We start from the raw sequence: 56,066 nt of genomic DNA on the forward strand, positions 1-56,066 counted from the left end.
GTGCCGGGCCGGGTCCCGGGACCCCACCGGCCCCCCGGGGCCGCAACCACCACCTCCGGGCTGGTTCCCCACTGGGTTGTCCTCCGGGCCCGCCCCGCCCCGCCAGGACTCCCCTTCACGTCGCGGTCACCAGCGCACCGCCGTGAAGTCGATGGGCTGGGGCCGCAGTTCGCGGGTGCGTGCCGCCAGGCGGCGCAGCCGTGCCGTCATGTCGTCGGCCGGGAGGTGGCATCGGTCGCCGTGGCCCGGCAGCAGCCACTCGAAGCGCAGCCGGTCGACGGTGCGGGCCAGCGAGGACGCCAACTCGCCGATGGAGTACCAGGTGACGGTCTCGGCCACCTCGATGTCCCCGGTACCGCGCGACCAGTAGAAGCTGTCGCCGCTGAAGCAGTACCGCTCGTCCGCGACGAACAGCACGCTGCCCCTGGTGTGTCCGGGCAGCGGGAAGGCGGTCACGCCGTCGGCGATCTGCGTCGGCTCGGTGCCGCGCAGCACGCGGTCGGCGTCCGGCGCCGCGTCGAGGTCGCCCTCGTGGATCCACAGCCGCGCGCCGAGCCGGTCGGCGTACCGTCGGCCGTGTGCCACGTGGTCCCGGTGGGTGAGCAGGACGTCGGTGACACGGCCCAGTCCCTCGTAGCGATCGGCCAGCGCCGTGCTCCAGCGCGGGGTGTCCACCAGCATCGCGGTGCCGTCGGGGCGGCGCAGCAGGTAGGAGTTGGCGCCCGCGGTGCGCGGGGAGTTGTGCCCGCACAGGAACACGGCGTCGTCCAGGGCCAGCGGGAAGGGATCCTGGGCCGCGTCCAGCCGTCCGGACGGAGGGCGCACGGACCGGGTGTGGCACGCGTTCGCGGCCAGGTGCATCCGCCGCACCTCGTCCCGGTCGCGCGGCTGGCGCAGGACCGCCGAGCGGCCGTCGACCTCGCCGATCAGGCCGGGGGCCAGCTGCCGGGCGACGTCGCAGTTCGTGCAGCGGTCGTCCACGTACCAGCCGTCCCGTAACTGTTCGTCGCCCATGGCCCGTTCCTCTCCTCGCGGCACTTGCCGCCCCTGTTGCCGACCCTTCAGGGGTATCCCGCGCCGGACGCGTATCGGAAGGGGGTCCGGGCCTTGTACTTGCGCGGGCGCGCTGCTCTCGGACGGCCTTGACGGGCGTCGAGCGCGTCGGTCCGGGCCGCGGAGCCGGCCGTGTCGGACCAGGCCGGCACCGGCATCGGGGCCCCCGAGCCGCGTGCGGGCGGCGGGCGTAGTACCCGGGTACCACGCCCCGGGCCGGGTTCAGTCCCCGGTACCACCGGATCCGGGGGGTGTGGATCTTAGCGTGGGCGGTGAGCCCCGGCGGTTATCGGCGGGCGCCGCGTCCGACAGAGAGAACGCGCATGATCGAGGCACAGCAGCTGACCAAGAGGTACGGCGAGAAGACGGCCGTAGACGGGCTGGACTTCACCGTCAAACCCGGTACCGTGACCGGCTTCCTCGGCCCCAACGGCGCCGGGAAGTCCACGACCATGCGCATGATCGTCGGGCTCGACGCCCCGACCAGCGGCTCGGTCACGGTCAACGGCCGGCCCTACGCCCGGCACCAGGCGCCCCTTCAGGAGGTCGGCGCGCTGCTGGAGGCGAAGTCGATCCACCCGGGCCGCTCGGCCTACCACCATCTGCGCGCGCTCGCGCTGACCCACGGGATTCCCCGCAGCCGGGTCGACGAGGTCATCGACCTCGCCGGTCTCGGCAGCGTGGCGAAGAAGCGCGCCGGAGCCTTCTCCCTCGGCATGGGCCAGCGGCTCGGCATCGCGGCCGCGCTCCTCGGCGACCCGCAGACGGTGATGCTGGACGAGCCGGTCAACGGACTGGACCCGGAAGGCGTGCTCTGGATCCGCAACCTCCTCAAGGCGCTCGCCGACGAGGGCCGGACCGTGTTCGTGTCCTCCCACCTGATGAGTGAGATGGCCCTGGTGGCCGACCACCTCATCATCGTGGGGCGCGGCCGGCTGCTGGCCGACACCACCGTGCCGGACCTCATCGCGGAGGCGGGCGGCGACGCCGTGAAGGTCGTCACGGGCGACCCGGCGCGGCTGCGGGACGTCCTGGCCGGGCCCGGCGTCGACATCACCGGCCGAATCGGTTCGGAGGAACTCCAGGTCACCGGCCTGAGCGCCCGTGAGATCGGGTCGACGGCGGCCGAGCACGGGATCGCGCTGTTCGAGCTGACCCCGCGGACGGTCTCGCTGGAGGAGGCCTTCATGAACCTGACCAGGGACGCCGTCGAATACCACGGCTCCACCACCGCCGCCGAGACGCTGGAAGCCGCCGGGAGGCCCGCATGAGCACCCTGACCACCACGGAGGCCGAGGCACCCGCCACCGCTCCCGCCCGCCCCGCCTACCGGGTCACCGGCCGACGCGTGCTCTCCTCGGAGTGGGCCAAGCTCTGGACGCTGCGGTCGACCTGGATCACCCTCGGCCTGGCCCTGCTGTTCATGGTCGCGTTCGGGCTGATCGCCTCCGCCCGCTACAAGTCCAACATCGACTCGGGCCACCACATGGACGGGGACTTCGCCCGCTCCACCGCCGTCAGCCTGTCCCTCTTCGGTACGCACTTCGCCCAGCTCGCCCTCGGCGTCCTCGGCGTCCTCGTCACCGCGGGCGAGTACTCGACCGGCATGATCCGCTCCACGCTCGCCGCCGTACCCCGCCGGCTGCCCGTGCTGTGGTCCAAAGCGGCCGTCTACGGGCTCGTCGCGCTCGTGGTGGCGACCCTGGGAGCGTTCGTCACCTTCGGGATCGGCAGCGGGATGATCTCCGGCACGCCCGCCGCGATGGGCTTCTCGCACGCAGGCGTCGCCCGCAGCCTGCTCGGCGCCGGGCTGTACCTCGGCCTGGTCGGTGTCATCGGCGCCGCCCTGGGCGCGCTGCTGCGCTCCGTCGCCGGCGGCATCTCGGTTCTGGTGGCGACGCTCATGCTGATCCCCGGCCTGATCTCGCTGCTGCCCAGCTCCTGGCAGGACAACATCAACCCGTACCTGCCGAGCAACGCCGGCGAGTCGATGTTCGCCCTCACCCACGACAGCACCACCCTGTCGCCCACGGCCGGGCTGCTGGTCTTCCTCGGCTGGACGGCACTCGCGCTGGCCGGTGCGGCGTACCGGCTGGTGCGCAGCGACGTCTGACCGCCCTGCACCATGGGCAGGTGACACCTTTGACGACCACCACCGACGACATCGGCGGCATGGGGCCGCTGCTGGCCCGGATCTCCCGGGCCGGGCAGCGGCTGCGGCAGGCCGACCGCGCCCACCCCTGGGTGCTGGACACCGCGGTGGTGGTCGTCGTCTTCCTGCTCTTCTGCCTGCCGGACCTGCTGCACGGGCACACCGGGGACGGCGACGCCCCCCGCCGCCTGCGGCTCGCCTTCACCCAGCTTCCCCGGGCCGCCGTGCTGGCCGTTCAGGCGGGGCTGGTGCTGCCGCTGCTGTGGCGGCGCCGCCGCCCCATGGCCGCCTTCGGTGCCGTCGCGGCCGTCTTCGTCGTCCAGTGGTCCCTCGGTGCCGTACTGCACGCGGACGTCGCCCTGTTCATCGCCCTGTACAGCCTGACCCTGCACGGAAGACCGCGGCAGTGGCCGTGGGCCGGCGGGGTCATGGCCGCCGCCGTCATCCTGGTCGCGCTCCGCGCGTCGGCGGCGGTGTCCGTATGGGACGCGCTGTTCGTCCTGCTCAGCATGACGATCGCGGCCCTGGCGCTCGGGCTGATGGTCCGGATCCGCCGGGCCCAGCTCGCCGGGCTGCGCGACCGCGCGGCCCGCCTGGAGATCGAGCGCGACCAGCGCAGCAGGCTCGCGGCCGCCGCCGAACGCGCCCGGGTGGCCCGTGAGATGCACGACATCGTCGGACACAACCTCTCCGTCATGATCACTCTCGCCGACGCCGGCGCGTACGCCACGGACGCGGCCCCCGAGCGCGGCAAGCAGGCGCTCGAACTCATCGGTGACACCGGCCGCATGGCCCTCGGCGAGCTGCGGCGCGTCCTCGGCGTGCTCCGCGAGGACCCGGACGACGACACGCCCCGGCCGCCCGAACTCAGTCCCCAGCCCGGCATCGCGGACCTCCCGACGCTGTGCGACGGTGTCCGCACGGCCGGCCTGGACGTCGTCTACCGGACCGTCGGCGACGTGGACGCCCTGGACAGCGGGGTGCAGCTGGCGGTCTACCGCATCGTCCAGGAGGCCCTCACGAACACCCTGAAGCACGCCGGAGCCGACACCCGGGTGACACTGTCCGTGGTCGTCGAGGACACCCGCCTGCTCGTCCGGGTCCGGGACGACGGACCGGCGGCCGGGCACCCGGCACCGCCGAACGAGGAGGGACACGGCCTGGTGGGCATGCGAGAGAGAGCCGCGCTCTACGGCGGACACGTCAGCGCCGGACCCGCGCCCGGCGGTGGCTGGGCCGTGGCGGCCACCCTCGACCTGACCCCCGAGAGGGGTGACCGGTGACGACCGTGCTCGTCGTGGACGACCAGCCGCTGCAGCGCTTCGGGTTCCGCATGCTCCTCGACGCCGTCGCCGAGACGGAGGTCGTCGGCGAGGCGGCGCACGGCGGCGAGGCCGTCCGCAAGGCCGCCGAGCTGCGCCCCGACGTCGTCCTGATGGACGTCCGCATGCCGGGCATGGACGGCATCGAGGCCACCCGGCGCATCACCGCCGCAGGCGACCGCTCCCGGGTCCTCGTGCTGACCACCTTCGACCTGGACGAGTACGTCCACGCCGCGCTCCGGGCCGGGGCCAGCGGTTTTCTGCTGAAGGACGCGCGTCCCGAGGAACTCCTCGCCGGGATCCGCGCCGTCGCCGCCGGTGACGCCGTCATCGCCCCGTCCCTGACCCGCCGCCTCCTGGACGAGTTCGCCCGCTACGGTCCCGTACCCGACGGCGACGGCACCGACGACGCCCGGCTGCGGTCCCTCACCGACCGCGAGCGCGAGATCCTGGTCGCCGTCGGCAAGGGCTGGACCAACGGTGAGATCGCCGCCCGTTTCGTCCTGTCCGAGTCCACGGTCAAGACCCATGTCGGCCGCGTCCTGGCCAAGATCGGCGCCCGCGACCGCATCCAGGCCGTGATCTTCGCCTACGACCACGGGCTCGCCCGCCCGAACGCCCGCTAGGCGCTGTCGTCGCCTCCCCGTCGTCGCCCGAAGGGCGTGCCAGGCGTCGCGAGCGGACGGGAACGTGACGACAGGGCCCGGTCCACCGGTCACCCCGGCGCCGCGTCACACTCCGGCGGCGACCGCCACCCCCAGGGCAAGCAGCACGGGCCGCTCGCCGTGACGAACCGAGACAGCGCGGCGCGCCCCTCACCGAGGCCGGCGCCCTGCTCGCCGTGCCCGGGCGGACCGTCGACGCGGCGGCGGAGCAGGCGGCCACGGACATGGGGGCGCTGCTCGGCCACCTGTCCCTGCGCCTGCGGGTCGGCGCCTTCCAGGCCGCCGCGCTGCACCTGGTGCCACCGGCGCGGACCGCCCTGCGCCACCGCCCTGCGCCACCGCCATCCCGACGCCGACGTCTCCGTGGTCGACCTCGCGTCGGACTGCGGGCTGGGCGAGATCACCGCAGGCCGCCTGGACCTGGCGCTCGTCGCCTTCTTCGGCGCCGCCCCCGGACTGCCGCCGCGCGTGCGCGTGCACCGGCTGCTGCACGACCCCATGGTCGTCGTCCTGCCCGACGACCATCCGCCGGGCGCCCGCACAGCGCCGGGCAGCCCGCTGCGTCTGGAGCGGCTGCGCGATGCGTCCTGGGTGGCGATCCTGGCCGGTCACTCGGCCCGGGACCAGCTCGACCGGGCCGCGGGCGAAGCAGGCTTCAGGCCCAGGGTGCGCTTCGAGACGGAGTCCTACGACGTGGCCCAGGCCCTGGTCGGCGCGGGCAGCGGCGTGGCCCTGGTCTCGCGCCTGGCCCCGACCGACACACCGGGCACCACGCACCGCGAACCCGTCCGGCCGCGACCGTGCCGCGAGATCCACGCGGTCGCCCAGGCCGGCACGACGCTCAGCCCGCTCGTCGAGGTCTTCCTCGGCCTGCTGCGCGATGTCGCCCGCGAACGGGCCGCCACCTGGCGGGAGTCCGCGGCGAGCGACTGACGGCCGGGGCTGAGCCGCCCGGCGGGGGTGACCGTCAGTGGCGCCGCGCGGTCGTCCGGCATGAGGGTGCGGGTGAGGTACGGCCGTCCTGCGTCGCAGCGTCGCGGCGCCTCAGTCCTCGGTGGCGAGGCGGCCGAGCCACTCGCGCAGGAGGTGCTGTTCCGCGCCGCTGAGAGCCGTCTGGTCGGGGAGCGCGGCGCGCAGGGCCCGGGCCGCGCCGGCCGGGCCCGGCTTCCGTACGGCCGGCTCCGCGTGGGTGACGGCGGTGACCATGGCCTCCCGCAGGGCCGTCAACAGGGCGGACCTGCGGGAGCCTTCGGGCAGGGACAGCCAGGTGAGCACCGCGCCGCGTGCCGTGGCATGGATGATCGCGGCCGCCAGTTCCTCGTCCACGCGCAACCAGCCGCCGGCGGCCAGGCGCCGGATACGGCCCCGCAGGATCTCGATGCCGGTCCGGTAGGCGGCGGACGCGGTCGCCGAGGGCTCGCTGTACATCAGCGTGTAGAGCGCGGGATGGGTCAGTCCGAACTCGACCGCGAGGTCCCATCCGGCCCGCAGGTCCTCGATGAGGTCCGGGGGATGCGGGTCGACGCGCTTGGACGCGAGAAACGTGGCGAAGCCGTGTTCGGCCACCGCCTCCAGCAGCCCGTCCTTGTCGCCGAACAGGCGGTAGATGGCGGGCGGCTGGACGCCCGCCGCGTCGGCGACCGCACGGGTGGTGACCGCGTCGCGGCCCCCGGATTCCAGCAGGCCGATCGCGGCCTCGACGATCCGCTGCCGGGGCTGCTCGTGACCGGGGGAGGCGGGAGCGGGATCGGCGGCGGCACCGCTTCTGCTGTGCGAGGAGGACGGCATGTATCAACGATATCGAATTTCTGTTTCCTTCGTTAGTGTCGGTGGTATCGTCAATGTGATTCCACTGGAACCCCTACCTTCCGGAGTGCATCGTGATCATCGTGACCGGAGCCAACGGACACCTCGGACGCCGTGTCGTCGACCGACTGCTGACGCGGATCCCCGCGGAGCGTGTCGGCGTGAGCGTCCGCGACGCGAGCAAGGCGCAGGCCCTCGCCGACCGCGGAGTTCGGGTACGGCAGGGCAGTTTCACCGATCCCGCGAGCCTCGCCCACGCCTTCGAGGGCGCCACCCAGGTGCTCCTGGTCTCCGTCGACAAAATGGGCGAGGAGACCGTGCGGGAGCATCGCGGCGCCATCGGGGCGGCCGTCACGGCAGGCGCCCGCCGCATCCTCTACACCAGCCAGATGGGCGCCTCGGCCACCTCGCACTTCCAGGCCTGCCGCGACCACGCCGCCACCGAGTCCGCCCTGCGCGCCTGCGGCGTGCCGTTCACCTCGCTGCGCAACGGCTTCCATGCCGCCAGCGCGCTGCTGTTCCTCGGCTCCGCCCTGGAGACCGGCGAGATCGCCCTCCCGGAGGACGGGCCCGTGTGCTGGACCACGCACGACGACCTCGCCGAGGCCGCCGCCGTCGTCCTGGCCGACGAGGGCCGCTTCGACGGTCCCACGCCGTCGCTCACCGCCGGTCAGGCCCTGACGTTCGCCGACATCGCCGCCCTCGCCACCGAACTGACGGGCCGTGCCGTCAAGAGGACCGTCGTGTCCGACGAGCGGTTCCGGGAGCAGATGGTGGGGCAGGGCGCCCCCGTCGAGGTCGCCGACCAGCTGCTGGGCATATTCGCCGCGAGCCGGGCCGGCGAGTTCGGCGCCGCCGACCCGGCTCTGCCGGACCTCCTCGGCCGCGAACCGGTCACGATGGACACGGTGCTGCGCGACCGGCTGCCGGAGGGCGGTGCCTAAACTGATCCGGCGCGTGTGCGCCGGCCGATCCGCCAGGTGGTCGCATCGGCGTGCGCGGCCGACTCCCGGAGGGGACGGGCATGCCGGATTCCGTGCGACCGAGGCGCCACCGCTGGCTCGCCGTGGCGGTCCTCGCCCTGGCGCTGTACGTCGTCCTGCGCGCCGCGGGACTCTTCGGCGGCGACGACGACGGCGACGACACCCCGCCACCGGCGAAGGCGTCGGCCACCGCGCCGACCCCCTCGTCCGGCGCCTCGCCTCCCACCTCCACTCCCTCGGCCGCCTCGTCGTACGACCCCGCCCAGTACGCCGCACAGGTCCGCACCCGGGCCCGGCAGACCGGCGTCAGCGCCCAGCTGCTGATGGCGATCCTCTACAACGAGGCCTACAAACCGCACGACCCGGCCTTCGAGCGGGCCTGGCAGAAGTACAAGCCGGACGCGGCCTTCGGCATCGCGAACATGCACCGGGCCACCTTCGACGGGGTCAAACAGGGCCGGGACTTCGCACGCCGCAGCTGGGACGAGCTGCCGGACGACCGCGGCCTCGCGATCGAGGCCGAGGCCTGGTACCTGCACGACCTGGCGGACCAGCTGCCCGCCGACCGGACCGCCGCCTACTCGAAGGACGACCTGCTGGCGCTCGGCTACAACGCGGGCGCGGGCAACATGCTCGCCTTCGCCCGCGGCGCGAGCCCCGGCAGCCAGGCCCGCTCGTACCTGGACCGTCTGCACGCGAACTGGGCCAAGGCGGGCAAGGCGGTCGGCGCGGACTGAAAGCGATTGCCGATCTCCGGCGCCCGCCCGGGGACGCGGCACGGACACGGTTGTACAGTTGCGCAAAAAGGCAATCTAGAGAGGGGTGGGCGCGATGCTCCGCAACGGACTGGAACCCTGGCACCTGCTGGTCGTGGCGATCATCATCATCCTGCTGTTCGGGTCGAAGAAGCTGCCGGATGCGGCCCGAGGCCTGGGCAAGTCCATGCGCATCCTCAAGAGCGAGGCCAAGGCCATGAAGGAGGACGACGCCCCCGCGCCCGCCGCCGCTCCCGCCGAGGACACCGGCACGGCCGCGACCCCTGCGCCGGCCCCCCGCCTCGCCAAGGGCGCGTCCGAGGCGACGGAGACCACCGCACCGGCGACGGAGAACCACGCGGCGCACTGACGCGGCCCCCTGCGCTCCCCGACCGGTGCCTGACCCCGCGACGGTTCAACCTTTGCGCAAATTATGGAACCGCGACGGTGAGCAGGACGTTCAACCCAGTGAACGGACAAGGACCGCAGTCGGAAGGACGAGTCGTGGGAGTTTCCCTGGGCAAGGGCGGCAACGTGTCGCTGAGCAAGCAGGCACCGGGCCTGAGCGCCGTGGTGGTCGGACTGGGCTGGGACGTCCGGACCACCACGGGCGCGGACTACGACCTGGACGCCTCCGCCCTGCTCTGCGACGCCTCCGGGAAAGTGGTCTCCGACCAGCACTTCGTCTTCTACAACAACCTCAAGAGCCCCGACGGATCGGTCGAGCACACGGGGGACAACCTCACCGGTGAGGGCGAGGGCGACGACGAGTCGATCAAGGTGAACCTGGCCGCCGTGCCGGGCGATATCGCCAAGATCGTCTTTCCCGTCTCCATCCACGACGCCGACGTCCGGGGCCAGAGTTTCGGCCAGGTGCGCAATGCGTTCATCCGCGTCGTGAACCAGGCGAACGACCAGGAGATCGCCCGCTACGACCTCTCCGAGGACGCCTCGACCGAGACCGCGATGGTCTTCGGCGAGCTGTACCGGCACGCCGCCGAGTGGAAGTTCCGCGCGGTGGGCCAGGGCTACGCCTCCGGCCTGCGCGGCATCGCCCAGGACTTCGGCGTCAACGTCTGACGGAACCGGCCGCTGCCCGGCCCCTCCCGCCCGCCGGTGCCGTGGGAAGGGGGCGCCGGATCTCCAGCTCTCCTGACAGACTGGGCAGCCGAACCCGCCCTCGGGGCAGGTGACTTCCGCAGACAGGAGCAGCCTCGTTGCGTCCCCTCACCGACAACCCGGTCATCGGCCCGCAGGACGACTCGTTCCATTTCGGCCCGTACGTCGACGTCCTGCACGCGGCGGTGGAGCAGGCCGCACCGCTGCCGCTGACCGTCGGCGTGTTCGGCTCCTGGGGTGCGGGCAAGTCGAGCTTCCTGCGGCTGTGGGAGCGGCGGTTCGAGGCCGGTGCCACCCGGACGATCTGGTTCAACCCCTGGAAGTACGACCGCAAGGTCGAGGTCTGGGCCGCACTGCTGCACACCATCCTCGCCGAGATGGAACAGGTGCCGACCCTCCGGGACAAGGCCGTCCGGCTGGCCAAGGCCGCGACCTGGCTCTCGGTCCGTGCAGGTCTGGGCGCCGCGGCGGCGCTCGGCACCGGCGGCGTCGTCAAGCGCGAGGACGTCGACGACCTGCTGAAGGGCCTGTCCGAGGGGGACGCGGAGCAGTACCGGCAGGTGAACCACTTCGAGACGGACTTCGCCGATGCCGTACGGGAGTTCGTCGGCGAGGACGGGCGGCTGGTGGTCTTCGTGGACGACCTCGACCGCTGCACCCCCGAGTCGGCGATGACGGTGCTGGAGTCGCTGAAGCTCTTCCTGGCGCAGTCGCAGTGTGTCTTCGTCCTCGCCATGGACGTCGACGTACTGGCGGCGATCGCCACCAACAAGTTCGGCGAGTCCCTCAAAGGGGCGCCCGCCGAGGTCGCCTCCGGCATGGCCTACCTCGAAAAGATCGTCCAACTGCCGTTCTTCCTCCCGGACGTGGGGTTCGGCACCCTCCGCGAGGCCTTCACGCCCTACGTCTCGGAGCTGGCGGACGACCCCCTCTTCTGGGAACTGCTCCAGCGCGGCCTGGGCGCCAATCCGCGCCGGCTCAAGCGCTACGTCAACGTCTTCAACATGGCACTGGCCGTCTCCCGCGCCCAGTTGCCGGCCGGCCGGATCGACCGGGAGTACCGCCTCCAGCTGGCGGCGCTGCTCATCATCCGCACGCTGCACCGCGGCTTCTTCCACGTGCTGAGCGTCGATCCGGAGTCCTGGCAGACGCTGGTCAGGTGGTTCGAGCAGGTCCAGATCAATCCGATGAGCCGGCAGAACACCCTGCAACTCCCGGAACACCTGCGTGACTTCGCCGGTGACGCGGTCCTGGAGCGCCTCTTCACCCCCAGCGGCGGGGAGCGGCTGCGACCGCCGGCCGGCCCGGTCGTCCAGGAGATGATCAGCACCCTGCGCAGCACCGCCGGCCCGGTCGATCCGCAGTAGCCCCGAGTCCGCCCGCCGCGCACCGCTGAACCTGGCTGCGGGCGGCGCTCAGGGGCCGTGGCGATAGACCTGGCCGGGGATCAAGTCCCCTGCTGAGCCGAACAGTTGGGGGACGGTGACCAGATGGTAGCCGCGGGCCCGGAGTGCGCGGACGATCGTGGGGACGGCCGACGGGGTGGTGGCGTACCGGTCGTGCAGGACGACGATCGCGCCCGGCCGTACCCGGCTCAGCACCCGGTGCTCGATGACCGGCGGATCGTGGAACTTCCAGTCCCGGGCGGTGACGCTCCACATGATCACCGACATGCCCTCCGCAGCGGCTGCCGCCCGCACCCGCGCGTCCCACGCCCCGAACGGCGGCCGGAGCAGCGTCGGCCGCTGCCCGGTGACGGAGGCGATCTGCCGTGCGGCGGTGCCGATCTCGTACTCGATCCGGGCGAGCGAGAGACGGGTGAGATGCGGGTGGGTGACGGTGTGGTCGCCGATGGCGTCGCCGGCGCGGTACTCCCTGAGCACGTCCGCCCGGTAGTGCAGCGCGTGCGGCCCGATGAGGAAGAACGTGGCCGGGACGTGCGCTCGTTGCAGCGTGTCCAGGATCGGGGCGGTGTACGGGGTCGGTCCGTCGTCGAAGGTCAGGGCGACACATCGGGTGACCCGGCAGTCCACCCGGTGGGCCGGCCCGGCCGCGGCGACGGGTGCGGCCATGCCCGCGGACAGCAGCCCGACGGACGCCAGGGGAACGAGCGCGCGGGGAAGAAGCCCGTGCCGGAAGCCGGACATGTCTTTCTCCTTCCGTCTCCTTCCGTCCCGGAGGCCGCGGGCCGGCCCCGGTACGTCACCAGCTTCGTCCCAGCGGGTAAGAGCAGGCTGAGAACAGCCGCCCCCCGGCATGGGGGCGGCGAGGCACGACGGATTCGCGGACGGTGCCTCGCGCCGCTCCCGCGCAGCGGTCAGCGCTCCTCTTGCGCGCGCGTCGCCCGGCGGGCGCGCAGGACCTCGGCGAGCAGCGGGATGAGCGAGAGGACCACGATCAGGGCGACCAGCGGCAGCAGATAGCGGTCGACGTTCGGGATCGAGGACCCCAGCGCGTATCCCCCGAGCGTGAGGCCGAGGCTCCACACCAGCCCGCCGACGACCTGCCAGAGCGTGAACGTCCGCACCGGCACGCCCAGGGCGCCCGCCATCGGGTTGAGCACCGTCCGCACCACCGGTACGAAGCGGGCCAGGACGACGGCCTTCGCGTGTCCGTACCGCTCCAGCAGTTCCTCGGCCCGCTGCGCTCCCTCGCGCAGCTTCTTCGAGCGGCTGCGGGCGAGCAGGGCCCCGCCCGCCTTGCGGCCGAGGAGATACCCGACCTGGGCGCCGGCCAGCGCGCCGACCGCGGCCGAGACCAGCAGGGGCCCCAGCGAGAGGTGCAGGCCCTGGTCGGACGAGCCCGTGCAGAGCAGGCCCGCGGTGAACAGCAGTGTGTCCCCGGGCAGGAAGAAGCCGATGAGGAGCCCTGTCTCGGCGAACATCACCACGCCGACGCCGAGGACGCCGAACGCGGCCAGCAGCGAATGGGCGTCCAGCACGTTGACGGCCAGCTGCGCGGCGAGATGCGTGGGTGTGGTCATAGACCCCGAGCCTCCATGAGGGTGACGACAGGCATGCAAAGCATGAGGACGATCCGTGAACTGATCAGGACGAGTGGGGACGCGCGCGGCGTTCCCCGTGTCTAACGGCCGGAGCTGCCCGGGGCACCGGCACCGGCACCGGCAGGGTGAACGTCGGGCACCGTGGCGAGGCCCGGCCACCCGTGGTCGCGGATCGGGCCGACCTCGTAGCCCCGTTCCGCGCAGGTGTCGAGGATACGGGGCAGCGCGCCGAGAGCCGAGCGCCAGGCGCCGGGGGCGGAGGTGCAGTCCGAGTCGTGCAGCAGGATCGTGCCGCCGCCGTCGAGGTCCGCCGTCACCGTCCGGTGGACGGACTCGGGCGTGGCCCGTGCCGTCCAGTCCTCGCCCCAGCAGGTCCACAGCACGGGGGTGAGTCCGAGGCGCCGGGCCGACACATGGGCTGCCGTGGACATGACCCCGTACGGCGGCCGGAAGAGCGTCGGCGGCGTTCCGGTGATGTCGGCGACCGTGTCGCGGGCGCGGGCGAAGTCGTCGTACGTCGCGCGCGGGCCGCGCAGCAGCAGCGGCCGGTGCAGCCAGCCGTGGATGCCGATCTCGTGGCCGGCCGCCGCGATCTCGCGCACCACGCCGGGGGAGCGGTGTGCCTCGCTGCCCAGCAGGAAGAAGGTGGCGCGCACTCCGCGCCGGTCGAGCAACCGCAGGAAGAACGGCGTGGACAGCGGGTCGGGTCCGTCGTCGAAGGTGAGGGCGATGTGGTCCGCGCGGCCCCGGCCGGACAGGCGCGGCATGGTGCGGTTGCGCAGGGGCCCGAAGGTGGAGACGACGGGCGCGCAGTGCACCGCGGCAAGGGCGGCGGCGGGCACGGCGGCCAGTGCGGCCGTGCGCAGGGGGCGGGAGGTCGTCACGAGTGGTGCCCTTCTTCGGTGAACGCCGGCGCGAGCCGGTCCAGGTCGAGGCCGTGGCCCAGGGTGCGCATCAGCGCCGGTCCGTCGTAGGTCGTCACGGCCCCGGTGCCGACGGCGCCTGCCCACACCGCGCAGGCCGCGGCGCCGGTGACCGCGAGCCGCCGGGTGCGCAACCGCCGCCGCCGGCCCGGTCCCGGCGGCGGGGGCGGCGGGCCCGGGCGGTGGAGGCGGGCGATCTCGGCCGCGGGGCCGTCGGCCGGGACGGGCGCGAACAGGGCGAGCCCTGCCTCGCGCTGCCGCTGCCCCAGCGGGCCGCCGACCAGCTCGCCCAGCGCACCCTTCAGGTCGGCCGGGTCCCGGATCCACACGGCCACGCCCGCCTCGTCCAGGGCGGCGGCGTTGGCCGGTCCGTGGCCCGGTATGCAGCGGTAGCTGGCCACGGGCAGGCCCGCGGCGAACGCCTCCAGGGAGGTCAGCCCGCCGGCGTTCTGCACCAGCACGTCCGCCGCGTGCATCAGGCCGGGCATGTCGTCGACCCAGCCGTAGGAGTACGTGATCCCGTCCGCCCGCAGCTGCCGTGCCAGGGCCTCGTTGCGACCGCAGACCACGACCGGGGCGGCGGCCCCGCAGTCGCGCAGCTCTCCGGCGACCTGCCGGACCGGTCCCACTCCCCAGGACCCGGCGACCAGCAGGGCCAGCGGGGCGTGCTCCGGCAGCCCGAACCGAGCCCTCGCGCGGGCGCGTTCGAGCGGGTCGCCGGGGCGGAAGCGGGGGTCGGTGACCGGTCCGCGCACCCGCACGTCGCGGGCTCCGGCCGCGCGTGCCTGCGTCGCGGGCACCGCGTGGGCGGCGAGGTGGACGTCCACGCCGTCCGCGACCCACAGCGGATGCACCGAGAAGTCGGTCAGGTAGGTGACCACCGGGACGGCCAGGCGGCCGGCCAGGCGCAGGTTGCCGAGCACGCGGCTGGCGCCCGGGTACGTGGACACGACCGCGCCGGCGTCCGGGTGCAGCGCGCGCAGCACGCGCTCCTCGGCGGCGCGCAGCAGGGCCCGCGCCGCAGGACCGCTGCCGCCGGCGCGCTCGGTCCCGGCGTAGAGCCGCTGGTAGGCCCAGGGGGCGGCGACGAGCATGCGGTGGTAGCCGTCCCGGACGGCGCGGCCGAGACCGGCGGGCAGCAGGTCCAGCAGGTCGTGCCGGTCGACGACGAAGCCGTCCGCGACGAGGCGGCGCTCCAGTTCGGCGGCGGCGCCGTCGTGGCCGGCGCCGACGCTCGCCGAGACGATCGCGACGCGGCGCGAGGCCGTGGTCGCGTCGCGGGGCACCGGCGGGACGCCCGCGGGCGCGGGCCTCGGCAGCATACGTCCGGGATTGGCCATGGGCTGTCCTCTGCGCAGGTGAAGGAAATACGAAACTACAAGTTGTAGTAGTTCCTGTTTCAAAGCCCGGAGCATACCTCCTACAACTAGTAGGAGACCGCCGGGTAGCCTGGACTGCGGCAAGGCAACGAAAGGGCGAACGGTGAACGGCTTCAGGGATGGCGGCACGCCCGGCAGGCGGGCGCGCGGCGAACTGGAGAGCAATGTGCTCGCCGCCCTCTGGTCCGCGGACGGACCGCTGACGGCTCGCCAGGTGCTGGCGGGGCTGCCGGACGATCTCGCCTACACGACCGTCCTGACGATCCTGTCCCGGCTGTACGACAAGGGCATGCTCGTCCGGCACCGCGCCGGCCGCGGCTACGCCTACGAGCCGGCCCGCGACGAGGCCTCCCACACCGCGCACCGCATGAAGTCGCTCCTGGAGGGCGGTTCCGACCGCGAGGCGGTGCTGACCCGCTTCGTCTCCGAACTGTCCGAGCGCGACGAGCAGTTGCTCCAGCATCTGCTGTCCGGGCCCGAGGGCCACCCCGGCCGCGACGGCGCCGGACACTGAGACGGCGGGGGAGTGAGCCGGTGCTGATCAGCGTCTACGTCCCGCTCGTCGTGACGGTCGTGCTGAGCGTCCTCGCGCCCCGGCCGGCCCGGCGGCTCGCCCCGCGCCCCGCCGCCTGGGCCCTGGCCTGCACCGCGCTCGTGACGACCGTCGGCTGGACGGGCTCGCTGGCGCTGCTGGCCTTCGCCGGGATCGCCCAGATACCCGAGGTGGCGGCCGAGGGCCGCTGGTCGGTGCCGGTCCTGCGGGCCGAGAACCCGGTCCACCTCACCGTCGCGGTCGCCGGCTCCCTCGTCCTGGTCGCGGGGTGCGTCTCCCTGGTGCTCGCCGCCGTACGGCAGGTCCGCCATCTCCTGTGGGCCCGGCGCGAGTGCGCCCGCGTGCCCGGCGACGGCGAGCTGGCCGTCGTCGACACCGATGTGCCCCAGGCCTTCGCGCTGCCCGGAGCGCCCGGCCGCATCGTCGTCTCCCGGGGCATGCTGCGCTGTCTGGACGACGAGGAGCGCGAGGCGCTGCTGGCGCACGAACGCGCCCATCTGCGCGGCCGGCACCACCTGTTCCAGGCCCTCTGGCGCCTTGCCGCGGCCGTCAATCCGCTGCTGCGACCCCTGGCCGACGCGGGCGGGTACGTCCTGGAACGCTGGGCCGACGAGGAGGCGGCGACGCACGTCGGCAGCCGCAGGGTCGTCGCCCGCGCCGTGGGCCGAGCCGCCCTCGCCGCCTCCTCCCGCAGGTCGACCCCGCCCGCGCTCGCCGTCACCGGCGGCGCCGTGCCCCAGCGGGTCCGCGCCCTGCTCGGCCCGCCCCCGCCCCGCCGGACCCTCCCCATCGCCGGCGGAGCCCTGCTGCTGACCCTGTGCTGCGCGGGCCTCGCCAACGCCGCCTCCGACAGCGACAAGATGGTCGACGACGCACAGCGGGCCCAGTGCGCGGCGACGGTCGCGCACGTGGAAGCGGGCGTGCGCCCCGCGCACGCCCGCTTCCACCTCTGCTGCGGCCATCACCGGCCGGGCGAGCGGCGGGGGTAGCGTCCGGCGTCCGGCCCGCGCGGCTGCCGCGGTCAGCGGGCGGCCCGGATCCGGCGCAGGGTGTCCCGGGCGATGCGGGAGGCAGCGAACTCCGTTCCGGCGACGAACCGCATCATGGGCCCGAACACCGGCGCCGCGAGCGACCCGGTGAAGTACAGCCCGGGTACGGACGACTCCAGCGTGCCCGCCAACTCGGGGGCCCTGGAACCCGGTACGCACACCAGCTCCCGGCGCAGCGCGGGGGACAGGAACGGCAGCGCGTCCAGGTCGAGCCGGTAGCCCGTGGCCGCGAGGACGTGGTCGACGGTGAGATCGGACGTACCGTGGGACCCGGTGAGCCGCAGCCGGACCGTGGCCTGTGGTGTCACCTCGGCGTGCGTGACGCGGCTCGCGGTGTGCACCGGTACGACGCCCTCGACCCGGTCCCGCAGCCACCAGCCGCCCGACGGGCCGAGCGCGCGCCGGAACAGCAGGAGCCGCGCGGAGGCGGGCAACTGCCGTACGGCGTGCGGGGCTTTGCACACCGCGGCCAGCACATAGCCGGTGCCCAGGGGCGAGGCCGGCTGGGCGAGGCGCCGGGGCCAGGGGCGGGACAGCACGGGCGTCGCCCCCCACCGCACCCGGCCCTCCCGGACCAGCACCCGCACCTCGGCGCCGGCCTCGTGCAGCAGCGCGGCGCTCTCCAGTGCCGACTGACCGCCGCCGATCACGGCGACCCGCTGCCCGGCGTAGCAGGACAGGTCGGTGTGGTGGCTGGTGTGTGACACAAGAGCCCCGGGCCCGGCACCGTCGGGGGCCAGCCGGCTCAACTGGTCGGGTATGTGGGCGAGTCCGTTCAGTCCGGTGGCCACGACGACGGCTCGGGCGGCCACGTCCCGCCCGTCCGCCGCCCGGACCGTCCAGCCCGCGCCCGTAGTGTCCCGGTCGAGGGACACGACCCGGGTGGGGTCGACGTCACCGACGTACTGCTTCTGGAACCACTGCCCGTACCGCACGAACACGTCGCACGGGATCGGCGTCAGCTCGGTCAGTTCCGGCTCGCCCTGGAGCCGGCGGAAGTCGGCGAGCCGGGCGCCCGGCCCGGGTGCGGACAGATCGGTGGCCGCCGGTGTCGACTTCAGGAACATCCCGGTGGCCATGGCATGCCGCCAACTGCCCATCACCTCCCCGAAGATGTGCACCGGCACCCCGGCCGCCCGCAGATGCGCGGCCACGGACAGCCCGTACGGCCCCGCCCCGACCACGACGACCGGAAGCTCCCCGCGCCCGGCCTGCGCCCGCTCGGCGGCGGGGTGTCGGCCTGGAAGCGACTGCGTCATGCATCCCCCTGCTGGTTTGCTCGCCGCCTTCCCCCGGGCGGCGCGACACGTCGGGATGGTGCGACCGCCGCCGCACTCGTCCCCCCTCCGCCACCGAGTGTGACCCCTCACCCGTCGGCGATGTGTGAAAACGGCGCACGTTGCCTGAAACATGGTCGAACCGTGTGAGGTGCATTGCCCGGCCGCGCGCCCCGGTTCAGCGGGCGCGCAGGGCGGCGAGCGTGGTGGCGAGGTCGGCGGGGCGCGGCCGGTTGTGCGGCAGCTTGCCGAGGACGACCGCCATGCCGCACGTGTCCGTCAGGGCGGAGAAGACCAGGCCGCCGGCGACGCCCGCCGACAGCAGCGCGAAGGCCGGGTGGACCAGCAGGCCGAGCAGCAGGCCCAGCAGGACCAGCGTGCCCGCGGTGAGGCGCACCTGCCGCTCCATGGCCCAGCCGGACCGCGCGTCACAGGCCACGGGCCGCTCCAGGTCGTGTCCGGCGGCGGCGAAGGCGGTGGTGCCACCGGTGAGCGTGGCCGCGGGGATGCCCTGCCCGGCGAGGAACGCGCAGGCGTTGCCGGAACGGGCGCCCGAGGCGCACACCATGAGGAGGCCGCCGCGCCCGGTCGCGTGCCGCAGTTCGGGCAGCGCGTGCCGGAGCTGGTCCACGGGGATGTTCAGAGCCCCGGGCAGATGGCCGGCGGCGTACTCGCCGGGGGTGCGGACGTCGATGACGGTGAACTCGTGCAACCGGGCAGCGGCCTGGTCGGTGCCGAGGGCGGCGGGGGAGAGGGGGCTGGTCATGGCGGAGCCGGTCCTTTGCTGTTCGTCTGCGGTGCGTCGTCGTCCCGCGAGGGGACGTACAGTTACCCCTAGGGGTATTCGGTTGAGGAGTTGATCGTGGAGCTGGAGCTTGAGGGCGAGTCCCTGAAGGCCGTGCTGAACCGGCTGCGGCGGGCGCAGGGCCAGATCTCCGGGGTGATCCGGATGATCGAGGAGGGCCGGGACTGCGAGGATGTCGTCATGCAGCTGGCCGCCGCCTCGCGGGCGCTCGACCGGGCCGGGTTCGCGATCATCGCCACCGGCCTCCAGCAGTGCGTGGCCGACATCGAGTCCGGCCGGAAGAACGGCGAGGACGCCGAGGCGATGCGCGCCCGGATGGAGAAGCTGTTCCTGTCCCTGGCGTGAGCTCTCGGCGGTCCCCGCACCAGCGTGCGCGGCGGGCCGTCACAGCACCGCGTCGGCCAGCATGAAGCCGGCCACCGCGAGCAGGATCACGGCGAAGGCCCGTTGCAGTGTGCGCGCGGGGAGCTTCGCCGACAGACGCCTGCCGTCCCACGCGCCGAGGACGGCCGCCCCGGCGAAGGGCCCGATGAGGCCCCAGTCCAGGCCGCTCGCCGTACCGGCGCGCGTCACCAGCGCGGCCAGCGAGTTGACCGTGATGACGAGCAGGCTGGTGCCCACGGCCGTCCGCATCCGCATCCCGAGCACGCTCACCAGCGCCGGGACCGCGAGAAAGCCGCCGCCCACGCCGAGCACGCCGGTGACCGCGCCGAGCCCGGCCCCCGCGGCCGCCGCCCGGCCCGGCCGTACCGGTGCGGCCGCCTCCTCGGCGGGCGCGCGCCGGCGCACCATCCGCAGTGCCGCGACGCCCGCCACGACGGCGAAGCCCACGGTCAGCACGGTCGCCGGCAGGCGGGAGGCGAGCGCCCCGCCCAGCATGGCCGGGCCGATGCCCGCCGCCGCGAACAGCAGCCCCGTACGCCAGCGCACATGACCGTCGCGGGCATGTGCCGACAGAGCCGTCGCCGAGGTGACGGAGACGATGACCAGCGCGGCCGTGGTGGCCGCGACCGGAGTGAACCCGAGCAGGTAGATCAGCGCGGGGACGGCCAGCACACTGCCACCGCCGCCGAGCGCCCCGAGCGTCAGACCGATGGCGGCCCCGGCGGCCAGGGCGAGGAGCACGGCACTCACGCGACGATCCCGCCCGCGTCGGCCCCGCTGTGGCCGGTGCGCTCGGCTGCCGCCGGCACGGTCGGCCGGTCCGGGGCGCCGGGGTGTCCTGTGAAGAAACTCATCGTGGTTCTCACTTCTGTTGCCCGGTGAGCCCGGCTTTCACGGCCGAGGCGAAGGAGTCGTCGACGGCCACGACGTCGCGGCCCCCGGCGTCCAGCAGTGACGCGGCGATGGCGGCGCGCATGCCGCCCGCGCAGTGCACCCAGACCTGCCCCGCGGGCACCTCGTGGAGGCGCTCGCGCAGTGTGTGGACCGGGATGTGCACCGAGCCCGCGACGAAGCCGCCGGCGCGCTCGGAGGCCCGCCGGACGTCCAGCACGACGACGCCGTCCCGGGAACGCCCGGCGAGATCCGTGAACGTGGCCCGCGGGAAGGACGCCGGTGCCGTGCCCTCGGCCACCCAGTGCGCCGGGTCGCCGGTCGCCGCGGCGGCCGGGCGCTCGATGCCGACCTGTGCCAACTGCCGCTGCGCGGCGGCGAGTTGTTCGGCCGAGTCGGCCAGCAGGGTCACCGGCCTGCCCCAGGGGATCAGCCAGGCCAGGTAGATGCCGAGCTGTCCGTCGGCCTCGAAGTTGAACGAGCCCGCGACATGCCCCGCGGCGAAGGCGACACGGTGGCGCAGGTCCACGACCCACTCCCCGGCGGCGAGCCGCGCGGCGATCTCGTCGGCGTCGGCCACCGCGGGCGGCGTCAGATCGACCGGGGCGGGGCCGTCGGCATTGGCCGGGCCCATGTGCGTGTAGTACGCGGGGACGTCGTCCAGACCGGCCAGCAGCTCGGCGACGAAGGTGTCGACGTCACGGACGAGCGCCGCGTTGTTCGTCTTCTCCTTGCCGATCGTGGTGCCGTCGCCGCCCGCCCGGCCCGTCCGGTTCGACGCGCAGAAGCTGCCGAAGCCGTGTGTGGGCAGCACCGCCGTCTCGTCCGGCAGCTCTGCGGCCAGCCGGTGCGCGGAGGCGTGCTGGGCCCGGGCGAGGTCCCGCGTCAGGCGCGGCTCGACCAGGTCGGGGCGGCCGACGGTGCCGATCAGCAGGGAGCCGCCGGTGAACACCGCGACCGCCGAGCCGTCCTGTTCCAGGGCGTACGACATGTGGTGCGGGGTGTGGCCGGGCGTCGCCAGCGCGCGCAGGACGAGTCCCGCGTCGGCGTCGATGTCGTGGCGGTCGCCGTCGTGCACCGGCACGCGCGCGTAGGCGACCCGGGCGCCGGCGGGGACGAGGTAGGCGGCGCCCGTGAGCCGGGCCAGTTCGAGGCCGCCGGTGACGTAGTCGTTGTGGAGGTGCGTCTCGACCACGTGGGATATGCGCACACCGCGCCGGGCCGCCGCCGCGATCACGTGGTCGATGTCGCGCGGCGGATCGACCGCCACCGCCGTGTGCGCGCCGCCCGCCAGGTACGTGCGGTTGCCCAGCCCCGGCACCTCGATCGTGTCGACGAAGAACATCGGGCACTCCTTTCCAGTGGCGTGAATTACCCCCGGGGGTATGTGTTCGACAGTAGCACGGGTACCCCGGGGGGTATTTTGGAGAAGGGTGCGGAGCTCGGATCGGCGGTGTGATGTGAAGCCAGTCGGGTGATCGACGGGCCGGTCCCGGGCTTGGGTGCGGCCTGTCTCGGGCTCCGCCGGAGAGACTGCGGCCATCCCCCAGTGGAGGTGGCGAACAGCATGCTCAGCGACAGCACAACGACGATCGTGGCCGAGCGGCCGCTGGTGGCGGACGTCGTCGCCGGCGCGCCGCGCGTGGCGGAGATCGCGGCGCGGTGCGCCGAGGAGACGGAGGCCGCCCGGCGGCTTGCGCCCGAGGCGGTCGAGGCGGTGCGGGAGGCCGGGTTCGCCCGGCACTTCGTCCCCGCGGCGTACGGCGGCGCGGACGGCCGCTTCACGGACATGACCGCGGCGGTCACCCTGGTCGGCCAGGGCTGCGCCTCGGCGGCCTGGGCCGCCTCGCTGTCCGCGTACGCGGCCCGCTACGGGGCCTTCCTGCCCCTGGAGGGACAGGCCGAGATCTGGGCCGACGGTCCGAACGCCCTGATGGCGGGCGCGCTCATGCCGGCCGGCAAGGCCGAGCCCGCCTCCGGCGGCTGGCGGCTGAGCGGCGAGTGGCGGTACATCAGCGGGGTGCGCTTCGCGGACTGGGTCTTCGCCTGCTCCGCCGTACCCGACGGCCAGATGGGTCCCGACGGACGTCCCGAGGTGCGGTTCTTCGCGGTGCCCCGGGCGGACATCATGGTGCGGGACACCTGGTTCACGATGGGCATGCGCGGGACCGGCAGCGACACCATGGCCCTGGACGACGTGTTCGTGCCCGAGCACCGGACCCTGTCGAGGTTCGACATCAACGCGGGCCGGGCGACCGCCTCCGAGGCCCGCTGCCACACCGTCCCCGTGGACGCCCTGAACGCCCTGCCCCTCGCCGTTCCCGTGCTGGGTGCCGCCCGCGGGGCACTGCGCGTCGGCGCCGAGCAGACCATGCGGCGGGTCGACCGGCGCGGCGCCCCGGTGCGGGAGAAGCCGCCGGTCCAGATCGAGCTGGCCCGCTCGGCCGGCGAGGTGGACGCGGCCGAGCTCCTCATGCAGCGGGCCGCCCGCGTCGCCGACGGTGTCGAGCAGGCCCGGGAGGGCGAGGCGGCGGTACGCGGGCCGCGGGACCTCGCGCTGGCGGTCGGACTGCTGGTGTCGGCCGTCGACCGGATCTTCAAGGCCGGCGGCACCACGTCCCACTTCGAGACCGACCCCCTCCAGCGGTTCTGGCGGGACGTCAACACCGCGGCCTCCCATGTGATCTTCGACTTCGAGACCGCCGGAGCCGCCTTCGGCGCCTGGGCACTCGGCGCCGAGGGCGCGGAGCGCAGACGCTGAGGCGCGAGCGCCGGGCGTGTTTCTGCTCCAGTAGCTTTCGCGCGGTGAAGTAGCTTCTCAACTCCGCCTGGAATCACCGCTGGAGAGTCACCCATGCCCCGAGAAGCGCCGTACCGTGCACTGGCCGACGTGTTGCGCGCCCGTGTTCTCTCGGGGGAGTGGGACGTCGGTGAGCGCCTGCCGTCCCGGGCGCGGCTCGCCGAGGAGTACGGAGTCGGGCGCAATGTCGTGCAGCGGGCCATGGACCGGCTCATCGCCGAAGGACTGCTCGAAGGGCGCGCGGGATCGGGCACCTATGTGCGCACACCGCGCGAGCGCCTGCGGCTCGTCCGCTCGCGCCGCCACGAACGCCGCGACGGCTCACCCCGCCGCGCCGGTACGCCCGCCGGCGCACGTCCCGAACTGCGGGAGCGGGGCCGGGCCGACTCCTGGGACGCGCACAGCCAGGTGCGCGTGCCCGCCCCCGAGGCCATCGCCGGGCGGCTCGCCATCCGCCCCGGCGACCTCTGTGTCACCACGCACTACGAGTTCCTCGCCGAGGGGCACCCCGTCCAGCTCTCCGAGTCCTGGGAACCGATGGCCCTCACCGGCGGAACGCCGATCGTGCTGCCCGAGACGGGCCCGCTGGCGGGAAAGGGGGTGCCCGAGCGCATGCGCTCCATCGGAGTCGTCGTCGACACCGTTGTCGAGATGCCCCGCCCGGCCCGCGCCACCCCGGCCCACGCGAATCTGCTGGGAATCAGCGCCGGAGACCTCGTACTCCGGAGGGAGCGGACCATCTACGCCACCGACGGCCGCCCGGTGGAAACCGCCGACATCGTCGTTCCGGACGCGCACCGGGCCGTGGTGTACGAATTCGGCGTCGAGCGGTGACACCAGGTGATACCCAAGGGAATTCCCTCGCGGCTCGGTCTTCTGCGTGATCCGGATTTCGGGCGGCTCTTCGCCGCCACCGCGCTCGGACAGCTGGGTGACCGCATCATTTTCCTGGCACTGCCCCTCGTCGCGATCACGGCGCTGAACGCCGACGAACTCCAGGTCGGACTGCTGACCGCGACGACCACGGCGGGCTCGCTGCTGATCGGACTGCCGGCCGGCGCGTGGGTGGACCGGGTGCGAAAGCGGCCCGTGATGATCGCCGCCGATCTGGTGCGCGCGCTGATCCTGCTGTCCGTCCCGGCGGCGTGGTGGGCCCGTCTGCTCACGATCGAGTGGCTCTGTACGGCCGCCCTGCTGCACGGACTGCTGACCGTCTTCTTCGACGTCGCCTACGTCAGCTATCTCCCGCACCTGGTGGGACGGGACAACCTGGTCGAGGGGAACGCGAGACTCTCGGCGGTCCGGTCGGTGACCAGCATCGGCGGACCGGCGGTGGCGGGGCCGCTGGTGGGCTGGGCGGGAGCCCCCGCCGCGCTGCTGGCGAGTTCGGCGGGGATGGTGGCGTCGGGGCTCCTCGCGACCCGTATCCGCAGGCGCGAGGAGAGACCGGGGGCGGTCGGGAGACGGCATCTGGCCCGGGACATCAAGGAAGGGCTGACCTTCGTCCTCGGGCAGCCCGTCCTGCGCGCGACGATCGCGGGGGACGCGATGTTCAACCTCTTCCTGGTCCTGTACCAGACGATGCTTCTGGTCTTCCTGGAGCGGAAGATCGGTCTCGGTTCCCTCGGTATCGGGCTCGTCCTGTCGGGCATGGGCTGTGGCGCGCTGCTGGGTGCCCTGCTGGCCACCGGCATCGCGCGGCGGCTCGGGCAGGGCCGGGTGATCTGGCTCGCGCCGCTGGTCACGTGCCCGCCGACCGCCCTGATGCCGCACGCGCGGCCGGGCTGGAGCCTGTACGCGGCTGCGGTCGGGCTCGCGGCACTCTCCCTGGGCGGTGTCGTCCGCGTGGTGTCCCAGTCGAGCCTTCAGCAGGTCCTCACCCCGGACCGGCTCCTGGGCCGTATGAACGCCACGGCCCGGTTCGTGTCCTGGGGCGGCGTTCCGCTGGGCGGAGTACTGGGCGGGGTCTCGGGTGCGCTGTGGGGAGCCGGGGCGACCCTGTGGATCGGCGCCATCGGCATGACACTGAGCTCGCTCGTCCTTCGCCGGGCGGGCCGGGGTGGAACCATGTGATGTCATGCGTGCCGCGTACATCGAGGAGCTGGGTTCCGCCGACGTCATCCGGTACGGGGAGATTCCCGCGCCGGTGCCCGGTCCCACCGACGTACTGGTGGCGGTGCGGGCCACGGCGGTCGACCCCGTCGACACCTTCGTCCGCTCGGGGCTCTTCCCGACGCACCTGACCTTCCCGTTCGTCGTCGGACGCGACCTGGTCGGGACGGTGGCCGAGGTGGGGCCCGGCGTCACCGGATTCCGGGTCGGGGACCGGGTGTGGTGCAACAGCCTCGGGCACGAGGGGCGCCAGGGCGCCGCGGCGGAGCGGGCGGTGGTGGCGGCCGACCGGCTGTACCGCCTGCCCGACGGCGTCGATCCGGACAACGCGGTCGCGGTCGTCCACCCGGCGGCGACCGCGTACCTCGCGCTCTTCGTGCACGGGCGCCTGCGCGCGGGCGAGACCGTGCTGGTCGCCGGGGCCGCGGGCAACGTGGGCGGTGCCCTGGTGACGATGGCGGCGCGGGCCGGCGCCCGGGTCCTCGCGACGGCCGGCGCGCGGGACGCGGCGTACTGCGCACGGTCGGGCGCGGCCGAGGTCTTCGACTACCGCGATCCGGACCTGGCCGGGACGATCCGGGCCGCCGCGCCGTCGGGCGTCGACCTCTGCCTGGACACGGCGGGCGTCAACGACCTGGAGACCTCCGTCGGACTGCTCGCCCGGCGGGGCCGCGTCGTGCTGCTGGCCGGTGCCGGCACCCGGCCCGTGCTGCCCGCCGGAGCCCTGTACATGAACGACCGCTCCGTCGTGGGATTCGTCATCTCCCACGCGACCACCGACGAACTCGCCGAGGCCGCCGGGTACATCAACGACCTGCTCGGCCGGGGTGCCCTGCGGGCGCGCCGGACCGAGATCCTCCCGCTCAGCGCGGCCGGCGCGGTGCACGCCCGGCTGGAGCGCGGCGAACTGCACGGGCGGCGCGTGGTCCTGCGCACGGACGTCTCCTAGCGCGTATCGATCTTCCGGTGAGTGAACCGGTCTCCGCCTGATAACGTCTACTCACTTGTAGACGTTCATGTTCTGGACGTCCACAGGTCATCTTCATGTCCACTCAGTGTCGCGGCGCGTTCCCCGGAGCGCGCCGCACGCGCACCACGGCCCGGAGATCCGCTCGATGACGACTTCCTCCCCGACCGTTCAGGCACTCGACGGCGCGGCCATAGACGGCGGCCTGTACACCGACGTCACCGACTTCGCCCGCCATACGCACTGGCTGAACGGAACCGCGGCCGCGTACAGCGCGTACGGCACCGGCATCTTCGCGCTGCTCCTGCTGGTCGCCTGGTGGCGGGCCCGCGGGCAGGGGAGCGCCGCGATGGCCGCCGTGCTGGGCGCTCCGTTCGCCGTCGTCCTCGCCTATGTGGTGAACAGCGGGATCAAGATGGTCTTCGAGGAGCCCCGGCCGTGCCGGGCGCTGCCCCACGACTTCCTCATCGAGGCGTGCCCGGCCCCCGACGACTACGCCTTTCCCAGCAATCACACCACCGTCGCCTTCGCCTTCGCGGTGGCGCTCCTCCTCGTCAGCAGGTGGCTCGGATCCGTCGCCCTGCTCGCGGCCGTCGTGATGGGGGCCTCGCGTGTCTACGTCGGCGCCCACTACCCCCACGACGTCGCCGTGGGCGCCCTGGTCGGCAGCGTCGTCGCCCTGGCCACGGTGCTCGCGGCACGCCGGTTCGCGCCGCCCCTGGTGGACCGGCTCCGCGACGGCGCGCTGCGCCCGCTGCTCATGGCCTAGCCGGCGCGGCGAGTCGGCGGCAAAGGCCGCAAAAGGGTTGGTCCGGTCCGGTCGGCATGTGCTTCGATGCAGGCCGTCAAGCGAATCGGAGCACACGCCTCTCATGCCGCACAGGTGGACCACCCGCACCGAGACCGGTGCCGACATCCCCGCCGTCCGCGAGGTCAACCTCTCCGCGTTTCCCACCGCCGCGGAGGCCGACCTCGTGGACGCCCTGCGGGGCGATCCCGCGTGGCTCGACGGACTGTCCGTGGTCGCCGTCGACGACAGCGGCACGCCGGCCGGGTACGCCCTGCTGACCCGCTGCCACATCGGCGACGTCCCGGCGCTGTGCCTGGCACCCGTCGCCGTACGTCCTGAGCGGCAGCGCACCGGCGCCGGCTCCGCCGCGGTCCGGGCCGTGCTGCGGGCGGCCCTGGAGCGGGGCGAGCGCCATGTGGTCGTCCTCGGTCACCCGGACTACTACCCGCGCTTCGGATTCACCCGGGCCTCGGCCCACGGGATCGGCCTGAGCATCGACGTCCCGGACGACGCCCTGATGGCCCTCACCCTCGACGCGCGCCACCCCCTGCCCGCCGGCACCGTGCGCTACGCCGCCCCGTTCGGCATCTGAGCGCGCGGACCGGCCCCACCCAGGGGATCGAGGGCCTGCGCCGCGAAGGCGGCCGGCCAGTGCTCGGTCGCGAAGTCGCCGCGTTCCACGGCGGGCCGGCCGGCCACCAGACGGGCTCCGGCCGCCTCGGCCGAAGGCGCTGTTGGGGTGGTGGCCGTAGCGCACGGGATACGTGGCCCAGTCGTACGGCCGCTCGAAGGAAGGGCGGTGCGCAGGTGGGCGGCTTCGACGGGGGCCGTGTGCGCGGTGGGCGGCATCAGTGGGTGGTTCCCTCGGAGATCTTCAGGTCCCGGCCCATGGGGGTGGCGGCCGCGGTGACCAGCAGGGCGCGCAGGCCGCGGGCGACCGTGGTGGGCTCCAGGGCCGGGGCGGTGCCGTCGGGGACCTGCTCCGGCGCCCAGGGCACATGGACGAAACCGCCCCGGACATGCGGGAGTTCGGTGGCGATGAGGTGGGCCAGGCCGTAGGCGACGTGGTTGCAGACGAACGTACCGGCGGTGTGCGAGACGGCGGCGGGCACACCGGCCGTGCGCAGGGCGGCGACGCAGGCCTTCACGGGGAGGGTCGAGAAGTACGCGGCGGGGCCGCCCGGGACCACGGGTTCGTCGACGGGGCGGCGGCCGGCGTTGTCGGGGATGCGGGCGTCGTCGAGGTTGATGGCGACGCGCTCGACCGTCACACCGGGGCGGCCGCCCGCCTGGCCCAGGCAGAGGACCAGCTCGGGGCCGGCCGTGATGACGGCGTCGCGCAGGGCCGTGACGGACTCGCCGAAGACGCACGGCAGTTCGGCGGCGGTGACGGTCAGCCCGGCGGGCGGCTCGGCGGCCACGAGGGAGGCCGCCTGCCAGGACGGGTTCACGCGCCGGCCGTCGAAAGGGGCGAAGCCGGTGATGAGCACGCGGGTCACGGCACTTCCTCCATCGGGCCCTCTCCTTCGTCTTCATCGGGTGTTCCTCCACGGGGAGCGGAGGGCGGCGGGCGCGGGCGTCAGAAGGCGAAGAGCGCCATGATCGCCGTGGCGCAGACCAGCAGCGGCAGCGCCGTCGGGATCTGTGCCTTGATCGGGCCGTACTGGTCCTTCAGATCGAGCAGGGTGGCCGGGACGATGTTGTAGTTGGCGGCCATCGGTGTGCACAGCGTCCCCGCGAAACCGGCCAGCATGCCGATCGCGAGGACGGCCGCTTCGTCGCCGTGCATCTGCTCGATGAGGACGGGCCAGCCGATCGCCGCGGTCATCACCGGAAACGCGGCGAACGCGTTACCCATGATCATCGTGAACAGGAACATGCCGACGCAGTACGCCGCCACGGCGAGGTACTTGGAGTTGCCGGGCAGGATGTCGTGCACGATCCTGCCGACCTGGGTGCCGACTCCGGCCAGCGCGAAGATCGAGCCGAGCACGGCGAGGAGCTGGGGCAGCAGCAGGGCGGAGCCCATCGCCTCCAGCATGGAGCGGCCGGAGTGCAGCGGCACCGACAGCCTGCGCTCGCCGGTGACCAGCATGCCGACGACGAGGGCGACAAGACAGCCGATCCCGAGTCCGATCAGGGTGGCCTTGCCCGTCTCGAACAGGCCGGAGGTGTCGAGCACGGAGGCGCACACGATCGCGACGAGCGGAATGGTCAGCGCGGGGACGAAGATCCTGCCGCCGAGCCGGGTCGCGGAGGCCTCGCGCTCCTCCGCGCTGCTGGTGACGGGCTCGCCCTTGCCGAGGAAGTTGAACCCGGCGAGCACGATCAGGGCGAGGACGGCGATACCGAGCGGTTCGGCGGGCAGGGTCCAACCACCGTTGTGCGCCGTGCCGTTGGCGACTCCGGTGCCGTAGGGGAAGGTGAGCCCGAGCAGGCCCCAGAAGGCGGCGGAGGTCCACCGCCTGGGGTTGGTGCGGTCGGCCGCCATCTGCACGGCCATGACGACGAAGACGAGGCCCACCAGCCAGTAGAGCCATTCGGCCTTGATCACTTGTCGGTCCCCTTCGGCATCGGCAGGTCGTGCTCGGCGCGGGCGAGGGCCATCTGGCGCTCCAACTGCCGGTCCAGGAGCAGGAGTCGGGCGCCGTGGACGAGGAAGGCGCAGACCGCGAGAGGGACGGCCCACACGGCCAGCTGGGTCGGTTCGAGGTTCTGGTGGTACGTCGAGTTCACGAACCCGGTGATCAGCAGGATCGAGCCGATGGCGATGAAGCAGTCCTCGCCGAAGAACAGGCCCACGGTGTCGGCCGACGCGGCGTAGGAGCGCACCTTCTCGCGCAGGCGGTCCGGCAGTTCGGTGCCCGTCGTGCGCTCGGCGGCGGCCTCGGCCATGGGCGCGACGAGCGGCCGTACGGTCTGCGCGGGGCCGCAGATGCTGGTGAGGCCGAGGGCGGCGGTGACCTGACGGACCAGCAGGTAGACGGTGAGGAACCGGCCGGTGCTGAGCCCGGTGAGCCGGCCGATGAGGCGGCGGGCCTGTTCGCGCAGGCCGTAGCGCTCCAACAGGCCGATCACGGGCAGGGCGACGGCGAAGACGGTGACCGAGCGGCTGTCGGCGAAGGACCGGCCGAAGGCCGCGAGGACCTCCGGTGGATCCATCCCGCGGATCAGCCCGGTGAAGACACCGGCGACGCCCACCACGAGGACGGGATTGCGGCGCGTGACGAAGCCGAGGATCACCACGACCACGCCGAGGAGAACGATCATGCGGCGGCCTTCTTCGCGGGGGACGGGGCGGGACGCCCGGGCGGTGCGGATCCGGGAGGTCCGGATCCGTGAGGGATGCACGGACCCTAGGGGATCGTTCAACGATCGAACAAGGGGGCTGCAGAAACTGATCGAAGCCTTGTCGGATCGTTCAACGATCGATTACGTTCTGGGGCGTGATCGACCTCAACGCGGACCTCGGTGAGGGCTTCGGCCGCTGGACCCTCACCGACGACGACGCCCTGCTCACCGTCGTGACCAGCGCCAACGTCGCCTGCGGCTTCCACGCCGGCGACCCCTCCGTGATGCGCCGCGTGTGCGACCTCGCCGCCGAGCGCGGCGTACGGATAGGCGCCCAGGTGTCCTACCGCGACCTGGCCGGTTTCGGCCGGCGCACCATGGACGTCCCCGCGGACGAACTCGCGGCCGAGGTGGCCTACCAGATCGGGGCGCTGCGCGTCTTCGCCCGGGCCGCCGGGGCCGAGGTGGCGTACGTCAAGCCGCACGGCGCCCTCTACAACCGCACCGTGCACGACGCCGAACAGGCCGCCGCCGTGGTGACGGGCGTCGAACTGGCCGGCGGGGCGCTGCCCGTGCTCGGCCTGCCCGGGTCACGGCTGCTCGCCGCCGCCGCGGACGCGGGCCTGGCCGCGGTACCCGAGGCCTTCGCGGACCGCGCCTACGCCCCCGAGGGCACCCTCGTGCCGCGCCGCGAGCCGCACGCCGTGGTCACCGACGAGGACGAGGTGGTCCGGCGTGCGCTCGCGTTCGCCGTGGACGGCGCGGTCCGGGCCGTGGACGGGACGAGCGTCGCCGTGACCGCCCGTTCCCTGTGCGTGCACGGCGACACCGCGGGCGCCGCCCGGATCGCGGCCCGTGTGCGCGCGGCCCTCGACGCGGCCGGGGTCGAGGTCGGGGCCTTCGCATGACCGGGAACCGGCTCCTCACCGTGCGCCCCGCCGGACGGCACGCCCTGCTCGTCGAACTCCCGGACGCCGAGCGCACCGGCGCCTTCCACGCCGAACTGCTGCGACGCCGCGCGGCCGGCACCCTGCCCCCGGTCGAGGAGATCGTGCCCGGCGCCCGGACCGTCCTCCTCGACGGCGTCCCGCGCCCCGCGGAACTGGCCCGCCGCATCGCCGACTGGGAGGTGCCCGCCCGCGCGGCCGACGAAGGGGAGGCCGTCGAGATCCCCGTGCGCTACGACGGCCCCGACCTCGCCCGGGTGGCCGACCTCTGGCAGGTCGGCGTCGACGAGGTCGGCGCACGGCACCGCGCGTACACCTACCGCGTAGCCTTCTGCGGATTCGCCCCCGGCTTCGGCTACCTCACCGGCCTGCCGGCCGAACTGCACGTCCCGCGCCACGACACGCCCCGCACCCGTGTCCCGGCCGGCGCGGTCGCGGTCGCCGGTCCCTACAGCGCGGTGTATCCGCGCGCCACCCCCGGCGGCTGGCAGCTGATCGGCACCATGCCCGACCCGACCCCGCTGTGGGACCTCACCCGCGACGAACCCGCCCTGCTCACCGCGGGCACGCGCGTACGGTTCGTGGCCGAGAGCGGCGGTGCGCCGTGACCGGCACCCTCACCGTCGTACGCCCCGGCGCCCTCACCACGGTCCAGGACGCCGGCCGGCGCGGCCACGCCCACCTCGGCGTCCCCCGCTCCGGCGCCCTCGACACCGCCGCCCTGGACCTGGCCAACCGGCTGCTCGGCAACGCCCCCGACGCCGCCGTCCTGGAGACCACCCTCACCGGCTGCGCCCTGCGCCCCGAGCACACCGTGACCGTCGTGGTCGGCGGCGCGCCCTGCCCGGTGACCCTCGACGGACGGCCGGCGGCCTGGGGGACACCCGTGCGGGTGCCCGCGGGCGCCGTCCTCGACGTGGGCGCCGTGACGGCGGGGGTGCGCTCCTACGTGGCCGTCCGCGGCGGCATCGCCGTCGCGCCCGTGCTCGGCAGCCGCTCGGCCGACCTGCTCTCCGGACTGGGCCCGGAGCCGCTGCGTGCCGGGGACGTCCTCCCGCTCGGCGCCGCCGCCCCGCCGCCGCCCCGCACCGACCTCGCCCCCTGGCCGGCGCCGCCGGCCGAGCTGACGCTGCCGCTCCGACTCGGCCCCCGCGCCGACTGGTTCACCGCCGCGGCGCTGCGCACCCTCACCTCGGTGACGTACCGCGTCTCGCCGCACAGCAACCGCATCGGCCTGCGCACCGAGGGGCCGCCGCTGGAACGCGTGCCGGGCGGCGAACTGCCCAGCGAGGGCATGGTGCTCGGCGCCGTACAGGTGCCCCCCGACGGCCGCCCGGTGGTGTTCCTGCGCGACCACCCGACCACCGGCGGCTACCCGGTCGTCGGCGTCGTCGCCGAACCCGCCCTGGCGGCGGCCGCCCAGGCCGCGGCGGGCACGCCGGTCCGCTTCACCCTGGGCTGACTCCCGACCCGCCGGTGCGCCGAAGCGGTCGCGACATGCCGGGGGAGCGGCGCGGGGCGATTCTGTAGGCGTGGGCCGTCGAGTCGCTTCCCGTCACACCCTGGCGGACTACGCAGCCTCGGGCCGACGGGCGGTCCGCGTGACGCTGGTCGCCGCGGCCGGGTTCTACCTCTTCCGCTACGGCCTCGACCGCCCGGTCGGGGCCACCTACGCCCTGTTCGCCGCCGTGGCCCTCGGTGGACTGGCCAGGATCCCCGGCACCGGGCGGCAGCGGGCCGCGCTGGTGCTGCGGCTGCTGCCGGTGTGCTGGCTGCTGGTCGGCGTCGGCACCTGGCTGTCGGTACGGACCTGGAGCGCCGTCGTCGGCATGCTGGCGGTCGGCTTCGCGCTGGCCTTCGCCGCCGTAGGCGGACCACGCCTCGCGGGAGCCGCGCCGGGCCTGCAACTCCTGTACATCCTGCCGTCGTTCCCGCCCTACGCGCCCGGCACGCTCGCCGAGCGCCTGGCCGGTACGACCACCGGGCTCGTCCTGCTCGTCGCCGCCGAGGCGCTGCTCTTCCCCGAACCCGCCCCGCCGCCGTACCGCGAGCGGGCCGCCCACGCCGCACGCGTGGCCGCGCACTGCGCCACGCTCCTCGCCACCGCGCCCCACACCCTGACCGGCACCGGCGTCCGCCTGGCCCACGAGACCGGCTGGACGCTGCGGTCCCTGTCCGTGCCGGAGGCGGAACGCCCGGCCGGACCGGGGGTGCGCGACCGCGCCCTCGCCCACACCGGCCTCGCCGCGCGCACCCTCCTCAGCCGCCTCGCCGACCTGCCCGCCGCGCCGGACGGGCGGCCCGGCCCCGAGGAGACCGCCGCCCTGCGCGCGGTGGCGGTGCTGGCCACGGCGGCCGCGACCTGTCTGCACACCGGGCAGCCGCCGGTGACGCCGTACGCGGAACTGGCCGCCGCACGCGCCCGCGTGGCGGCGGCCTCCGCGACAGGTGCCGCCGGCGCGGCACCGCCGGACCTCCCGCCCGGCGTGCTGCGCCGGCACGCGGCCGTGCTGGAGATCGCCGACGCCGCGCTCGCCCTCGGCACGGCCGCCGATCTGGCCGTGCACGGCCGGCACGCGTCGGTGGAGACCGGGCAGAGCCGCTTCTGGTACGCCAGGAGCCGGGCACCCGTGCTGTGGTGGCACCGGGTCTGCCACCACGCCGGTCGCAGGTCGGTGTTCTTCCAGAACGCGGTCCGTATCGCCCTGGCCCTGACCGCCGCCCGGCTCGTGGCCGGGCTGGACACGCTGCCCCACGGATTCTGGGCCATGCTGGCGACCCTCAGCCTCACCCGCACCACCCTGGGCGACACCTGGAGCACCATCCGCGCGGCCCTCGTGGGCACGCTGGCCGGAGCCCTGGTCACCGCCGGGGCGCTGACCCTGGTCGGCACCGACACCGCGGTCTACGCCGTCGTCCTGCCGGCCTGGATGCTGTTCGCCTTCACCGTGGGGCCGGTCAAGGGCGTCGGCTGGGCGCAGGGACTGTTCACCGTGCTCGTGGCCCTCGTCTTCGCCCAACTGACCACAACCACCTGGCAGTTGGCGGAAGAGCGGGTGCTGGACGTGCTGATCGGCAGCGTGATCGGCGCCGTCTTCGGCGTGCTCGCCTGGCCCCGCGGCGCCCATGACGAGATGCACCGTGCCGCGGCCGAACTCCTGCGCCGGGCGGCCGAGATCGTCGTCGCGACCGGCGCCTCCGTGGCGGGCACCGGCGCCGGAAGCGCACCGACCGGGGCGCCGGGACACCGCTCGCTGCAACGCGCGATCGTCCTCGCCGAGTCCGCCTACGCCCAGTTCCAGTGCGAACAGGCACCCTTCGGCGGGCCGCCGGGCGAGGCCGTACCGCGCCACGTGGACTGGCAGGCCGCACTGATGGCCGGCCACCACACGCTGTGGGGCTCCGAACACCTGCTGGAGCCCCCGCTCACCGCGCTCGGCCCCGCGCCGGCCGAGTCCGTCAGCGGACTCGGAGACCGGGTGGCCGCGCGGATGCTGCTCGTCTCGGCGGCCCTGGACCCCGGCGGTGACACCCCGACCGGACCGGTGCCGCGGATCGAGCCGGCACCCGCCGCACTCGCCGCCGAACCGCCCGGCGCGCCGCGCCTGTACTACGCCACCGTGTCCTGGCTGGCGTCGCTGACGGCCGACCTGACCCGCATCGCACGCGAATGACCCGCCCCGGACAGCCCCTTGGTGGTGCTCGCCCGGCGGAGCCTGATAGGCATGGCAGGTGCGATTCGAGAGGGTTCCCATGCCGGTGGGCGTCGCGGCGCGCCCCCGGGACGCGCGCGGATATCCCGTGCCCGCGATCACTCCGTGGGAGAACGACGAGCCGCAGTTCGCCCTGACCGACTACGACCGCAGCGCCGCGTGCGCCCGGGGGCGGCTGTGCTCGGTGTGCGACCGCCCGATGCCGCGGGGGCCGGTGTGGCGCGTGGTGGGGAGCGGGGAGAGCGCGGCGATCGGCGAGGCGCTGGCCGCCGGGCGGCCGTACCGCAATCTCGCCCCGACCCTCGAAGGGCCGGGGCACCGCGCGTGCATGCTGTACGCCTCGATGGTGTGCCCGTATCTGGCCCGGCCGAACGCCCGGCGCGGGATGTCGGCGGCCGAGCCGGACGAGATGACCGAGCACGTGGTGCGCGGCGCCGTCCGGGGCACGACGGGCGCGGTGGTGGGCTTCGCCGAGTACGAGTACGCCGTCACGAGCAGCCAGGTGCTGTTCCGGTTCCTCGACGTCGTGGAGTTCCTGCCGCACGACCGCGCCGACACACACCTGGAAGAGCTGCGGGCCGAGCTGGCCCGGTCGGCGAAGTGACCCGCACTCCGCGTCCCGGACCCGCCCGGCCCGTCGGCCGCCGTCGTCGTCAGGGGCGGTACGCCGCCAGGCCCGTCGTCGACGTGACCTTGGCCGGGTGGCCCGTGCCGTCGGCCGGCAGGGTCACCGTGCCGGACGGGGTGCGCACCGCGAGGGTCCTGCCGTCGGGGGACCAGGCCGGCTCGGTGTAGTCGGTGGTCGCGTGCGGGGTGAGGTCCTTGACGCGGTTGTCGTGCATGAGGTCCTCCACGAGGACATGGTCGTGGCCGGCGACCGAGCGCACGAACACGACCTCTTCCTCGTTCGGGGACAGCGCGGGCTGCGAGCCCTTGGTGAGCTTGCCGCCCTGCTGGCGCAGGTAGTCGTCACGGATGTAGACCGCGCCGGTGTCGACGTTGGCGTAGACCGACGTGCCGTAGTGCCCGCCCGCGTTGGGCCAGACGTTGCCGGTCTGCGGGAGCGCACCGCCCGGGCCCGGGTCGCCGTTCAGGGACAGCGTCTTCGGCGTGCCGTGGACGGCCTTGGCGGAGATGTACTTCAGGCGCGAGACGCCCTTGTCGCGGGCCGCGAAGATGAGGTTGTCCTTGGCGGGAATGCCGTTGCGGGTGTCCTTCGCGGTCACCTGCCAGGTCGGGTGGGACCAGTTCTGGTTGCCGGGGTTCTTCGCGACGACCACGCGGCCGCTGCCGTCCGGACGGGCGGTGTCGAGATTCCCGGAGCCGTCGATGAACGCGGCCCGGGCGCCGTCCGGGGACCAGGCGAGATCCCGGACGGGCACGCCGAAGTTCACCCGGTGTCCGCCGATCAGCACGTACGCGGTGCCGTTGCTGACGGTCAGGGTCCCGTGCGCGGAACCGGTGGCGGCCGATGCGGCTCCGGAGGCACCCAGCAGCGCCGTGCCGGTGACGGAGGCGGCCACGGCGATGGCGGCGGTGATGAGGCGGGTTCGGTTGGTCATGGCTGAATCCCCCAGAAATGTGGATAGGCAAGACAGATGGTGACAGGCTTCGATCTTCGGATGGTCCGCTCGGTGTCACAGGCGCGTAACAGTGCTCCGGGGCGGGTGATTGACTGGGCCGCATGGACTTCACTTCGGCATCGACGCCCGGGAAGGCACCGCCGCTCGACCCCGAACTGGCCGAGACGATCGCTGCGTTGGGGGAGGCGGCGAAGGAGCCGTTCACCCCGGAGAACCTGGCCGCGCGGCAGGCGCGCGACGCCGCGAGCCGGCCCCGGCCGACGGTCCGGGACCTTGAGGACGGCGGCCGCTTCGAGGTGACGGAGCTGCGCGTGCCGGGAGCGCCCGGCGCACCGGACGTCACGCTCGTCAGCGCACGCCCCGCCGGACTCGCGGGCCCGCTGCCGCTGCTGTACTACCTGCACGGCGGCGGCATGATCATGGGCAACGCCTGGTCCGTGCTTCCGCAGGTGCTGCGCGCCTGGGCGCTCCCGCTGCGCCTGGCCGTCCTCTCGGTCGAGTACCGGCTGGCACCGCACACGCGCTACCCGGGTCCGCTGGAGGACTGCTACGCCGGATTCGTCTGGGCGGTCGAGCACGCGGACGCGCTCGGCGTCGACGCCGACCGTGTCGTCATCGGCGGAAAGAGCGCCGGCGGCGGACTGGCCGCGGCACTCGCCCTGCTCACCCGGGACCGCGGCGGCCCCGCCCCGATCGGGCAACTCCTCGTCTGCCCCATGCTGGACGACCGCAACGACACCTTCTCCAGCCACCAGATGGCCGGCGTCGACCTCTGGGACCGGACCTCCAACGCGACCGCCTGGCAAGCCCTGTTGGGCGACCGGTACGGCGCCGCGGACCTGCCGCCCTACGCGGCCCCGGCCCGCGCCACGGACCTGTCGCGACTGCCCCCGGCCTATATCGAGGTCGGGGCCGCCGAGACGTTCCGGGACGAGGGCGTGGCCTACGCGCAGGCCCTCTGGCAGGCCGGGGGCCAGGCCGAACTGCACGTATGGCCCGGCGCGTGCCACGGCTTCGACACCTTCGCACCCCAGGCGGCCCTCAGCCGCGACGCCCGCGACGCCCGCACCCGCTGGCTCCGGCGGGTCCTCGCACGGCCCACGGCCAAGGACACAGGCGATAGTTGAGGGCATGCGGATCTACATCAGCGTGGACATGGAGGGTGTCACCGGCCTCGTGGACGCCCATGACGTCCAGCCCGGCGGCCGGGACTACGAGCGGGGTCGGCGCATGATGGCCGAGGACGTCAACGCCGCCGTACGGGGCGCCGTCGCGGCCGGCGCCACCGACATCCTCGTCAACGACGCCCACGGCCCCATGCGCAACATCCTCCCCGAGGATCTGGATCCGGCGGCCCGCCTGATCCGGGGCAAGCCGAAGCAGATGAGCATGCTCGAAGGCCTCACGCCCGAGCACGACGCCATGGTCTGCGTCGGCTACCACGCCCGGGCCGGCGCGCTCGGCGTGCTGAGCCACAGCTTCATGGGCCATGAGATCGAGGACATCTGGCTGGACGGCAGGCCGGTGGGCGAGATCGGACTCGCCCATGCCACCGCGGCGGCCCTCGGTGTACCGACGGTGGTCCTCACCGGCGACGACCGCGCCTGCGCGGAGACGGCCGAGTGGGACCCGGAGGTCACCACCGTGCCGGTGAAGTACGCCCGGGACCGCTTCGCCGCCGAGCTGCGCCCCGCCGAGGAGGCACGCGCGGCCATCCAGGAGGCGGTCACCGCGAGACTCTCCGCGCCGCTGCCCACGCCGGCGGTGGCGGCCGGCCCGGCGACGCTCAGGGTCCGCTGGCAGTCGGCCTCCGTGGCCGCCACCCTGCCGGGAATTCCGGGAGTCGTCTCGACGGACGACCGTACCGTCGAGGCGCGCGGCCCGCTGCCCGGCCTCTACCGGCAGTTCGTCGTGTGGATGCGGGTGGCGGCATCCCTGACCAACCAGCCGCCGTACTGCTGAGCCACCGCGGCCGAAAGACAGCACGCCCTGCTGACAGTCCCGGTGGCGGGGCGTCAGCATGGCCCGCATGGCCGACGAACCGAGCACGCCGAGCACTTCGAGTACACCGCGCCGTATCGCCGACGACCACGTCGCGCAGGTCGCCGCCCTCGACCCCGTGACCTCGACCCGGCTCGGCCTCGACCCGGAGGACGACCGGCAGCCGGATCTGTCGCCGGAGGGCTTCGAGGCACTGGCCGACGTGGCCCGGCGCACGCTCGCCGCGCTCGACGCGGCCGAGCGGTACGGGGAGAAGCACGGCACGGTGTGGGCGGACGCCGAGCGGAACTGCGCCCGCCTCCTGCGGGAACGGCTGACCGCCGAACTCGCCCTGCACGAGGCGGGCGACCAGTTCCGCCAACTGCGCAACGTCAACTCCCCCCTGCACCAGGTGCGCGGCATCTTCACCCTGATGCCCACCGAGACCGACGAGAACTGGGCAGCCGTCGCAGGCCGGTTGCGGCACGTGCCCGGGGCCCTGGACGGGTACCGGGCCACCCTGTCAGAGGGCATCGCCCGCGGGCTGCTGTGCGCGCCCCGCCAGGTGCGGGCCGTGCTCGGCCAACTCGCCGCCTGGACCGGCCAGGACGCCGGCGGCACCGGCTGGTTCGCCGCGTTCGTGGCCGCCGCGCCCGACCGGCTCAGGCCCGGACTCGACGCCGCCGCCGAGCGGGCGACGGGCGCGGTGGCCGACTTCCGCGACTGGCTGCGCAGCGCCTACCTGCCCGCCGCCGACGGCACCCCGGACCCCGTCGGCCGCGAGCGCTACCTGCGCGCGGCGCGCTGGGCCATCGGCGCCGCCCCGGACCCGGCCGAGGCCTACGCCTGGGCCTGGGAGGAGTTCCACCGCACGCGCGCCGAGATGCGGACCGAGGCCGCACGCATCCTCCCGGGCGCCGACGTCCGCGCGACCATGGACCACCTGAACCGGCACGGCCACAGCGTCACGGGCGAGGAGAACATCCGCGCCTGGCTCCAGCAGATCACGGACGAGGCGATCGACGCCCTCGACGGCATCCACTTCGACCTCTCCGGCCCGATCCGCAGGGTCGAGACGCGCATCGCGCCCGCGGGCAGCTCGGGCGCCCCCTACTACACCGGCCCCAGCCTGGACTTCAGCCGCCCGGGATACACCTACCTCCCGACCCTCGGCCAACAGACCTTCCCCACCTGGGAGATGGTCAGCACCTGGTACCACGAGGCCGTGCCGGGGCACCACCTGCAGACCGCCCGCTGGACCGCCGAGGCCGGCCGGCTCAGCACCTACCAGATCACCCTCGGCGCGGTCAGCGCGGACAAGGAGGGCTGGGCGCTGTACGCCGAGCGCCTGATGGACGAACTGGGCTTCCTCACCGATCCCGCCCGCCGACTCGGTTACCTGGACAAGCAGATGCTCCGGATCATCCGTGTGATCATCGACATCGGCATGCACCTGGAACTGACCGTCCCGGCCGGCTCCGGCTTCCATCCGGGCGAACGCTGGACCCCCGACCTCGCCACCGCGTTCATGGCCGCACACCACGGCAGCGGCGCCGCCCGCCGCACCAGCGAGATCGACCGCTACCTCGGCTGGCCCGGCCAGGCCATCGGGTACAAGCTCGGCGAACGCGCCTGGCTCCAGGGCCGCGAAGCCTCCCGGCGCCGCCTCGGCACCGCCTTCGATCTGCGGGCCTGGCACACGAAGGCACTCACGCTGGGGTCACTCGGCCTCGCCGACCTTTCCGAGACGCTCGCGTCGCTGTGAGGGACGGCAGGCGGGGCGGAAGGGGGGAACTCGTCCGGAGTGAGCCGCTCGCCCGGTGCCGGACGGCCGTCAGTGCGTCGACCGCAACCCGTCCAGTTCGGCACCGATCGCGGCCCGCAGCGCGTCGTGGCGCCGGCCGAGCCGGAACCGTTCGTCCCGCCACCGGTCGGGCGGGTAGAGCCACACGGGCTTGCCCACCAGCTCGGCCGGCTCCCACTCGAACCGCGGCCAGACGTGGGCGTGCAGGAACGGATCCGTGTTGCCGAGGATCTCCAGATTGACCCGGCGGAAGCCGGAGTCGAGGCCGCGGCAGGCCCGTTCGACCGCCTCGCCGAGCAGGTCCATGTCGGACAGGAACGCCAGCCGCTTCCCCTTCGGCAGGTCGGACAGCCGCTGAACAGCGGGGTCGTCCGAGAGGAGAACCGAGTAGCCGGGCAGGAACTGCACATCGCCGATCACCGCGAAGCCCGCCGCGAGTCTCCGCAGCACCGTGGGATTCCCGCCCCGCAGCGCCGCCCCGATCCGATCCGTCCGCCAGTCGTCCGCCATGGCCTCAACCTATCGCCCGCGACCGCCGGCTTTTCACCGGCTTTCAGGGCTGGAGCCAGGACAGTCCGTCCGCCGCCACCGTCAGGGAATCCGCTGCGGCCGGGACGTCGGGGGAGCCGCCGTACAGGGCCTCTTCCTGGAGGTCGTTGCCGGTGCGGAAGGTGTCCGCGACGATCCGGGCCGACAGCAGTGGGTTCACGCGCTCCGCGCCGTCCGCCAACCGGCGCACCGCGTCGTCCAGTTCGGCCGCACCGGCACTGCGCTCGGCCGCGAGCACCGACGTGTCGCCGGAGACCAGTCCGCCGGCGAGTTCGGCGAAGGCGGCGGCTTCGCCGAGGTCGATCCGGGTGATCTTCTTCGCCGACCAGAAGTACGAGTCCTCGCCCCGTTCCATGTCGTAGAAGGCGATGAGGAATTCGTGGAACACGCCGTACTCGCGGCGGTACCGTGCCTCGAACTCGGCGAAGCCGCGCTCCTCGGGGACGCTGCCGTCCAGCGCGGAGTTCACCGCGCGGGCGGCCAACAGGGCGCCGTACGTCGCCAGATGGACGCCCGACGAGAGCACCGGGTCCACGAAGCAGGCGGAGTCCCCGGCCAGCGCCATGCCCGGGACCCACAGCGACGTCTTCCAGTAGGAGTAGTCCTTGCGGACCCGAATCCGGTCGTACGGCGGCTCGGTCGCGAGCGGTACGTCCGTCAGCAGCCGGTCGACCTCCGGGCAGGCCTTGATCATGTCCTGCCAGGCGCCGCGCGGATCGCGCTGGACGGCGGCGAGGTGCTCGGGCGCGATCACGGCGCCCACACTGGTCAGATCGTCGCGCAGCGGGATGTACCAGAGCCAGCCGGCGTCGAAGGCGGCGCAGAAGATGTTCCCGCTGTCCGGTTCGGGGAGCCGGCGTCCGCCCGCGTAGTAGCCGAACACGGCGAGGTTGCGGAAGAAGTCGGAGTACACCCGCGCCCCGCCGACCTGGCTGTGGATCCGGCTGGTGTTGCCGGACGCGTCGATGACGTACCGGGCCTGTGCCGTGCGCGCGGTTCCGTCCCGGTCGGTGTACTCGACGCCGCGCACCCGTCCGCCCACGCTGAGCACGCGCCGCACGGGGCTGCCCTCACGGACCTCGACGCCGACCCGCTCGGCGTTGCGCAGGAGTATCTCGTCGAACCGGGAGCGCTCCACCTGGAAGGCGGTCGCCGTGGGTTCGGGCAGGCGCGGCGTCATGGAGAAGGAGAACTGCCAGGGCTTCGGGTCGCGGCCCCAGCGCATCGTGCCGCCGCGCTTCGGGGTGAAGCCCGCCCGGGCGACCTCGTCGGCGACGCCGAGGAGGCGGCACAGGCCGTGCACGGTGGCGGGCAGCAACGACTCGCCGATCTGGTACCTGGGGAAGGTGTCGCGCTCCAGCAGGAGCACGCGGTGCCCCCGCAGGGCCACGGCCGTCGCGGCGGTCGCGCCGGCCGGCCCGCCGCCCACCACGACGAGGTCGTACTCGGAGGTCATCCGGAGGCTCCTGTTCTCGTGTCCGGTTTCCATGTCCGGTTGCCTGTCCGCGGTCACTCGGGCGGTCACCCGGCCGGCCGGTCGGTCAGCCAGGCGCGGATCGCCGCGGCCGTGCCGTCGGCGTCGCGGTGCAGCGCGGAGTGGTGGTCGCCGGGGAGGTCCGCGCTGTCGTGGGGGAGCGGCCAGTGCGGCCGCCAGTCCGCGTCGGGGTCGATCCGCCGCATGTGCGCGGTGGGGCGGCCGCGGAGCAGCAGGGCCGGGACCGGTGACGGCTCGGGCCGCCAGTTCTCCAGGACGCGGGCGTAGCCGCCCCCGGTGATCAGCACCGAGTCGTCCAGCAGGTCCACCAGTTCGTCCGGCAGATCGGCACCGGCCGACACCAGCGCCAGCCCGCGCGGGTCGTCGCGGCGCAGCAGCCCCGCGTGGGAGTCGATCAGGATCACACCGGCCGGCGGATGTCCCGCCCGCGCGAGCTCCCGGGCCACGGCATGGGCGACCGCGCCGCCCGCGCAGTAGCCGACGAGGACGGGGGCCGTGCCGAGGGGCAGGGACCGTACGGTGTCGGCGTGCGTGCGCGCCAGCGTGGCCATGCCGTCCGGGACGGCCCGGTGGGGCGCGCCGAAGCCGGGATGCTCCAGCAGGAACAGGTCGTGTTCGCCGTCGAACCGGTCGGCCAGCGCGGTGGGCACGCGGTGCGACGGGGTGAGGTAGTCGGGGATGTACACCAGCGGGGTGCCGCTGCCCCACGCCAGCCGGACCGGCGGGACCGTGTGCCGGGCCCGTTCGGCCTCGGCGAACGCGGGCAGGGCGTACGACGCGAGGTAGCGCAGCCCCATCGCCTCCAACGGCCCCTTCTCGCACAGCACTTGGTGATACAGACGGCTGAAGCGGTACGACGCGCCGGCACCGGCGGAGGGGTCGGCACCAGCCACGGGGGATCCGGTGTCCGCCCGCGGCAGCCCGCCCGCCTCGACCAGCGCGGCATGGACGTGCGCCGCCAGCTCGGCCGGGGTGGGATGCTCCAGCACGGCGGTCGGGGACAGCCGCACGCGGGTGAACGCACCGATCCGGTTGCGGAGCTGGACGGCGGTGAGCGAATCGAAGCCCAGCTCGGTGAAGGCCCGGTCGGACGGGAGCGCGGCCGGGTCCGGGAAGCCCAGGACCGCGGCGGCCTCGGCACGGATCAACTCGGCCAACACCGCCTCCCGTTCGCCCGCGGCGACGGCCGCGAGCCGCTCGCGCCACGCGCCCGGCGCCTGCGTCACGGCTCCGACGGCGGCCGGTACGCCGGTGGCCGCCTCCTCACTCCGGCCCGCCTGCCGCGGCAGCAGGTCCGCGAGGAGGGCCGGTGTGCCCGGGGCGCCGCCCGCCGCCGTGAGGTCCAGCGGGACCGGCACCAGCACCGGTTCCGCACGGCGCAGCGCACTGTCGAGAAGAGCGGTGCCCTCCTGCTCGGTGACGGGCAGGACGAGCCCGTCGTCGAGGCGTTCGGGCGCGACACGGCCCGCCATGCCCGCGCCGCCCGCGATGGACCAGGGGCCCCAGGCGAGCGCCTGTGCGGGCAGTCCCTGGGCCACCCGGTGCCGGGCGAGGGCGTCGAGGAACCCGTTCGCCGCCGCGTAGTTGGACTGGCCCGGCCGGCCGAGCACACCGGCGGCCGAGGAGTACAGCACGAACGCGGACAGGGCGAGGTCCCGCGTCGCCTCGTGCAGGTGCCAGGCACCGTCCGCCTTCGGCCCGAGCACGGCCGCGAGCCGCTCACCGGTCATGGCGTCCAGCACGCCGTCGTCCACCACGCCGGCCAGATGGAAGACCGCGGTCGGCGCCGGGCGGCAGGAGGCGACCAGTGCGGCGACGGCGGCACGGTCGCTCACGTCGCAGGCCGCCCCGCGCACCGTGGCCGCCAGGCCGTCCGCCCAGTCCGGGACCCGGCCGCCGCGGCTGACCAGCAGCAACTGACGGACACCGCGTTCGGCGACCAGATACCGGGCCAGGCTCGCACCGAGCGCACCGGTGCCGCCGGTGACGAGCACGGTGCCCGCGGGATCCAGCGCGGGTGGCTCGGCGGCGGGCGGGTCCGCGAGGGCGAGCCGGGGTGCGCGCAGGACACCGTCGCGCAGGGCCACCTGGGGTTCACCGCACCGCAGCACCGCCTCGACCGTCGCCGGGGCGGGCGCAGTTCCCAGTCCGTCGGCCAGCACGATCCGGCCCGGGTGCTCGGACTGGGCGCTGCGCACGAGTCCGGCGACGGCGGCCTCGGCGAGGTCGGGATCGTCACCGGTCGCGTTGCGCGTGAGCACCAGCAGACAGCCCGGCCGGACATCGCAGGCCCAGCCGCGCAGCCGTTCCAGTACGGCGGTGAGCAGGCCGCGCACCCGGTCCGGGACCGGCAGGACGGCCGGCAGCGTCGCGGCCAGAGCCGGCACGTCCAGCACCTCGTGCCCGGGAACGGCGTCGTGGACCGGGGTGGTGGGCCGCCAGGCGAGTCGGTGGGTTCCGGCGGCGGCCCGGGGCGGCGCCGGGAGCGTGCGGGTGACCACGGACTCCACGGCGGCGACGGGGCGGCCGGCCGGGTCGGTCAGGGTGAGGCCGAACTCGTCCGGGCCCAGCCGCCGCACCGCGGCACGAGCGGCGTGGGCGCCGGGCACGTACACCGTCAGGCCGGTGCAGGCCATCGGCACCCGCGGCGCGCTCGGCCGCCCGCCCGGCTCCGCGGCCAGCAGCGCGGAGTGCAGCGCCGCGTCGAGGAGGGCGGGGTGCAGCGTGTACGCGCCGGCGGCCGCCGCTTCCCCGGGCGGCAGGGACAGTTCGGCGAAGACCTCCTCGTCCCGGCGCCACAGCGCGGTCACGGCACGGAACGAGGGTCCGTAGCGCAGGCCGTGCGAGGCGAGCCGCGGGTAGTCGACCGGGACCGGCACGGCGCCCGGGGGCGGCCAGGCCTCCGGCGCCGCACCGATGGGCGCCGCACCGATGGGCGCCGCACCGATGGGCGCCGTACCTGCGGGCGTCGGATCCGCGGTGGTGAGCGTCGCGGTCGCGTGCCGGGTCCACGGCCCGGGCGTCTCGGCCGTACGGGCCCAGACGGTGACCGGGCGCCCGCCCGTCTCGTCCGCCGCCCCGGCCACCACCTGCACCTGCGTCTGCTCCGCCGGGGACAGCGCGAGCGGCTCGTGGAGGGCCAGTTCGGCGAGCCGGACGGCGCCGGACGCACCGGCCGCCCGCGCGGCCAGCTCGGCGAAGAGCGTCGCGGGCGCCAGCACCCGGCCGCCGATCACGTGGTCGGCGAGCCAGGGGTGGCGGCTGGTGGACAGCGCGGCCGTGTGCCGGATGCCGGGTCCGTCGGCGTCGGGCTGCGGCCGCCCGAGCAGCGGATGCCCGGCCGGGGCCGGCTGCCGGACGGTGTTCAGCCAGTAACGCTGCCGCTGGAAGGGATAGGTGGGCAGCGGCCGGCGCCGGGCACCGCTGTCCGCGTACACCGACGGCCAGTCGACCGCGACCCCGTGCACATGCAGGGCGGCCAGCGACTCAAGTACCGTGCGCGGACCGGCACATGACGCGAACACCGCACCCGTGCCCGGTTCCACGCACTCCTCGGCCGCCGCGCTGAGCGCCGCGGAGGGCCCGGCCTCGACGAACGCGGTGACGCCGTCGTCCGCCAGCCGGCCGACCGCGTCGGCGAATCGGACCGTCTCACGCGCCTGCCGTACCCAGTACTCGGGGGTGGCGAGCGCGTCCGGCTCGGGACGGCCGGTGAGCGTGGACACCACCGGGACGGACGGGCGGTGGTACGTCACGGACTCGGCGACCGCACGGAACGCGGCCAGCATCGGGTCCAGCAGCGGCGAGTGGAAGGCGTGGCTCACCGGCAGCCGTCGCGCCGGCCGGCCGAGGGCGGCGGCGAGCTCCGTCACCGCGTCCTCGTCGCCGGAGAGCACGACCGACGTCGGTCCGTTGACCGCCGAGACCGCGACCCGGCCGCCTGTCCGGCCGAGCAGGAGCGTCACCTCGGCGAGCGGCGCTCGCACCGCGACCATCGTGCCGCCGGGCGGCAGGGCGGCCATCAGCCGGCCGCGGGCGGCGACGAGGCGTACCGCGTCGGCGCGCGAGAACACACCGGCGAGGTGCGCGGCGGCCAGCTCGCCGACGGAGTGGCCGGCCAACCGGTCCGGTCGTACGCCGAAGTCGGCCAGCAGCGTGTGCAGGGCGACCTCGAAGGCGAACAGGGCGGGTTGCGCGTAGTCGGTGCGGTGCAGAAGGCCGTCGTCGGGGGCGTCGATCACCGACGGCAGCGGCTGGTCGAGCAACGGCGTGAACGCGTCGCAGAGTCCGCCGAACGCCGCGTCGAAGACGGGGAACGCGGCACACAACGCACGGCCCATTCCCGGGCGTTGAACGCCCTGGCCCGCGCAGAGCAGCGCCACCTTCGGCCGGGTCCGCGCGGTGCCCCGCAGCAGCGCCGGACCGTCGACGCCGTCCGCGAGGTCCCGCAGCCCGGCGAGCAGGCCCTCGGGGCTGTCGGCGAGGACGGCCGCGCGGTGGGAGAGCGGGGCCCTGGCGGTCGCGAGCGAGTACGCCACGTCCAGCGCGGCGGCCTCGCTCGTCACGTCGGCCGACGCGGCCGCCAGCCGGGCGGCATGGGCCCGCAGCCCGGCTTCGTCACCGCCGCCGACCAGCCAGGGCGTCACCGGCAGCCGCCGCCCGGGCGCCGGCGCGGAGGTCTGCGAACTCCCCTCCGCCGCCTCCTCGATGATCACATGGGCGTTCGTCCCGCCGATGCCGAACGACGACACGGCCGCCCGGCGCGGCCGCTCACGGCGCGGCCAGGGGCGCGCCCGGTCGAGCAGCCGTACCGCCCCGGCCGACCAGTCGACGTGCGGGGACGGCCGCTCCGCGTACAGCGAGGCCGGCAGCAGACCGTGGCGCATCGCCTCGATCATCTTGATCAGGCCCGCGATCCCCGCCGCGGCCTGGGTGTGTCCGAGGTTCGACTTGACCGAGCCCAGCCACAGCGGGTCGGCCGGATCGCGGCCTTGGCCGTAGGTGGCGAGGAGCGCGCCGGCCTCGATCGGGTCGCCGAGGGCGGTCCCCGTGCCGTGCCCCTCGACGGCGTCGACGTCGGCCGCCCGCAGCCCCGCGTCGGCCAGGGCCAGCCGGATCAGCTCCCGTTGTGCCGCACCGCTCGGGGCGGTCAGGCCGTTGGACGCGCCGTCCGAGTTCACGGCCGATCCGCGCAGCACCGCCAGCACCGGATGACGGTTGCGCCGGGCGTCCGACAGCTTCTCCAGCAGTACCAGACCGACGCCCTCGCCCCACGCCGTACCGTCGGCGCCCGCGGCGAACGAACGGCACCGCCCGTCCGGCGACAGCCCGCGCTGACGGCTGAACGCGATGAACGGCTGCGGGCTCGACAGCACCGTCACCCCGCCCGCCAGCGCGAGCGTGCACTCTCCGGCCCGCAGCGACGCGGCGGCCAGGTCCAGCGCGACCAGCGAGGACGAACAGGCGGTGTCCAGGGTCAGCACCGGCCCGTGCAGCCCGAGGGCGTACGCGATCCGGCCGGAGGCCACACTGCCCGACGAACCGATGCCGATGTGCGACTCCAGCTCGTGCGGGGAGACGCCGGTGCCGTAGCCGACGTGCATCAGTCCGACGAAGACCCCGGTGCTGCTGCCGCGCAGCGTCGGCGCGGGAATGCCCGCCCGCTCCAGCGTCTCCCAGGCGACCTCCAGCAACAGGCGCTGCTGGGGATCGGTGGCCAGGGCCTCGCGGGGCGACATGCCGAAGAAGAGCGGGTCGAAGTCCGCCACGCCGTCGAGGAACCCGCCCCGGCGGACGTACGTCGTCCCCAGGTGGTCAGGGTCGGGATGGTGCAGCGAGGCGAGGTCCCAGCCCCGGTCGGCGGGGAAGTCGCCGGTGGCGTCGACGCCTTCGGCCGCCAGGCGCCACAGGTCCTCGGGGGAGGCCACCCCGCCCGGGTAGCGGCAGCCGACGGCCACGATCGCGATCGGCTCGGCCTGCGGACCGCGCCGCGCGACCGCCCCGGCGGACTCCGGCTCCGGCGCGCTGTGCAGCCGGGCGTCCAGGTGGGCCGCCACGGCGGCCGGGTTCGGATGGTCCCAGACCAGCGTCGCCGCCAGCCGCAGCCCCGTGCGCACGCTGAGCCGGTGCCACAGGGCCATCGCGTCCATCGAGGTCAGGCCGAGGTCGGCGAACGCCGTGCCGGGCGCGGCGGCCGCACCCCGCATCGCCGCGATCTCCGCGCACACCAGGTCGGTCAGGACGGCCCGCCGTTCGCCGGGCGTGCGCTCGGCCAGTGCCGCGAGCGGCGGCTCGGCCGGCCGCCCGGCCAGCGCCGCACGCAGCAGGGCCCGGCGCGGCTTGCCCGCGGAGGTGCGCGGCACGGCCGGTGCGAACAGGACCTCCTCGGGCACCTTGTGCGCCGACAGCACCGCGGCGCAGGCCCGCAGGAGCGCCGCCGGGTCGAGGTCGGGCCGCTCGGGCACCACGAACGCCACCGGCACCTCGCCGAGCAGCGGATGGGCCCGCGCCACCACGGCCGCGTCCCGCACCCCGGGCAGAGCGCGCAGCACGTGCTCGACCTCGGCCGGGTCCACGTTCTCACCGCCGCGCACGATACGGTCGTTCACCCGGCCGGTGACGGTCAGCGCGCCGTGCTCGCCGAACCGGCCCAGATCGCCGGTGCGGTACCAGCCGTCGCGCAGCGCACGGGCGCTCTCCTCGGGCCGGCGGTGATAGCCGAGCATGACGCCGGGGCCGCGCACCCAGATCTCCCCCTCGCCGCCGTCCCGCCCGGTCCGCGGATCGACGATCCGGACGTCCGTCCCGGGCAGCGGCGCCCCGCTGCCGCCGGGCACCCTCGGTCCGTCCGGCGCCTCCATCGCGATCTTGCCGCAGGTCTCGGTGCTGCCGTAGCCGTCCAGGAGCGGTGCACCGAGGCCCGCCGCGACCAGCTCGCGCAGCTCCGGATCGCTCGGCGCACCGGCGGTGACGCACCACCGCAGCGAGGGCACCGTGCCCAGGCCCGCGTCCAGCAACTGCCGGTACGTGAGGGGCACACCGCCGAGGACGGTGGGCGCGAACTCGCCCACCAGCCCGACCAGCGCGGCCGGTTCGGACACGGAGGTGATCCGCGCGCTCGCCCCGGCCGCGGTGGTGCCGAGGACACAGAACGAGTGCGCGTAGGTGTGTGCGAGCGGCAGCGGCCACAGCACCCGGTCCGTCGCCGACAGGCCGAGCCGCGGCAGATAGCAGGCGACCGACGACCACAGCGCGGACCGCTGGCTGGACACCGCGGCCCTGGCGGAGCCGGAGGTGCCGGACGTGTAGAGCAGCCAGGCCGGCTCGTCGAGGCCGAGGTCGTCGCGCGGCGCGGGCGACACCACGGCGGCCGGGTCCGCGCCGGGTGCCGTGGCCGGTACGACGGCGGCCAGGTCCTCGAAGCCCACGGCCCCTTCCGGCAGCGGGCCCTCGCCGGTCACCACCAGGCGGATGGGGCGCCCGGCCGTCAGCGGGGCCAGCCGGGGCAGGTTCCGCCGGTCGGTGACCAGCACGGCCGGATCGCAGTCGGCCAGCAGCTCGGCGAGTTCGGCATCGGTGCCGCGCGGACCCAGCGGCACCCCGACCGCGGCGGCCCGCACCGTGGCGAGCAGCCCCTCGACCAGCTCCACGCTGTTGTCGAGGCAGAACGCCACCCTGGCACCGCGGTCCACCCCCAGCCGGGCCGCCAACCCGGCTGTCCTGCGCTCCAGTTCGGCCCAGCCCACCCGGCGCCGGTCGTCGGCGAACGCCAGCCTGCCGCCGTGGCGCCGCGCGTTCTGCGCGAGCAACTCGGGGACGGGCCGCACCTCGAACGCCTCCGCCACATCCACCTGGCTTCTCCCTCGCTCCAACACCCGCTCCCTGTTGGCCTGTTGATGAGCCTACGGCGCTCACCGGCAGGTCAGCGGCAGCGGCTCGCGGGGGCGCCGGCGGGAGAGATGAAAAGATGGCCGCTCAGGGACACCGGGGCGGATCTCCCCGGGAGGGGAGCGGACGGCATGCCGGAGCGGCGGACGGAGGAAGGACCCGGGAGCGGGCGGGCGACGGCACCGTGCCGGGTCGTCGTGTGCCGGGACTGCTGCTGCGGCACCCGCAAGGTGCCCGGCGTCGACCATGCCGCCCAGACCGCGCGGCTGCGCGCCGCGGTGCCCGTGCGTGTCTCCGACTGCCTCGACGCGTGCGACCAGGCCAACGTCATCGTCGTACAGCCCTCCGCCGCCGCCCGGGCCGGCGGCGCGCGGCCGGTCTGGCTGGGGCTGGTCAACGATCCGGACGCGACCGAGGACATCATCGACTGGGTCCGCGCGGGCGGCCCGGGCCTGGCCGCCCCGCCGGACATCCTCGACCTGTACGCCTTCACGCCCCCGGGGCGCCGCGCGGTGTGACCGGCCCGGCGCCGCTCGTGCCGTGTCCCGTTGCACGGGGGGTGCGGGAACCTCGGCGCGCACGGCCTTGAGAAGATCGTCCCAGACCAGCGGGTGCACCGGATTCGGGAAGGAACCAACGAGATCATGCGCGTCACCGTGGCCCATGACCTGACGGAGGTGTCCGGATGACCGGCGCCGCGGGAGCAGCCGTGCCGCACGGCGACGAACCCGTCCTGTTCCACACCGCCGGCCGGGCCGCCCACATCACCCTGAACCGGCCGAAGGCCCTCAACGCCCTCGACCACGAGATGGTTCGCCGTATCGACGCCGCGCTGACCGCCTGGGAGCGCGACCCGGCGGTGCGGACCGTGGTCCTCACCGGCGCGGGGGAGCGCGGACTGTGCGCGGGCGGCGACATCCGGGCCATCCACGACGACGTCCGGGACGGCGACGGCACCGCCTCGGCCGCGTTCTGGCGCGACGAGTACCGGCTCAACGCCCGCATCGCCCACTACCCCAAGCCGTACGTCGCCCTCATGGACGGCATCGTGATGGGCGGTGGGGTCGGCCTCTCCGCACACGGCGGCGTCCGGGTCGTCACCGAGCGGTCGCAGGTCGCCATGCCGGAGACCGGCATCGGCTTCGTCCCCGACGTCGGCGGCACCCACCTGCTCGGCCTGGCCCCCGGCGAGCTGGGCACCCACCTCGCCCTGACCGGGGACCGGATCGGCGCCGGTGACGCCCTGCTGTGCGGACTCGCCGACCACTACGTACCCTCCGCGGCACTCGGGGAGCTCGTGGCCGACCTCGCCGGGCTGTCCGTGCACGACGCCCTCGCCCGTCACGTACGGCCCGCGCCCCAGGGGGAGTTGGCCGAGCGGAGGGAGTGGATCGACGCCTGCTACCGCGCCGGCACGGTCGAGGAGATCGTGGACCGGCTGCTCGCCCACGGCGACCCGGCGGCCAAGGAGGCGGCCGAAACCCTGCTCGCCAAGTCGCCCACCGCCCTGAAGGTCACCCTGGCCGCGGTGCGCCGAGCCCGGCGGCTCGGCCCGCTGGAGCGGGTGCTCGACCAGGAGTACCGCGTCTCCTGCGCCTGCCTGGGCACCCACGATCTGGTAGAGGGCGTCCGCGCCCAGGTGATCGACAAGGACCGCAACCCCCGCTGGTCCCCGGCGACCCTCGCGGAGGTCACCGACGCCGACGTGGACCGCTTCTTCGCCCCGCTCGGCCCACGCGACCTGGGCCTCGCCGGGCCCGGTGAGGCCCTGGAGACCGCGTAGGCGTCCGCTTCCAACCCCCACTGTTCCGGCGCCGTTCCGTCACGGCCGCCGCCCCCGTCGGCGCGGTCCGCGGAGCGGACGCGGTGCGTCCGGGAACAATCCCGCCGTGTCGCGTGCTGCACCTGGTGACGATGGCCGGGGCCGGAACCGACCGGCGGAGGGAGTGTGGGACCGATGACGACGGCAGCGGACGAACGGCACGAGGGCATCGAGCGGAGCCCCGTGGCCGAGTCCCGTCTCGTGACCATGTGCGGCCGCCGGATCGAGGTACGTCGCCTCAGGCTCGGCCTCGCGGACCGGCCCGTCAGCCGGATCGCCCTGGACGTGGGGGAGGACCGCGGCGGCGTGCCCGGCGTGTGGGCGTCGCTCACCCCGGACGAGGCACGCGGTCTGGCCCGGCTGCTGCTGCGCCAGGCCGGCGCGACGGAACACCCCGCCGACGACCCGTTCAGCCACTGACGCCGGCCGCCGTCGTCGACAGGTCGACGGCGCGGTCGACGTCCTTCGGCTGGAGCACGCGCAGGATGCCCTCCAGCAGGTAATAGTCGGCGTAGGGCAGCGAGATCTCGATGCCGTCCTCGGCCGGGCGGTTGCGGGTGCAGCGGGCGACCACGGCCTGCGCGCGCGTCGACCCCGTCGTCAGGCAGGTCTCGCAGAGGGCGGTGAGGATCCGCAGCGCGACGTCGCGGTACTCCGGCCTGCCGGTCGCCGTGGACAGGTCGAGCAGACCGCAGGCCATGACGGCCCCGGCCGACGCGTCCTTGACGTCATGGGGCTGCTGCGGCGCGCGGTAGTCCCACACTGGCACGTGGTCGGGCGTCAGCGCTCGTGTCGCGTAGTCGGCCAGGCTGCGCGCCGTCGACAGGAACGGCCGGTGGCCGGTGCGGCGGTACATCGTGGTGAAGCCGTAGATCCCCCAGGCCTGCCCGCGCGACCAGCAGGACGAAGGGCTGTAGCCCTGGACCGTGTCCGGTCCGATCGGCGCGCCGGTGTCGGGGTCGAAGTCGAAGACGTGGGGCGTCGAGCCGTCCGGCCGGGGGAAGTACCGCTGCGTCGTTCCGGCGTGCTCCACGGCGACGTTCAGGTACTTCTCGTCCCCCGTCCGCCGGCTGGCGAAGGCCAGCAGGTCGAGGTTCATCAGGGTGTCCATGATCACCCGGCCCGCGTTCTGCCGGGTGTCCAGCGCTCCCCAGGCCCGGATGAAGCGGCCGCGCGGGTTGTAGCGCCGGATCAGCGAGTCGGCCGCCTGTACGGCGCCCGCGCTCCAGGTCTCGTCGCCCGTCAGCCGCCACGCGGTGACCCAGGACGGGTAGAAGAGGAAGCCGAGGTCGTGGGTCGTGGTGTCGTAACGGCGGGGAGAGAGTCTGCGGGCCCAGTCGAGCGCCAGCGTGCGGAACATGTCGTCCTGGGTGCGCAGGTAGGCCATCCAGAGCGTTCCCGGCCAGAATCCGCCGACCCAGTCGCCGTTCTGCGAGAAGACCCACTTCTCGAACTTCGTGCCGACCGGGAAGCCGCTCACCCCCGGCGCGACGGCCCGCAGCTTGTGCACCGCGTAGTCGGCGGCCTCGGCGAGCGTGCGGGCGACGGAGGCCGCGGCCGTGGCCACGGCCGCGGGCGTGGATGTGGAGGCGGGCGTGGCCTGCGCCGCCGGAGCGACGGCGGCCACGGCGAGCACGGTACGCCGGGAAACGCTCATGACTGTCCTCCAACTCGGCCGACTCGCGGGGACGTGGGGCGAGTCTGGCACGGCGGCCTCGCCGGCGTACACCCATGTGTGTTCGGTTCATGTGTATGAACTTACGGATGGGCTGTCACCGGCCTCCCGTAGACTCCTCGATGATCATGCGGCGGCGACTCGGGGGAGTGCGCGATGGCGGGTGCGTGGCGGAACCGCACGGGAGACGGGCCGAGGCGGCGGAACTATCTGAAGGCCCATCACGCCGCCTGGGCGGTGTTCCATCCCGACTGGATACCCGAACCGCTCGACCCGTCCGTCGAGTGGCTCAAGCGGGTCCGGGTCGCCGCCGGAACCGTCGCCGCCGTCGGCGTCTACACCTTCGTCGAGGGCGGCTTCGCCTTCCAGGAGATGGCGCAGAACCTGCTGATCGCCTCGGGTGTCCTGCTGTTCATCACCCCGCTCACGGTCGGGGTCATGCTCTGGAGATGGCGGCGCGACGGCAGCCTGCGACCCCTGAGTCCCGTGCTGCTGAGGGCACTGGGGCTGCTGCTCACCTTCGTCGCGTCCGTCGTCGTGACCGCCCTGCTGCTCCAGAACGGCACCGCGCTGGGCGGCGGCCTGCTGATCATCCCGCTGGGCTTCGTGACGCTGTGGCTGGTCTGGTTCGTGGGCGCCGGCGCCCTGCGGATCACGGGGAACTTCTTCGGTACGGCCGCGGTGCACCGCTGTCTGCCGCCCCTGCTCGCCATCGTCACGACCTGGCTGATGGCCCTGCCCGACCTGTTCACCGGCGACCTGCACGGCCTCGGACTCAGGCTCGGGATCCTCTTCATCCTCGGCGCCCCGGTGACGGTCACCGCCATCGCGCTGTTCGAGATGGCCCGCCTCAAGCGGGACCACGGCATCCGGCTCACCGACCACCCGGCCCGGAGCCGCTACAACAACCCTTACACGTAGGACAGTTGGAACACAGACCCACCCACGCGGCGCCACCCGGAGCGAGCGTGCCGGTTGGCTTCCGTTCCTCTAGCGTTCAACTGGCGTCCCCTGCCACCGTTGTGTGCCCTCCCTAGCCTCCTTGAGGCTTGTGAAGGAAGGGGCTCATGGACACACTCCTCGCGATCCGGGCGCGCGGCATCACGAAGTGTTTCGGTGAGGTCGTCGCACTCGACGGCGTCGACCTGGACGTGGCGCAGGGTCAGATCCACGGTCTGGTCGGCCCGAACGGGGCCGGCAAGACGACGCTGCTCGGGCTGCTGCTCGGCCTCGCCGTCGCCGACAGCGGCGGCCTCGACATCCTCGGCACACCGGTCGGACGGACCTTCGCGGCACCCGACGGTGTCGCCGGATTCGTGGACGGGCCGGGCCTGTACCCCTCGCTCACCGCACGCCAGAACCTCGCCGCGCTGGCCGCACTGCGCGGCCAGGACCGGCGGGCGGCCGGCATCGACGACGTACTCGCCCAGGTCGGGCTCACCGATGTCGCCGACGACAAGGCCCGTGGCTTCTCCCTGGGCATGCGCCAACGACTCGGACTCGCCGCCGCCCTCCTCACCAGGCCCCGGCTGCTCGTGCTGGACGAGCCGTCCAACGGCCTGGACCCGGCCGGAAAGAAGCACGTGCACGGCGTCCTCAACCGGCTCGCGGCGCAGGGGACCGGCGTCGTGCTCTCCAGCCACCGGATGGACGACCTGGAGGCGCTGTGCTCCGAGGTCACCATCCTCGCCACCGGACGGGTCGTCTTCTCCGGCCCGCTGAGCAAGCTGGCCGCCGAGAACCGCGCACTCGACTACCGGCTCGTCACCTCCGACCCGCAGGCCGCGCGCAGGCTCGCGGCGGACGCGCCCGGGATCCGCACCGTCGACGGCGTCGGCGCGCGCCAGGGCACCGAGACACTCGTCGTCCGCGCGCTCGTGCCCGACCTGGACGAGCTCGTGACACGGCTCGTACGGGCGGGCGTCGCGCTGCGCGAACTCGCCCCCGTGGTGTCCCCGCTGGAGGTCGCGTTCCTCGCCCTCACCGAGCAGCAGGAACCGGCCACGGGGCAGCGGGACGCCGACACCGCACGGCACACCGCCGACGCCGACCGGCAGGAGGCCGACAGATGACCGCAACTGCCGTCGACCATACGCCCGTTGCCACGGCCGCCCGCGTCACCGTGGCCCGGGTCTACCGCTTCGAACTGGTCAAACTCGTCTCGCAGTGGCGCATCCGGCTGCTGGTCCTCGCCTGCTGGATCGCGCCCGGGCTCTTCGTCGCCGGAGTCGGCCAGCAGAGCACACTGCCCGCCGACACCCTCTTCGGCCGCTGGATGCTCGCCACCGGCTGGGCCGGACCCCTGGTGATCCTGGGCTTCTCGGGCACCTGGGCGCTGCCGCTGCTGACCTCCGTGGTCGCCGGTGACGTGTTCGCCTCCGAGGACCGGCTCGGCACCTGGCGGCATCTGCTGGTCGCCGTCCGCTCGCCCCGCCGGATCTTCGTGGCCAAGGCACTGGCGAGTCTGACCGTCATCGTGCTGCTCGTGGCCGGGCTGGCCGCTTCGAGCACGGTGGGCGGGCTTCTCGCCG

Annotated in this window: 52 protein-coding genes (1 of these 52 only partly in view); 34 read left to right on the top strand and 18 right to left on the bottom strand. The window is 74.2% G+C overall.

Annotated features, from left to right (window positions below; translation table 11 throughout):
• Positions 1-126 precede the first annotated feature (126 nt).
• Positions 127-1,014 (bottom strand): MBL fold metallo-hydrolase, encoded by an 888-nt coding sequence (locus ACZ4MF_RS14620; protein ID WP_467492355.1) that lies wholly within the window; start codon positions 1,012-1,014, stop codon positions 127-129.
• A 362-nt stretch (positions 1,015-1,376) separates the two neighbouring features.
• Between ACZ4MF_RS14620 and ACZ4MF_RS14625 the strand changes: the two genes are divergently transcribed.
• The 5 genes from ACZ4MF_RS14625 to ACZ4MF_RS14645 all read left to right on the top strand — a co-directional run bounded on the left by ACZ4MF_RS14625 (position 1,377) and on the right by ACZ4MF_RS14645 (position 6,125).
• Positions 1,377-2,324 (top strand): ABC transporter ATP-binding protein, encoded by a 948-nt coding sequence (locus ACZ4MF_RS14625; RefSeq protein WP_467492356.1) that lies wholly within the window; start codon positions 1,377-1,379, stop codon positions 2,322-2,324.
• Complete coding sequence (locus ACZ4MF_RS14630) at positions 2,321-3,166, top strand: ABC-2 transporter permease (protein WP_467492357.1); 846 nt, start codon at positions 2,321-2,323, stop codon at positions 3,164-3,166. Before ACZ4MF_RS14625 ends, ACZ4MF_RS14630 begins: the two co-directional genes overlap by 4 nt.
• Positions 3,167-3,225: 59 nt before the next feature.
• Positions 3,226-4,488, top strand: coding sequence for a sensor histidine kinase (locus ACZ4MF_RS14635; RefSeq protein WP_467492573.1), 1,263 nt, complete (start codon positions 3,226-3,228; stop codon positions 4,486-4,488).
• Entirely contained in the window at positions 4,485-5,153 is a 669-nt protein-coding gene (locus ACZ4MF_RS14640) for a response regulator (RefSeq protein ID WP_467492358.1), read from the top strand. The genes ACZ4MF_RS14635 and ACZ4MF_RS14640 overlap by 4 nt, the downstream gene beginning before the upstream one ends.
• Before the next feature lie 159 nt (positions 5,154-5,312).
• Positions 5,313-6,125, top strand: coding sequence for a LysR substrate-binding domain-containing protein (locus tag ACZ4MF_RS14645; RefSeq protein ID WP_467492359.1), 813 nt, complete (start codon positions 5,313-5,315; stop codon positions 6,123-6,125).
• 111 nt (positions 6,126-6,236) lie between these two features.
• On the opposite strand, the gene ACZ4MF_RS14650 is transcribed toward ACZ4MF_RS14645, so the two are convergent.
• Positions 6,237-6,980, bottom strand: a complete 744-nt coding sequence (locus ACZ4MF_RS14650; RefSeq protein ID WP_376288139.1) for a TetR/AcrR family transcriptional regulator — start codon at positions 6,978-6,980, stop codon at positions 6,237-6,239.
• A 92-nt stretch (positions 6,981-7,072) separates the two neighbouring features.
• Between ACZ4MF_RS14650 and ACZ4MF_RS14655 the strand changes: the two genes are divergently transcribed.
• The 5 genes from ACZ4MF_RS14655 (at position 7,073) to ACZ4MF_RS14675 (ending at position 11,222) form a co-directional block, all read left to right on the top strand.
• Positions 7,073-7,942: an NmrA family NAD(P)-binding protein gene (locus ACZ4MF_RS14655; RefSeq protein WP_467492360.1), complete on the top strand. Its 870-nt coding sequence runs from the start codon at positions 7,073-7,075 to the stop codon at positions 7,940-7,942.
• A gap of 80 nt (positions 7,943-8,022) precedes the next feature.
• Positions 8,023-8,718, top strand: coding sequence for a lytic transglycosylase domain-containing protein (locus ACZ4MF_RS14660; protein ID WP_467492361.1), 696 nt, complete (start codon positions 8,023-8,025; stop codon positions 8,716-8,718).
• Positions 8,719-8,812: 94 nt separating this feature from the next.
• Positions 8,813-9,106 (top strand): Sec-independent protein translocase subunit TatA, encoded by a 294-nt coding sequence (gene tatA, locus ACZ4MF_RS14665; protein WP_467492362.1) that lies wholly within the window; start codon positions 8,813-8,815, stop codon positions 9,104-9,106.
• Between the two features lie 134 nt (positions 9,107-9,240).
• Positions 9,241-9,816: a TerD family protein gene (locus ACZ4MF_RS14670; protein ID WP_467492363.1), complete on the top strand. Its 576-nt coding sequence runs from the start codon at positions 9,241-9,243 to the stop codon at positions 9,814-9,816.
• Positions 9,817-9,953: 137 nt separating this feature from the next.
• Positions 9,954-11,222: a KAP family P-loop NTPase fold protein gene (locus ACZ4MF_RS14675; protein ID WP_467492364.1), complete on the top strand. Its 1,269-nt coding sequence runs from the start codon at positions 9,954-9,956 to the stop codon at positions 11,220-11,222.
• Between the two features lie 48 nt (positions 11,223-11,270).
• Here the strand turns inward: ACZ4MF_RS14675 and ACZ4MF_RS14680 are convergent, their stop codons facing one another.
• From ACZ4MF_RS14680 to ACZ4MF_RS14695, 4 genes are all read right to left on the bottom strand, one after another.
• Positions 11,271-12,002: a polysaccharide deacetylase family protein gene (locus ACZ4MF_RS14680; protein WP_467492365.1), complete on the bottom strand. Its 732-nt coding sequence runs from the start codon at positions 12,000-12,002 to the stop codon at positions 11,271-11,273.
• A 170-nt stretch (positions 12,003-12,172) separates the two neighbouring features.
• Positions 12,173-12,838, bottom strand: a complete 666-nt coding sequence (locus ACZ4MF_RS14685) for a DedA family protein (RefSeq protein WP_362820105.1) — start codon at positions 12,836-12,838, stop codon at positions 12,173-12,175.
• Positions 12,839-12,939: 101 nt separating this feature from the next.
• Entirely contained in the window at positions 12,940-13,743 is an 804-nt protein-coding gene (locus tag ACZ4MF_RS14690; protein WP_467492366.1) for a polysaccharide deacetylase family protein, read from the bottom strand.
• Positions 13,740-15,122 carry a glycosyltransferase gene (locus ACZ4MF_RS14695; RefSeq protein ID WP_467492367.1) on the bottom strand — a complete coding sequence of 461 codons (1,383 nt, stop codon included), beginning with the start codon at positions 15,120-15,122 and terminating at the stop codon, positions 13,740-13,742. The genes ACZ4MF_RS14690 and ACZ4MF_RS14695 overlap by 4 nt, the downstream gene beginning before the upstream one ends.
• Positions 15,123-15,264: 142 nt before the next feature.
• Between ACZ4MF_RS14695 and ACZ4MF_RS14700 the strand changes: the two genes are divergently transcribed.
• On the top strand, positions 15,265-15,675 hold the full coding sequence (locus ACZ4MF_RS14700) for a BlaI/MecI/CopY family transcriptional regulator (RefSeq protein ID WP_467492368.1): 411 nt from the start codon (positions 15,265-15,267) through the stop codon (positions 15,673-15,675).
• Between the two features lie 20 nt (positions 15,676-15,695).
• Positions 15,696-16,703, top strand: coding sequence for a M56 family metallopeptidase (locus tag ACZ4MF_RS14705; protein ID WP_467492369.1), 1,008 nt, complete (start codon positions 15,696-15,698; stop codon positions 16,701-16,703).
• A 32-nt stretch (positions 16,704-16,735) separates the two neighbouring features.
• Here the strand turns inward: ACZ4MF_RS14705 and ACZ4MF_RS14710 are convergent, their stop codons facing one another.
• Positions 16,736-18,022 carry an FAD-dependent oxidoreductase gene (locus tag ACZ4MF_RS14710; RefSeq protein WP_467492370.1) on the bottom strand — a complete coding sequence of 429 codons (1,287 nt, stop codon included), beginning with the start codon at positions 18,020-18,022 and terminating at the stop codon, positions 16,736-16,738.
• Positions 18,023-18,218: 196 nt separating this feature from the next.
• Positions 18,219-18,806 carry a rhodanese-like domain-containing protein gene (locus ACZ4MF_RS14715; RefSeq protein ID WP_467492371.1) on the bottom strand — a complete coding sequence of 196 codons (588 nt, stop codon included), beginning with the start codon at positions 18,804-18,806 and terminating at the stop codon, positions 18,219-18,221.
• A gap of 96 nt (positions 18,807-18,902) precedes the next feature.
• Here ACZ4MF_RS14715 and ACZ4MF_RS14720 point away from each other — a divergent pair, with 96 nt between their 5' ends.
• On the top strand, positions 18,903-19,190 hold the full coding sequence (locus ACZ4MF_RS14720) for a metal-sensitive transcriptional regulator (protein WP_356024145.1): 288 nt from the start codon (positions 18,903-18,905) through the stop codon (positions 19,188-19,190).
• Between the two features lie 39 nt (positions 19,191-19,229).
• Here ACZ4MF_RS14720 and ACZ4MF_RS14725 read toward each other — a convergent pair whose 3' ends face one another.
• Entirely contained in the window at positions 19,230-19,979 is a 750-nt protein-coding gene (locus ACZ4MF_RS14725) for a sulfite exporter TauE/SafE family protein (protein ID WP_467492372.1), read from the bottom strand.
• 112 nt (positions 19,980-20,091) lie between these two features.
• Positions 20,092-21,465, bottom strand: a complete 1,374-nt coding sequence (locus ACZ4MF_RS14730) for a rhodanese-like domain-containing protein (protein WP_467492373.1) — start codon at positions 21,463-21,465, stop codon at positions 20,092-20,094.
• Positions 21,466-21,687: 222 nt separating this feature from the next.
• On the opposite strand from ACZ4MF_RS14730, the gene ACZ4MF_RS14735 reads away from it, so the two are divergent.
• From ACZ4MF_RS14735 to ACZ4MF_RS14760, 6 genes are all read left to right on the top strand, one after another.
• On the top strand, positions 21,688-22,881 hold the full coding sequence (locus tag ACZ4MF_RS14735; protein ID WP_467492374.1) for an acyl-CoA dehydrogenase family protein: 1,194 nt from the start codon (positions 21,688-21,690) through the stop codon (positions 22,879-22,881).
• Between the two features lie 93 nt (positions 22,882-22,974).
• On the top strand, positions 22,975-23,754 hold the full coding sequence (locus ACZ4MF_RS14740) for a GntR family transcriptional regulator (protein ID WP_467492375.1): 780 nt from the start codon (positions 22,975-22,977) through the stop codon (positions 23,752-23,754).
• Between the two features lie 6 nt (positions 23,755-23,760).
• Positions 23,761-24,993, top strand: a complete 1,233-nt coding sequence (locus ACZ4MF_RS14745) for an MFS transporter (protein ID WP_467492376.1) — start codon at positions 23,761-23,763, stop codon at positions 24,991-24,993.
• Positions 24,994-24,997: 4 nt separating this feature from the next.
• Entirely contained in the window at positions 24,998-25,981 is a 984-nt protein-coding gene (locus tag ACZ4MF_RS14750; protein ID WP_467492377.1) for an NADPH:quinone reductase, read from the top strand.
• Between the two features lie 166 nt (positions 25,982-26,147).
• Positions 26,148-26,768: a phosphatase PAP2 family protein gene (locus tag ACZ4MF_RS14755; RefSeq protein WP_467492378.1), complete on the top strand. Its 621-nt coding sequence runs from the start codon at positions 26,148-26,150 to the stop codon at positions 26,766-26,768.
• A 103-nt stretch (positions 26,769-26,871) separates the two neighbouring features.
• On the top strand, positions 26,872-27,381 hold the full coding sequence (locus ACZ4MF_RS14760) for a GNAT family N-acetyltransferase (protein ID WP_467492379.1): 510 nt from the start codon (positions 26,872-26,874) through the stop codon (positions 27,379-27,381).
• Between the two features lie 256 nt (positions 27,382-27,637).
• On the opposite strand, the gene pcp is transcribed toward ACZ4MF_RS14760, so the two are convergent.
• The 3 genes from pcp to ACZ4MF_RS14775 all read right to left on the bottom strand — a co-directional run bounded on the left by pcp (position 27,638) and on the right by ACZ4MF_RS14775 (position 30,059).
• Positions 27,638-28,288, bottom strand: coding sequence for a pyroglutamyl-peptidase I (gene pcp, locus ACZ4MF_RS14765; RefSeq protein ID WP_467492380.1), 651 nt, complete (start codon positions 28,286-28,288; stop codon positions 27,638-27,640).
• A gap of 80 nt (positions 28,289-28,368) precedes the next feature.
• Entirely contained in the window at positions 28,369-29,343 is a 975-nt protein-coding gene (locus ACZ4MF_RS14770) for a DUF979 domain-containing protein (RefSeq protein WP_467492381.1), read from the bottom strand.
• A complete protein-coding gene (locus ACZ4MF_RS14775; RefSeq protein ID WP_467492382.1) occupies positions 29,340-30,059 on the bottom strand; it encodes a DUF969 domain-containing protein in 720 nt (239 codons plus the stop codon). The genes ACZ4MF_RS14770 and ACZ4MF_RS14775 overlap by 4 nt, the downstream gene beginning before the upstream one ends.
• Positions 30,060-30,235: 176 nt before the next feature.
• On the opposite strand from ACZ4MF_RS14775, the gene ACZ4MF_RS14780 reads away from it, so the two are divergent.
• The 5 genes from ACZ4MF_RS14780 to ACZ4MF_RS14800 all read left to right on the top strand — a co-directional run bounded on the left by ACZ4MF_RS14780 (position 30,236) and on the right by ACZ4MF_RS14800 (position 35,344).
• Positions 30,236-30,988, top strand: coding sequence for a LamB/YcsF family protein (locus ACZ4MF_RS14780; protein ID WP_467492383.1), 753 nt, complete (start codon positions 30,236-30,238; stop codon positions 30,986-30,988).
• Positions 30,985-31,635 carry a 5-oxoprolinase subunit B family protein gene (locus tag ACZ4MF_RS14785; protein ID WP_467492384.1) on the top strand — a complete coding sequence of 217 codons (651 nt, stop codon included), beginning with the start codon at positions 30,985-30,987 and terminating at the stop codon, positions 31,633-31,635. The genes ACZ4MF_RS14780 and ACZ4MF_RS14785 overlap by 4 nt, the downstream gene beginning before the upstream one ends.
• Positions 31,632-32,489, top strand: a complete 858-nt coding sequence (locus tag ACZ4MF_RS14790; protein ID WP_467492385.1) for a 5-oxoprolinase subunit C family protein — start codon at positions 31,632-31,634, stop codon at positions 32,487-32,489. Before ACZ4MF_RS14785 ends, ACZ4MF_RS14790 begins: the two co-directional genes overlap by 4 nt.
• Before the next feature lie 139 nt (positions 32,490-32,628).
• Complete coding sequence (locus tag ACZ4MF_RS14795) at positions 32,629-34,701, top strand: FUSC family protein (protein ID WP_467492386.1); 2,073 nt, start codon at positions 32,629-32,631, stop codon at positions 34,699-34,701.
• Positions 34,702-34,828: 127 nt separating this feature from the next.
• Complete coding sequence (locus ACZ4MF_RS14800; RefSeq protein WP_467492387.1) at positions 34,829-35,344, top strand: hypothetical protein; 516 nt, start codon at positions 34,829-34,831, stop codon at positions 35,342-35,344.
• 49 nt (positions 35,345-35,393) lie between these two features.
• Here the strand turns inward: ACZ4MF_RS14800 and ACZ4MF_RS14805 are convergent, their stop codons facing one another.
• On the bottom strand, positions 35,394-36,302 hold the full coding sequence (locus tag ACZ4MF_RS14805) for a TolB-like translocation protein (protein ID WP_467492388.1): 909 nt from the start codon (positions 36,300-36,302) through the stop codon (positions 35,394-35,396).
• A gap of 122 nt (positions 36,303-36,424) precedes the next feature.
• Between ACZ4MF_RS14805 and ACZ4MF_RS14810 the strand changes: the two genes are divergently transcribed.
• The 3 genes from ACZ4MF_RS14810 (at position 36,425) to ACZ4MF_RS14820 (ending at position 40,068) form a co-directional block, all read left to right on the top strand.
• Positions 36,425-37,450: an alpha/beta hydrolase gene (locus ACZ4MF_RS14810; RefSeq protein WP_467492389.1), complete on the top strand. Its 1,026-nt coding sequence runs from the start codon at positions 36,425-36,427 to the stop codon at positions 37,448-37,450.
• A 4-nt stretch (positions 37,451-37,454) separates the two neighbouring features.
• Positions 37,455-38,285: a M55 family metallopeptidase gene (locus ACZ4MF_RS14815; protein ID WP_467492390.1), complete on the top strand. Its 831-nt coding sequence runs from the start codon at positions 37,455-37,457 to the stop codon at positions 38,283-38,285.
• Positions 38,286-38,352: 67 nt separating this feature from the next.
• Complete coding sequence (locus ACZ4MF_RS14820) at positions 38,353-40,068, top strand: DUF885 domain-containing protein (RefSeq protein ID WP_467492391.1); 1,716 nt, start codon at positions 38,353-38,355, stop codon at positions 40,066-40,068.
• A 69-nt stretch (positions 40,069-40,137) separates the two neighbouring features.
• On the opposite strand, the gene ACZ4MF_RS14825 is transcribed toward ACZ4MF_RS14820, so the two are convergent.
• The 3 genes from ACZ4MF_RS14825 to ACZ4MF_RS14835 all read right to left on the bottom strand — a co-directional run bounded on the left by ACZ4MF_RS14825 (position 40,138) and on the right by ACZ4MF_RS14835 (position 50,001).
• Positions 40,138-40,617, bottom strand: coding sequence for a diadenosine tetraphosphate hydrolase (locus ACZ4MF_RS14825; protein WP_467492392.1), 480 nt, complete (start codon positions 40,615-40,617; stop codon positions 40,138-40,140).
• A gap of 43 nt (positions 40,618-40,660) precedes the next feature.
• Entirely contained in the window at positions 40,661-42,112 is a 1,452-nt protein-coding gene (locus tag ACZ4MF_RS14830; RefSeq protein ID WP_467492393.1) for a tryptophan 7-halogenase, read from the bottom strand.
• Positions 42,113-42,177: 65 nt separating this feature from the next.
• Positions 42,178-50,001 (bottom strand): beta-ketoacyl synthase N-terminal-like domain-containing protein, encoded by a 7,824-nt coding sequence (locus ACZ4MF_RS14835; protein WP_467492394.1) that lies wholly within the window; start codon positions 49,999-50,001, stop codon positions 42,178-42,180.
• Between the two features lie 168 nt (positions 50,002-50,169).
• Between ACZ4MF_RS14835 and ACZ4MF_RS14840 the strand changes: the two genes are divergently transcribed.
• The 4 genes from ACZ4MF_RS14840 to ACZ4MF_RS14855 all read left to right on the top strand — a co-directional run bounded on the left by ACZ4MF_RS14840 (position 50,170) and on the right by ACZ4MF_RS14855 (position 52,280).
• The gene (locus ACZ4MF_RS14840; protein WP_467492395.1) at positions 50,170-50,556 is read left to right on the top strand and encodes a (2Fe-2S) ferredoxin domain-containing protein; all 387 of its coding nucleotides are present in this window, start codon (positions 50,170-50,172) and stop codon (positions 50,554-50,556) included.
• 30 nt (positions 50,557-50,586) lie between these two features.
• Positions 50,587-50,727, top strand: coding sequence for an acyl-CoA dehydrogenase family protein (locus ACZ4MF_RS14845; protein ID WP_467492396.1), 141 nt, complete (start codon positions 50,587-50,589; stop codon positions 50,725-50,727).
• Positions 50,724-51,821, top strand: a complete 1,098-nt coding sequence (locus tag ACZ4MF_RS14850; RefSeq protein WP_467492397.1) for an enoyl-CoA hydratase/isomerase family protein — start codon at positions 50,724-50,726, stop codon at positions 51,819-51,821. Before ACZ4MF_RS14845 ends, ACZ4MF_RS14850 begins: the two co-directional genes overlap by 4 nt.
• 174 nt (positions 51,822-51,995) lie before the next feature.
• On the top strand, positions 51,996-52,280 hold the full coding sequence (locus ACZ4MF_RS14855) for a hypothetical protein (protein WP_362820081.1): 285 nt from the start codon (positions 51,996-51,998) through the stop codon (positions 52,278-52,280).
• On the opposite strand, the gene ACZ4MF_RS14860 is transcribed toward ACZ4MF_RS14855, so the two are convergent.
• Positions 52,270-53,517 carry a glycoside hydrolase family 88 protein gene (locus tag ACZ4MF_RS14860; RefSeq protein WP_467492398.1) on the bottom strand — a complete coding sequence of 416 codons (1,248 nt, stop codon included), beginning with the start codon at positions 53,515-53,517 and terminating at the stop codon, positions 52,270-52,272. The genes ACZ4MF_RS14855 and ACZ4MF_RS14860 overlap by 11 nt on opposite strands.
• A 174-nt stretch (positions 53,518-53,691) precedes the next feature.
• Between ACZ4MF_RS14860 and ACZ4MF_RS14865 the strand changes: the two genes are divergently transcribed.
• The 3 genes from ACZ4MF_RS14865 to ACZ4MF_RS14875 all read left to right on the top strand — a co-directional run.
• Complete coding sequence (locus ACZ4MF_RS14865; protein ID WP_467492399.1) at positions 53,692-54,456, top strand: hypothetical protein; 765 nt, start codon at positions 53,692-53,694, stop codon at positions 54,454-54,456.
• A gap of 146 nt (positions 54,457-54,602) precedes the next feature.
• Positions 54,603-55,607 carry an ABC transporter ATP-binding protein gene (locus ACZ4MF_RS14870; protein ID WP_467492400.1) on the top strand — a complete coding sequence of 335 codons (1,005 nt, stop codon included), beginning with the start codon at positions 54,603-54,605 and terminating at the stop codon, positions 55,605-55,607.
• Positions 55,604-56,066, top strand: partial view of an ABC transporter permease gene (locus tag ACZ4MF_RS14875; RefSeq protein WP_467492401.1) — the beginning only. It continues 902 nt past the right edge of the window; only the first 463 of its 1,365 coding nucleotides appear in the window; it begins with the start codon at positions 55,604-55,606; its stop codon lies beyond the right edge, outside the window. Before ACZ4MF_RS14870 ends, ACZ4MF_RS14875 begins: the two co-directional genes overlap by 4 nt.

The sequence above is a fragment of the Streptomyces sp. NPDC025793 genome, from assembly GCF_055558375.1.

What these genes read in the sequence shown, in the direction of transcription:
- ACZ4MF_RS14805 (WP_467492388.1), bottom strand. Translation starts at nt 36,302, where the DNA reads ATGACCAACCGAACCCGCCTCATCACCGCCGCCATCGCCGTGGCCGCC.
- ACZ4MF_RS14810 (WP_467492389.1), top strand. Translation starts at nt 36,425, where the DNA reads ATGGACTTCACTTCGGCATCGACGCCCGGGAAGGCACCGCCGCTCGAC.
- ACZ4MF_RS14830 (WP_467492393.1), bottom strand. Translation starts at nt 42,112, where the DNA reads ATGACCTCCGAGTACGACCTCGTCGTGGTGGGCGGCGGGCCGGCCGGC.
- ACZ4MF_RS14685 (WP_362820105.1), bottom strand. Translation starts at nt 12,838, where the DNA reads ATGACCACACCCACGCATCTCGCCGCGCAGCTGGCCGTCAACGTGCTG.
- ACZ4MF_RS14815 (WP_467492390.1), top strand. Translation starts at nt 37,455, where the DNA reads ATGCGGATCTACATCAGCGTGGACATGGAGGGTGTCACCGGCCTCGTG.
- ACZ4MF_RS14855 (WP_362820081.1), top strand. Translation starts at nt 51,996, where the DNA reads ATGACGACGGCAGCGGACGAACGGCACGAGGGCATCGAGCGGAGCCCC.
- ACZ4MF_RS14635 (WP_467492573.1), top strand. Translation starts at nt 3,226, where the DNA reads ATGGGGCCGCTGCTGGCCCGGATCTCCCGGGCCGGGCAGCGGCTGCGG.
- ACZ4MF_RS14750 (WP_467492377.1), top strand. Translation starts at nt 24,998, where the DNA reads ATGCGTGCCGCGTACATCGAGGAGCTGGGTTCCGCCGACGTCATCCGG.
- ACZ4MF_RS14680 (WP_467492365.1), bottom strand. Translation starts at nt 12,002, where the DNA reads ATGTCCGGCTTCCGGCACGGGCTTCTTCCCCGCGCGCTCGTTCCCCTG.
- ACZ4MF_RS14660 (WP_467492361.1), top strand. Translation starts at nt 8,023, where the DNA reads ATGCCGGATTCCGTGCGACCGAGGCGCCACCGCTGGCTCGCCGTGGCG.
- ACZ4MF_RS14735 (WP_467492374.1), top strand. Translation starts at nt 21,688, where the DNA reads ATGCTCAGCGACAGCACAACGACGATCGTGGCCGAGCGGCCGCTGGTG.
- ACZ4MF_RS14865 (WP_467492399.1), top strand. Translation starts at nt 53,692, where the DNA reads ATGGCGGGTGCGTGGCGGAACCGCACGGGAGACGGGCCGAGGCGGCGG.
- tatA (WP_467492362.1), top strand. Translation starts at nt 8,813, where the DNA reads ATGCTCCGCAACGGACTGGAACCCTGGCACCTGCTGGTCGTGGCGATC.
- ACZ4MF_RS14840 (WP_467492395.1), top strand. Translation starts at nt 50,170, where the DNA reads ATGCCGGAGCGGCGGACGGAGGAAGGACCCGGGAGCGGGCGGGCGACG.
- ACZ4MF_RS14730 (WP_467492373.1), bottom strand. Translation starts at nt 21,465, where the DNA reads ATGTTCTTCGTCGACACGATCGAGGTGCCGGGGCTGGGCAACCGCACG.
- ACZ4MF_RS14860 (WP_467492398.1), bottom strand. Translation starts at nt 53,517, where the DNA reads ATGAGCGTTTCCCGGCGTACCGTGCTCGCCGTGGCCGCCGTCGCTCCG.
- ACZ4MF_RS14870 (WP_467492400.1), top strand. Translation starts at nt 54,603, where the DNA reads ATGGACACACTCCTCGCGATCCGGGCGCGCGGCATCACGAAGTGTTTC.
- ACZ4MF_RS14755 (WP_467492378.1), top strand. Translation starts at nt 26,148, where the DNA reads ATGACGACTTCCTCCCCGACCGTTCAGGCACTCGACGGCGCGGCCATA.
- ACZ4MF_RS14695 (WP_467492367.1), bottom strand. Translation starts at nt 15,122, where the DNA reads ATGGCCAATCCCGGACGTATGCTGCCGAGGCCCGCGCCCGCGGGCGTC.
- ACZ4MF_RS14760 (WP_467492379.1), top strand. Translation starts at nt 26,872, where the DNA reads ATGCCGCACAGGTGGACCACCCGCACCGAGACCGGTGCCGACATCCCC.
- ACZ4MF_RS14850 (WP_467492397.1), top strand. Translation starts at nt 50,724, where the DNA reads ATGACCGGCGCCGCGGGAGCAGCCGTGCCGCACGGCGACGAACCCGTC.
- ACZ4MF_RS14620 (WP_467492355.1), bottom strand. Translation starts at nt 1,014, where the DNA reads ATGGGCGACGAACAGTTACGGGACGGCTGGTACGTGGACGACCGCTGC.
- ACZ4MF_RS14710 (WP_467492370.1), bottom strand. Translation starts at nt 18,022, where the DNA reads ATGACGCAGTCGCTTCCAGGCCGACACCCCGCCGCCGAGCGGGCGCAG.
- ACZ4MF_RS14650 (WP_376288139.1), bottom strand. Translation starts at nt 6,980, where the DNA reads ATGCCGTCCTCCTCGCACAGCAGAAGCGGTGCCGCCGCCGATCCCGCT.
- ACZ4MF_RS14825 (WP_467492392.1), bottom strand. Translation starts at nt 40,617, where the DNA reads ATGGCGGACGACTGGCGGACGGATCGGATCGGGGCGGCGCTGCGGGGC.
- ACZ4MF_RS14775 (WP_467492382.1), bottom strand. Translation starts at nt 30,059, where the DNA reads ATGATCGTTCTCCTCGGCGTGGTCGTGGTGATCCTCGGCTTCGTCACG.
- ACZ4MF_RS14740 (WP_467492375.1), top strand. Translation starts at nt 22,975, where the DNA reads ATGCCCCGAGAAGCGCCGTACCGTGCACTGGCCGACGTGTTGCGCGCC.
- ACZ4MF_RS14625 (WP_467492356.1), top strand. Translation starts at nt 1,377, where the DNA reads ATGATCGAGGCACAGCAGCTGACCAAGAGGTACGGCGAGAAGACGGCC.
- ACZ4MF_RS14630 (WP_467492357.1), top strand. Translation starts at nt 2,321, where the DNA reads ATGAGCACCCTGACCACCACGGAGGCCGAGGCACCCGCCACCGCTCCC.
- ACZ4MF_RS14820 (WP_467492391.1), top strand. Translation starts at nt 38,353, where the DNA reads ATGGCCGACGAACCGAGCACGCCGAGCACTTCGAGTACACCGCGCCGT.
- ACZ4MF_RS14785 (WP_467492384.1), top strand. Translation starts at nt 30,985, where the DNA reads ATGACCGGGAACCGGCTCCTCACCGTGCGCCCCGCCGGACGGCACGCC.
- ACZ4MF_RS14715 (WP_467492371.1), bottom strand. Translation starts at nt 18,806, where the DNA reads ATGACCAGCCCCCTCTCCCCCGCCGCCCTCGGCACCGACCAGGCCGCT.